Here is a 55,041-nt window from a genome sequence, read left to right on the forward strand (position 1 = left end):
GGGCCTGACGATCGCCGAATATTTCCGCGACGTCGAAGGGCAGGACGTGCTGTTCTTCGTCGACAACATCTTCCGCTTCACCCAGGCGGGCGCAGAAGTGTCGGCACTGCTCGGCCGTATTCCGTCGGCCGTGGGCTACCAGCCGACGCTGTCCACCGACATGGGCGCGCTGCAGGAGCGCATCACCTCGACCAATAAGGGTTCGATCACCTCGGTGCAGGCGGTGTACGTGCCTGCGGACGATCTGACCGACCCGGCGCCGGCGACGTCGTTCGCCCACTTGGACGCGACGACCGTGCTCAACCGCGCGATCTCCGAACTCGGCATCTATCCGGCGGTCGATCCGCTCGATTCGACCAGCCGCGTGCTCGAGCCGCGCGTCGTCGGCCAGGAGCATTACGAGACAGCGCGCGCCGTGCAGACGATCCTGCAGAAGTACAAGTCGCTGCAGGACATCATTGCGATCCTCGGGATGGACGAGCTGTCCGAAGAAGATAAGCTGACCGTCAGCCGTGCGCGCAAGATCCAGAAGTTCCTGTCGCAGCCGTTCCACGTTGCGGAGGTCTTCACCGGCATCGACGGCAAGTTCGTGCAGATCGAGGACACGGTCCGCTCGTTCAAGGCGGTGGTGAACGGCGAGTACGATCACCTGCCAGAGGCGGCCTTCTACATGGTCGGCGGCATCGACGACGTCGTCGCCAAGGCCGAGAAGCTGGCGCAGGACGCCTGAGCCTGCTTTGCGATCCCCGGAGCGATAGGCGTCTGGGGATTGTCGGCTGGCGGGATCGGGCCTTTGGCTTCAACCCCGCCGCCACAAGTCCTTTCCCGCCCTTCGCCCCGGCGTTGGGAAGCGAGATACAGACATGCTGCACTTCGAACTCGTCACGCCCGAACGCCTCGTCCGCAGCGAGGAGGTGTACATGGTGACCGTCCCCGGGACCGAGGGTGATTTCGGCGTTCTAGAGGGCCATGCGCCGCTGATGTCGACGATCCGCGATGGCGACCTGCTGATCCAGCGCACTGCTGGCGGCGCGGCGGAGACGATCGCGATCCGCGGCGGGTTCGCCGAGGTGAATGCGCGGGGGCTGACCGTGCTGGCCGAGCACGCCGCCTAATTCCGACACCAGCTTCATCTGGCTGCAGCTTGCGGCTTAGCTGACCAGTTCGAGCGGTTGGCTTTGGTCGAGATCGATCAGACCGTCGATCATCTCTGCGCGAAAATAGCGCGCACGTGATCGACCGCGGCCGTCAAGATCATGGATCATCCAGCCGAGGTCGATTTTTCCTGTTCCGCCGTAGGCGGTTCGGGGCGGAACGCTGCTGTCTACCATCGATACGTCAGCCTTGAAGTCTGTGAGGCCTAGATGCGCGCGACCGTCGCTTCGCGTAGCGATGACGTCCTCCCCGACCGCCGAATCGAGTTCGGCATCGAGCGTATAGGCGACGTCGCGTAGCACCAAGGCACGCTTCTGCCCGCGTGCCGTCTGCATCGTCAGCCATTCGAATGCGATTGGACGCTGTACCCAGAGGCGGCGAACGATCCACTGCGTATCCGGGCGCGTGCTGATCGCCGATAGAAGGCGCGTCGCAGCCAAGGGCGAGATGACGTCGTAGCTTATGAGATCGTCGACGAACTCCGGCCGCCGGAAGCAGGCATGCATACCACGCAGCTCGATGCGGACAGAGGTTGCTCGCGTTTTGTTCACGTGGCGTTCTTACCGCCGATTGCGGATGTTCCGGGCTGGGTTTGCGCCGTTTTTTGGAGATGTCTATCCCGGTGCGGGGGCGCGTCTGACGTATGGCTTTCCGGTGCACTTACGCACTTGGAGGACTTGCCTGATGACCATCACCGTTTCCGCGACGATCAGCGCCAAGAACACCAGCGTATCGGTGCGTGTACAGTTTCCGCGGCGCCCCGCGACCGTCTCCGCGCCACGACCGTCTAGTTGACGGATGCGGCGTCCGGCTCGGGCGGTGGCCCGCGGTAGCTAATCGTTCCATCCGGTCATGCAGATAACCGCAACGCGGCTACCGTCCCAGCGCGTCCCTATATCGGGCGAGCCCGCGCGCGAGATCGGCGATCAGATCGTCCGGATCCTCGAGGCCGATTTGGAGTCGTACGATCGGACCCGCGAAGCGCGGCGTAGTGGCCGTGCGATAGCGCTGGGGATCGACGGGTAGCGCCAGGCTCTCGAACCCCCCCCACGAGTAACCGATGCCGAAATGCTCGAGCCCGTCGATCAGCGCAGCGCGCGCCGCCTCGGTGCCGCCGTCGAGCACGAACGAGAAGAGGCCGCTCGATCCTGTGAAGTCCCGTCGGAAGATGTCGTGGGCTGGTGACGAGGCAAGGGCGGGGTGCAGGACCTGTGCGACCTCCGGCTGCTCATCCAGCCACTCCGCGATGCGTAGCGCGCTCGACTGGTGCTGCGCCATTCGCACCGCCATCGTGCGGAGCCCGCGCGACGCGAGCCACGCGTCGTCGGGGCTGGCGACTTGCCCCAGTTGAAAGCTGGTATCGCGGAGCTTGCGCCAGTGCGACGGCGCGGCAGTGACGCTGCCCAACATCACGTCGGAATGGCCGACGACATATTTGGTGCAGGCGAGGATCGACAGGTCGACACCGTGGCGGAGCGCGCGGAAGTTGAGCGGAGTCGCCCAGGTATTGTCGAGCAGCGTGGTGATGCCGCGCGCTTTTGCCGCAGCCACGATCGCTGGCACGTCCTGTACTTCGAAGGTTAGGCTGCCCGGGCTCTCCATGAAGATGGCGCGCGTGCGCTCGCCGATCAGGCCGGCGATGCCGCCGCCGATCAAAGGATCGTAGTAGCGCGTCGTGATACCGAAGCGCCGCAGCAGGCCGTCCGCCATCGCCCGCGTCGGATCGTAGGCGGTATCGGCGAGCAGCAGCTCGTCACCGGGCGACAGCACAGACAGCAGCGCCGCCGCGATCGCTGCGACGCCCGACGGATATAGAAATGTCGCTTCCGCTCCCGGCTCTAGCTCGGTCAGCGCATCGGCAAGGCTCCACTGCGTGGGGCTGCCGCGTCGGCCGTAGAACAGGCGGTGGTGCGTATCACGGCCGCCCCCGGCGCGCAGCTCGGCGACCGAGCCGTAGAGATGCGTCGAGGCGCGCCACACCGGTGGATTGACGATGCCCTGCGTCCATTCGGCACGTCGCCCAGCGGCGACGACACGCGTGGCATCGCGGATCGGCCGATCGTCGTCGCTCAAGCGCCCGTCTCCTTCGGGGTCGTCGGATCGCTACCCCATTCGGCCCAGCTTCCGTCGTAAATTGGTACGCCGCGACCGAGGAGATGCGCGGCGAAGGCGATTACCGCCGCGGTCACACCCGAACCGCAGGTTGCGATCATGGGCCGATCGAGGTCGATCCCGACATCGGCAAACAGTGCGCGAAGGTCATCAACAGATTTCCACGTGCCGTTGGGCTTGAAGAAGGCGGCGTAGTGAAGGTTGATCGCACCGGGCATATGGCCGGGTACCACGCGGGGTCTTGGCTCCGCCTCGGTACCGGCGAAGCGGGCGGGCGAGCGGGCATCGACGATCTGCGTATGGCGCTCCGCCTGCGCCGCCTTCATCGTCGCCAGGTCGACGATACCGTTGCCGCGCGCACGAACGGTGACGTGCCGCGGCTTCGGACCGGATGTGTCCTGCGCGATCGGCCGACCCTCCGCACGCCATTTTGCAAGGCCGCCGTCGAGCAGCGCCACGTCGTTCATTCTGAAGCTGCGCAGCATCGCCCAGCCGCGCGCCGCGCTATGGTGAGGCGCGTTATCGTATAGGATGATCCGGGTTCCATCGCCGAGGCCGAGTTTCGCCATCCGGCTCGCGAATTTCTCCGCCGGCGGCAGCATCATCGGCAGATCCGATGCCGTATCCGCCAGATCGGCGAGGTCGAGAAATACCGCACCAGGAATATGCGCGTGCTCGAACTCGGCCCGGGGATCGCGCGCCTCCGTGGGCAGGAACCAACTGGTGTCGGCGATGCGGATGTCGCGCGCGTCGAGCGTGTCGGCGAGCCACTGGGTGGAGACGAGCGGAGTCATCACGCATCAATAGCCGCCATCGTGGCCACGATTGAACCCCTGTCATAGTGAGAGCGATAGCTGGCAGGCGACATGGTGGCGCGGAGCGTTCGCGCCGCCTATCTGTCGCGGCATGACACTTCACCTTGGACAGACCAGCGCGCTTCCCGCCACGCCGGAAGAAGCGGTGCTGGATTACGTGCCGAACCCACGGCCCGGCCGCACGTATCTCGTGCGGTTCGCGGCACCGGAATTCACGTCTTTGTGCCCGGTAACGGGGCAGCCCGACTTCGCGCACATCGTGATCGACTACGTGCCCGGCGACACGATCGTCGAATCGAAGTCACTCAAGCTGTTCCTCGGCAGCTTCCGCAATCATGCTGCGTTCCACGAGGATTGTACCGTCGGCATCGGCGAGCGGCTGGTCGCCGAAATGGCGCCGCGGTGGCTGCGCATCGGCGGTTACTGGTATCCGCGCGGCGGCATTCCGATCGACGTGTTCTGGCAGAGCGCGGCGCCGCCCGCAGATCTTTGGCTGCCGGATCAGGGCGTCCCGTCGTATCGGGGGCGCGGCTGATCGACTTTTGCGACGTGGCGTTGTTGCATCGCAACATCGTGTGCAACCAACTGCGGCGCCACCGGTTGTCTGGCTGAGTAACCCGTGAATGGGTCGGTAAGCGAAGGCATTGAACGATGAACGAAAAGGCACAGGCGATCGGCGTTGGCCACCTTGCCCTCATCGGTAATTTTCTGCCGCGCAAATGTGGCCTCGCGACGTTCACCACGGATACGTTCAATGCGCTAACGGGGCGGTTCCCCGATCTCACTGTCGACGTCTATGCGATGGACGATCATCCGGGTCGCTACAGCTATCCCGACTCGGTGACCGGCACGATCGCACAGAACGATCTCGCGGCCTATCTCGAGACGGCACGGCGGATCGAGGCGTCGGGCGCGCAGGCGATTTGGCTGCAGCACGAATATGGTATCTACGGTGGGCCGGCGGGCGAACACATCCTTGCGTTGCTCGATCGCACCACGCTGCCGCTGATCGTGACGCTCCACACCGTGCTTGAGAAGCCGAGCCACGACGAGCGCGTGGTGATGGAGGCGCTGCTGCGCCGGGCAGCGAAGATCGTCGTCATGGCAGAGCGCGGGCGCGAAATTCTGACGCGTGTCTATGGTGCGAACCCGCGGTCGATCGTCAACATCCCGCATGGCGTTCCCGACCGTGTCTTTGCCGACCCCGCCGCGTTCAAGCCGCGGTTCGGCTGGCAGGGCCGGCAGGTCATCCTCACGTTCGGCCTGCTAGCGCCGGGCAAAGGGATCGAAACGGTGATCGAGGCGCTGCCGGCGGTCGTCGCGCAGCATCCCGACGCGATGTACGTGGTGCTCGGCGCGACGCATCCCAATCTCGTCGCGCACGAGGGCGAGAAGTATCGCGACAGCCTGAAGGCGCTCGCCGGCGAGAAGGGCGTGGCGGACAATGTCGCCTTCATCGACGCTTTCGTCGAGCAGGACGATCTAATCGATTACCTTCAGGCGGCGGACATCTACGTTACGCCGTATCTTAACCCGGCGCAGATCACGAGCGGCACGCTGTCCTACGCGGTCGGTGTCGGCAAGGCGGTGATCTCGACGCCGTACGTGCACGCGACCGAGATCCTCGCGGATGGCCACGGCGTGCTCGTCGACTTCCGCGATTCGACGGCGTTCTCGCGTGAGATCAACGATCTGCTCGGCAGCGAGCGCAATCGCACGCGCCTGTCCTCGCGAGCCTATGCCCGCGGCCGCACGATGACGTGGTCGCGCGTGGCGGAGCGCGCGATGAGCGAATTGGAGGCGATCGTCGACGGTCAACCCAAGCGGATCGTGCCCGCGAGTGCGCCCAAGGTGCTGTCGCCCGATATCGCCGCAGTCGAGCGGATGAGCGATGCGACGGGCATGCTTCAGCATTCGATCTACTCGGTGCCCGATCGACGCCACGGCTATTGCATCGACGATAACGCGCGCGCGCTGATCCTGATGAACGCGGTGGACAACCTCGACGACGTCGTGCGCGACAAATGGACGACGATCTACGCCTCGTTCGTCCAATATGCCTGGAACCCCGACAAGCGGCGCTTCCGCAACTTCATGAACTATGACCGTACGTGGTGCGAGGACTGCGGATCGGAGGATTCGAATGGCCGCGCGCTCTGGTCGCTCGGCGTCACGGCGCGCGATGCGCGGACGCGCAAGCATCGCGACTGGGCGACGATGATGTTCGACACGACCGCGAGTCTCGCGCTCGAGCTCGGCAGCCCGCGCGCGCAGGCGTTCGCGATGCTCGGCGCCGCCGCGATGCTCGAGGCATCGCCGGGCCACCAACTCGCCCGCTCGATCCTGGAGCGCTTCCCGGACGAGCATGTCGCGTTGCTCGACGAAGCGCGGCGACCGAACTGGGTGTGGTTCGAGATCGTCCTCGCCTACGACAATGCGCGCCTCCCTGAGGGGCTGATCCGCGCCGGCATGGCGCTTGATCGCCGCGATCTGATTGCGGTTGGTGTCGAGACGCTCGAATGGATTATCAGTCGGCAGAAGAGCCCCGCCGGGCATTTTCGCGCAATCGGCTCGGAAAGCTTCGGGCGCCCTTATGCCGAGCCGCTGCCGTTCGATCAACAGCCGCTTGAGGCACAGGCGACGATCGATGCCTGCTGTGCGGCATTCGCGGCGACGGGTGAGCAGCGCTGGCGTGACGAGGCGGAGCGCGCGTACGGCTGGTATCTCGGGCTCAACGAACTCGATCTGCCATTGGCGACGATGCATGACGGCGGCTGCTTCGACGGGCTGATGCCGACCGGCCTCAATCGCAACCAGGGTGCAGAATCGATCCTTGCGCTGCAATTGTCGAGCTGTGCGATTTCGGGGCTATCAAAGGCGACCCAAGGCATGGCAGGGGCCGACCGCGCTGTCGCGTAAGCCCCGCTTGCGCGTCGCCTGCTGACGACAACGCGAGGCTTTCTTGGACCTGTTCAATCATCAGCTGCGGCTGCATGCCGATCCTTCGCGCGTCGTGGTGCGCCCGTTCCACATCCCGTGGTCTGCGACCAACGGACAGGGGCAGAGCCGGGCCGAGCGCATGATCGCCGAGGTGCTCGAGATGTCGCCGCGCGAGGCGAGCGAGCAGCTTGCGGCGGTGCTCAAGGATTTCGAGGCGCGCCACTGGCAGACGCGCCGCGTGTTCATGACGCGGTACGACGACATGGCCGAGCAGATGGGGCTCGATGGCAGCAACATCGGTGACGAGAAGCGGCAGCTGATTGGTGCCTATTTCTGCCACGAGTACAGCTACGCCGCCGCCGCGCTGATGAACCCGAGCGCCGTGCCCCATTTCGACCAGTCGGGCATGCCGCCGGGCTCGCAGCGCATCCTGATGAGCCTGCGCGCGGTGGGCGAGGGGCACATCTCGTCCGTCGCCTTTCGTGAAGGCATCATCGGCGAGGACAACGAACTTCGCCTCGCGCCCGAGCCACCCTTCGCCACCGCGGCCGACGCGCCGGGGATCGACGGTGACGAGATGCCGAGCGGGCCGATCACGGTGCATCGCCATCGCGATTCGACGCTGTCGGGCACGGTCATCTTTCCGATCACCGAGGCGCAGTCGAAGGGGTTGGAGGACCTGCGCCTCGTCCACTTCACGCACGACGACGGCACGATCGAGTGGCTCGGCACCTATACCGCGTACAACGGCGCGAGGATCCAGTCCGAGCTGCTTCGCACCCGCGACTTCCGCAGCTTCGATCTCTTGCCGATGACGGGTACGGCGGCGCGCAACAAGGGGATCGCGCTGTTTCCGCGCACGGTGAACGGCGAATATCTTTCGATCGGGCGGCAGGACGGCGAGAACCTGTATCTGCTGCGCTCCGATCGGCTTGATCATTGGGACGATGGCGAGCTGATCCTGACGCCGGTGTTTCCGTGGGAGCTGGTGCAGATCGGCAATTGCGGCCCGCCGATCGAGGTGGACGAGGGCTGGCTGCTGCTGACGCACGGGGTCGGCGCGATGCGCAAATATTCGATCGGCGCGGCGCTGCTCGACAAGGATGATCCGTCCAAGGTGCTCGGCCGGACGCGCGAACCGATCCTCGCCGCCGCGGACCAGGACCGCGAGGGCTATGTGCCCAACGTCGTCTATACCTGCGGCGCGATGCGGCACGGCGACAAATTGTTCATGCCGTACGGCATCGCGGACAGTTCGGTCGGCTTCTCCTTCGTCGATATCAAGCAGCTGATCGCGCGGATGTGACGGCGGCGGCGCGGCGCGTGGCGCGGTAGAGCCAAGCGACCAGCACCGCGAACAGCAGCGCGCCGCCACCGGCCGCGAGCGGCGCGAAGCCGTCGTCGACCACCGCCAGCGGCGCGTCGCTGCCCGAAAGCGCGACGATGCCGGCGAAGGCGACGCCCCACAGGCTCTCGCCGACGATCATGCCGGTCGCAATCAGCGTTCCCATCCGCTCCGCGCGCTCGGGATCGGCGGTGCGCCGCGCCCAGCGATCGTAGACCGCGCCGATCAGCGCGCCGAGCACGACCGGAAGGATGACTGCCATCGGCAGGTAGATGGCGATCCCGATCGCCAGCGGCGGCAGGCGCATCCGGCCGAGCTTGCCGAGTATTTCGTCCATCACGACGAAGATTGCCCCCGCGAGCGCGCCCCAGCCAAGCATCGACCAGTTGAGGTCGCCCCCGAGCACACCCTTGGCGAGCGAGGAGATGAGCCCCGCCTGCGGCGCGGCGAGCGCGTTGGGCCCGGCCCCCGGCGCGCCGGCAAAGCCGAAGGCGGTGTTGAGCAGATCGAGCACCGGCGGCACCACGATCGAGCCGAAGATCACACCGATCACCAGTGCCACCTGCTGCTTCCACGGCGTCGCGCCGACGAGTTGCCCGGTCTTCAGATCCTGCAGATTGTCGTTCGCGATCGTCGCGATGCCGAACACCAGACCGGTAACGATCAGCGCGTAGGCGACGAGCGACGCCGTGGTATCCGCCGGCAGATCGCGGCCGAACAGCCCGACGAGCAGCAGGGAGGCGGCGATGATCGAGAGGATGCCGATCCCCGACACGGGCGAGTTCGACGCGCCGATCAGCCCGGCCATATAGCCGGTCACCGTCGCGATCATCAGCCCGATCACGACGACGAAGACGAGCGCGCCGCCCACCAGCAACGCTGCCGAGCCGGCGATTGGCCCAACCGACGCCACGCTCCACAGCAGCCATGCAATCGGCACGAGCAGCGCCGTGGCGACCCCGGCGACGACGCCGATCGGCAGATCCTGTTCCTGCAGCGCAAGCGTCTCGCCCGAGTGCCGCGCCCGGCTGGCGGCGAGCGCCGATACCACGCCGCCGACCACCGGGCGCGCGATGCGCAGCAGCGTCCATACCGCCGCAACGCCAATCACCCCGGCGCCGAAGAAGCGCACGTCCTGGCGGAACACCGCGCCTGCCCAATCCTCTACGCTGCCCGGCATCGGCTGTGCGGCGGTGAGGATCGGCAGCAGGATGAATCAGGCGGTGACGAGGCCGACGAGCTGCGCGATCCCGACCGAGAGGCCGACCAAATGACCGACGCCGAAGAGTGCGAAGGACAGCCCGCCCGATACGCCGCTCGCGCCGGCGCCGACGCGGAACCAGCTACCAACCTCCGCCGCGGCGAGCCGCATCTGCGTGAGGATCGCGAAGCCTGCGGAGGCGACGCTGCCGAGGATCAGCAGCCGAAGTCCGGCGGCGCTCTCGGCCGCGCCTTCGTGCGAGGCGGATCCGATCTGAAGCACTTCGGCAGCGGCGCGACCTTCGGGATAGGGCAGCTCGCCCTCGACGACGAGCGCGCGGCGCAACGGCACCGAGAACATCACGCCCAGCGTGCCGCCAAGCGCCGTGATCCCCGCCGTCAGCAGAAACGGAAAGCCCTGCCACCAGCCGATGATGACGAGCCCGGGAAGGACGAAGATGATCGCCGCGAGCGTGCCCGCCGCGCTGGCGATGGTCTGGACGATATTGTTCTCAAGGATCGACGATCCGCTAAACTGGCGCAGGGTCGCCATCGAGATGACGGCCGCCGGGATCGACGTCGCGAAGGTGAGCCCGACCTTGAGCCCGAGATAGACGTTCGCGGCGGTGAACAGCAGCGTGATGATCCCGCCCAAGATGACGCTGCGGAGCGTGAGTTCGGCGAGCGGCTTGGCAGGTTCGATCATTCGCCCGGTGTTGCACAATATTGCTGAAGCGCAAGGGGGCGCCAGTTGGCGCGCTACGCCAACCCTTGGCGGTGCAGGCGGCGGGGCGGACCAAAGCTCGTGCCCGAAAATAGGCAAGCGTCTGTGATAGCGTCGGAAAAGATGTTGGCATGGTAGGTGCAAAGCGTTCGGCACGGCGACGCAAACCGCCGCAAACGACGGAGCCCCAACATGACTGCCCAGAACCAGAAGCTCGCTGCCCCCAAGGACAATCTGCTGGGTATCTGCAATGCGTTGGGCGAGGATTTCGGCTTCAATCCGCTGTGGCTTCGGCTGGCGCTTGGCTGTGCCTTCGTGATCCAGCCGATCAACGTGGTGATCGGCTACTTCGCGCTCGGCCTTGTCGTTCTCGTCTCACGCCTCGCCTTTCCGGATGCGCGTACGGCGAAGCCCGAAACAACGGCCGTCGCGCCGACGGTGCCCGCATCGGCGGATAGCCGCGAGCAGGTTTTCAAGTACGCCAAGGCTGCATGAAAAAATGGCCCGGCAATCCGTCTCCGGATGCCGGGCCAGTCACCCCCGCGCTTGGGTCGGAGGCTTGGGTCGCAGTGCCGTGATGCAGTGATCGAGCCCAGCTCGCATCCCCCCGGCGGGGGGGGCAACGAACAAATCCTCGCCTTTCGCCGCGCTATCGACAGCCGTCCTGCGACCCCCTAGGCGCTTGGCCGCGCAACAAGAGGGGCGGCGATGGCGGGCGCATTGCGGGTGGCTTTGGCAGGATTGGGCACGGTCGGCGGCGGCGTGATCCGCGTGCTCGAGGCCAATCGCGATCTCATTACGCGTCGGGCTGGGCGAGCGATCGAGATCGTCGCGGTATCGGCGCGGGATCGCCACAAGGATCGCGGCGTCGACCTGTCAGGCTTCGAGTGGGTTGACGATACGACGGCGCTTTCGCAGTGCAACGCGGACGTGGTTGTCGAGCTTGTCGGGGGGGCGGACGGCCCCGCGCTTGCACTGGCGCGCGCCACCTTGGCCGCGAACAAGGGGTTAGTCACCGCCAACAAGGCGATGCTCGCGCATCACGGTCTCGAACTGGCGCAGGCGGCGGAGAGCGGGGGCGCCCCGCTGAAGTTCGAGGCCGCGGTCGCGGGCGGCATCCCCGTCATCAAGGGGCTACGTGAGGGCGCAGCGGCGAATGCGATCAGCCGCGTCTACGGCATCCTCAACGGCACATGCAATTTCATCCTCAGCAAGATGGAAGCCGAGGGTCGCGATTTCGCCGACGTCCTTGGCGAAGCGCAGGCGCTCGGTTTCGCCGAGGCCGACCCGTCGTTCGACATCGACGGGGTCGACGCCGCGCACAAGCTGTCGATCCTGTCATCGATCGCATTCGGCACGCGCCCGTCGTTCGGCACCGTCGCGGCAAGCGGCATCCGTCACGTCATTGCCGCCGATATCGCCGAGGCGGCGGCATTGGGGTATCGCGTGCGGCTGGTCGGCATGGCCGAGGCGGGTGGCGGCGGGCTTTTCCAGCGCGTCCATGCGCATCTGGTGCCCAACGATCACCCGCTGGCGCACGTCACCGGGTCGACCAACGCGGTGGTGGCGGATGGCAATTTCGTCGGCCGACTACTCTTTCAGGGCGCGGGTGCGGGCGACGGGCCGACGGCGAGCGCAGTTGTGGCCGACCTCATCGACATCGCGCGCGGCGAATATGGCCCGCCCTATGCCATGCCGGCCGCGTCGCTCGCCGACATGCCGGCCGCGGCGGCGGGCGAGCGTCGCGGCCGCGCCTATCTCCGCTTCACCGTTGCCGATCGCGTTGGCGTGCTGGCGGAGATCGCGGCGGCGATGCGCGACGCCAACGTGTCGATCGAGAGCCTGATTCAGCGCGCCGCCGCAGCAGACGGCACGGCCCTTGTCGCGATCGTCACGCACGAGGCGCCCGAGGCTAACGTGGCCGCGGCGCTTGAACGGCTGCGCGGATCACAGAGCCTGTCGGGCGAGCCGCTGTGGATGCATATCCTCGATTGAAGAGCGGCGCCGGGCCGCTCAGTTGCGCCCGGCGAACATGAACGCCGCGGCGCCGACGAGGCAGGCGAACGCGCCCGCGTGCCGCCAGCTCAGCTGCTCGCCGAGCACCGCGACCGAGAAGACGCCGAACACCAGCAGCGTAATCACCTCCTGCGTGATTTTTAGCTGACCGCCCGTCCAGCCGTGTGCGAAGCCGATGCGATTGGCGGGCACCGCAAAGCAATATTCGACAAAGGCGATGCCCCAGCTGATCAGGATCACGATCGGTAGCGGCTTGGCCATCCCGCCCTTCAGATGCCAGTACCAGGCGGTCGTCATGAAGACGTTCGATACGACGAGCAGCGCGAGCGTAGGCATCGCCAGGGCTGTAGCGCGCTTCCCGGTCCCGGAACAGCAGCGCTACAGAAAACTGTAGGGATCGACGTCCACCGCGACGCGCACCTTGGCGGGCCAGTCGAGCGCGCCCAGCCAGCCACGGATCACGTCCTGCACGTCGAGTGCGCGGCGTGCGTGGACAAGCAGCCGGAAGCGATGGCGACCGCGCAGCATCGCGAGCGGGGCGGGGGCGGGGCCGTAGACGTGCATGCCGTCGACCTGCGGCGCGGCGCGGCCGATCGCCTGCGCCACGTCCTTCGCGCAGCCCTGATCCTCGCTCGACACGATGATCGCGGCGTAGCGGCCGAACGGCGGCGCGCCGGCATCCTGCCGCGCCTCGATCTCGGCGGCGTAGAAGGCGTCGGCGTCGCCGGTAATCAGCGCCTGCATCACCTGCGCGCCGGGGCTGTGCGTCTGGATGAAGACGCGTCCCGGCTTCTCTCCGCGGCCGGCACGGCCCGATACCTGGCGGATCTGCTGGAAGGTCCGCTCGGCGGCACGCAGGTCGCCGCCCTCGAGCCCAAGATCGGCGTCGATCACGCCGACCAGCGTCAGATTGGGGAAATGATAGCCCTTGGTGACGAGCTGTGTGCCGACGACGATGTCGATCGCGCCAGCCTCCATCCGGCCGACGAACTCGGCCGCCTTGGCCGGCGACCAGATCGTGTCCGACGTGACGATCGCGACGCGCGCCTCGGGGAACAGCGCGGACACCTCGTCGGCGATGCGCTCGACGCCTGGCCCGCACGCGACCAGGCTGTCCTCCTCGCCACATTCGGGGCAGGCGCGTGGGATCGGTTCGATATGGCCGCAATGGTGGCAGGCGAGCCGGCGCGTCAGCCGGTGCTCGACCATCCACGCGGTACAATTGGGGCATTGAAAGCGATGGCCGCAGTGCCGGCACAAGGTGAGCGGCGCGTAGCCGCGGCGGTTGAGGAACAGCAGCGATTGCTCACCGCGCGCGAGCGTTTCCTCCAGCGCGACGACCAGCGGCGGTGCGATCCACCGCCCGCGATCGGGCTTATGCTCGAGCAGATCGATCGCCTCGATCGCGGGGAGCTCGGCCGCGCCGTATCGGCCGGGCAGCTTGACCTCGGCGTAATTGCCGAGCGTGACCTGTTGGCGCGTTTCGATCGCCGGCGTCGCCGAAGCGAGGATCACCGGACATTCCTCGAACTTGCCGCGCATCACCGCGACATCGCGCGCGTGATAGTGGACGCCGTCCCCCTGCTTGAAGCTCGTCTCGTGCGCCTCGTCGACGACGATGAGGCCGAGATCGGCGTACGGCAGGAACAGCGCCGATCGCGCGCCGACGGTAACCAGCGCCTCGCCGCTGGCGATCGCGCGCCACGCGCGGCGGCGTTGGGTGGAGCGCAAGCCCGAATGCCAGGCCACCGGCTCGCAGCCGAAGCGATCGTGAAAGCGCTTGAGAAACGGCTCGGTCAGCGCGATCTCGGGCAGCAGCACCAGCACTTGGCGGCCGGCACGGATCGCCTCGGCCACCGCTTCGAAATAGACCTCGGTCTTGCCCGACCCCGTCACGCCGTCGAGCAGCGTCGGGCGGAAAGCCTTGGCGACGACGTCGCGCGCCAATGTGCCAGCGGCGTGCTGTTGATCGTCTGCCAGGGTCGGCGGCGCATGATCCGGATCGGGCACGGGATAGGGGCTGTCGATATCGACTTCGACCGGTTCGATCGCACCGATCTTGCACAGGCCGCGGATGACGCCATCGGACACGTCGGCGATCGTCGCCAGTTCGCGGATCAGGCCCTGACGGTCGCCGATCCGTTCCAGCGCCTGTGCGCGTTGCGGGGTAAGGCGCTCGGGAACGAGGCCAGTTGCGCGATATTCGGTGACGACGCGCGCGCCTTCGAGCGCGGAGGTTGACGACAGCGCCATGCGCACCACCGCCGCCGGCGGCGCGAGATAATAATCGGCGGTCCATTCGACCAGCCGGCGCAGCGCGGGGCGCAGCGGCGGCACGCTGGCGACACCCATCAGGTTGCGCAGGCGGTTGTCGCCGACCTCCGCGTCCGACGGCAACCGCTCGGGTTCCCACACCACGCCGAGCAGCTGGCGCGGCCCGAGCGGCGCGACCACGATCGAGCCGGGCTCGACCGCCATGCCATGCGGCACGCGATAATCGAGCGGCCCAAGGGCGGAATTGAGGACGAGAACACGGGCGCGAGACATCGCATGGGCATATGGGGCGCAGGCGACTCGGAGGAAAGGCAATGGTAAAGCCCGCCGCGTGGAAGATCTGCCCGACCTTTATGCCGCTCACCTCCTGCGCGATCGCCGCCGCTCGGTTCACACCGTCCGCGCCTATCGCGCCACCACGGCGCGGCTGATCGGCTTTCTCGGCCGCCACTGGGGATGCAGCGTCGATCGCGCGGCGTTGTCGGCGACCAGCGCGTCCGATCTGCGTGCCTTTTTGGCGCAGCGGCGCGGCGACGGCCTGTCGAACGCGTCCGCGGCGCGCGAGTTGTCGGCGGCACGCGATTTCCTTGGCTGGGCGAACGGGGAGGGCGGTCGCCCGGCGTTGAAGGGGCCGCGCGTGCGCAAGGGCGTGCCGCGGCCGATCGCGCCGCACGAGGCGCTCGCGCTTGCCGAGGAAGTCGCCGCCGGATCGCGCGTCGATTGGGTCGGCAAGCGCGACTGGGCGCTGCTGCTGCTCCTTTATGGTGCTGGCCTGCGGATCGGCGAGGCGCTCGCGCTCACCGGGTCGGCGCTGCCGCTCGGCGAGACGATCACCGTGACGGGCAAGCGCGACAAGATGCGCATCGTCCCGCTGCTGCCGCAGGTTCGTGAAGCGATCGAGGCCTATGTAGCGGCGGTGCCGTCGGCGCTGGCGCACGACATCCCGCTGTTCCTCGGGCTGCGCGGCGGTCCGCTCGCACCCGGGGTGGTGCGCGCCAGCGTACGAACGGCGCGGGCGACGCTCGGCTTGTCGGATCGCACGACCCCGCACGCGCTGCGTCACTCGTTCGCAACGCATCTGCTGGGTCGCGGCGCGGACCTGCGCGCGCTTCAGGAACTGCTCGGCCATGCCAGCCTCGGCTCGACACAGATCTACACGGCGGTCGATGCGGCGCATCTGCTCGACGTCTATCGCAACGCGCACCCGCGTGCTTGAACGGCGATGCGCCTCTGGCATGCCGGGCACCCCATCGCTATGTGGTTTCACCTGATACCAGGAGATCGTGATGCGCGTCGGCGTGCCTAAGGAAATTAAGAATCACGAATATCGCGTCGGCCTCACGCCCGGTGCGGTGCGCGAATATGCCGCGCGCGGCCATGAGGTGCTGGTCGAGACGGGCGCCGGCACGGGCATCGCGGCGGACGACGAGGCCTATGTCGCCGCCGGCGCGCGGATCGTGCCGACTGCGCAGGAGGTGTTCGCCGAGGCGCAGATGATCGTGAAGGTCAAGGAACCGCAGCCGAGCGAGTGGGTGCAGCTGCGCGAGGACCAAATCCTTTTCACCTATCTTCACCTCGCCCCGGATCCCGAGCAGGCGAAGGGCCTGATGGCGTCGGGCGTGACGGCTGTCGCCTATGAAACGGTGACCGATCGGTTGGGCGGGCTGCCGCTGCTCGCGCCGATGAGCGAGGTCGCCGGCCGGTTGTCGATCGAGGCGGCCGGCGCGGCGCTGAAGGCGTATAATGGCGGCCGCGGCGTGCTTCTCGGCGGCGTACCGGGGGTTGCGCCAGCGCGCATCGTCGTGCTCGGCGGCGGCGTCGTCGGCACGCATGCGGCGCGCATGGCCGTCGGCCTGGGCGCCGAGGTGACGATCGTCGACCGCTCGATCCCGCGGCTGCGTCAGCTCGACGAGCTGTTCCAGGGTCGCGTGCGCACCCGCGTCTCGACGCTCGAGGCGATCGAGCACGAGATCAGCGAGGCGGACGCAGTGATCGGCGCGGTGCTCATCCCCGGCGCCTCGGCACCGAAGCTGGTGACGCGGACGATGCTCGGCCACATGAAGCGCCGCGCGGTGCTGGTCGATGTCGCGATCGACCAGGGTGGCTGCTTCGAGACGAGCCATGCGACGACGCACGCCGACCCGACCTACGAAGTCGACGGGGTGATCCACTATTGCGTCGCGAACATGCCCGGCGCGGTGCCGCTGACGTCGAGCCACGCGCTCAATAACGCGACGCTGCCCTATGGCCTGGCGCTTGCCGACAAGGGCGTGGCTGCGTGCGATGGGGATCCGGGGTTGAAGGCGGGCCTGAACGTGCAGGGCGGCCGTATCGTCAACGAGGCGGTGGCCGAGAGCCTGCGCTGATCGCCCTGCCCGCGGGCGCTTATCGACGAACAGGAAAAAAGCCTCGATCCGGTTGGCCGGGTCGGGGCTTTTTGCTGAGCCTAGCGCGTGGTTGGCCGGCGCTCAGATTGGCCCGGTCGTACACACCACCCGTCTAGCCACGGAGAGGGTGTCCGACCGGGCCTGAACCTAAACCCTTACCAGGGCTTCAGTTCGGTGCCGTAGATAAGCGCGAGAATGAAAGCGAGCATGACGAACTCCCTAGTTATTAGCGTCGCTGGGACGCCCGCTCGAATTAACAACTTATTTACCTTTTCGCAATCGCTTGTCCGCGCCTGTCGCTGTGCCGCGACGGGACGACGTGCTTAAGAGTATCTTCAATCTTCGCGCGCTAGCGTCGCCGCTATGTCCGCTTCTGGCTACAACACCATCGTCGCCGCGCCCGAGCGCCGCGCCGGTATCACGCCGCCGAAAGCAGCGGCCTATCGCCCGACGTGGCGGTTCGTTGTGCTGGCCGCGATCGACAATTTCGCCGCGCTTCGACGGCACGTAGGCTGCGCTCGTGCCGAAACGCTGGTCAGCGATGTCACTAGTCGGCTGAGCGTAGAGATTCCCGCGCTGCGCTTCGCGCTGGCGGGGCGCGACATGATCGAGCTGACGTTCGAGGGTGATTTCGCGGAGGAGGTCGACCGTACGATCGACCGGCTACGTCGCGCGTGTGAACCACCGTTCGATCTCGACGGGGAGCAGCACGAGATTGACGTCGTCTTCGGTGCCGCGATCGGTCGCGCGACGCAGGTTGATGACGTGCGATTGATCGAGGAGGCCGAGGCAGCGCTGGCCGAGGCACGCGCGCTGCGCAAACCGGTAACGCATGACGTGACCGGACCGGGCGGGCGCGAGGCGCGCCGACTGGTCGATGAGTTGCGCGTCGCCGTCGACGAAGACCAGCTGCTGCTGCTCTATCAGCCCAAGATCAACGTTCGGCGGCAGGAGGTGTGCAGTGCCGAGGCGCTGCTCCGCTGGCGCCATCCCGAGCGCGGCCTGGTGCTGCCGGGTGATTTCATCGCCGCCGCCGAGGACGGCGGGGTAATCGACCTGTTGACCTTGTGGACGATTCGTCGCGCGATCGCCGATCAGCGACGGCTGCAGGCGGGCGGCCACGATCTGCGCATCTTTATCAATATCTCCGGCCAGCTGCTCGCTGACGTCGCGTTCGTCCAGGCTGCCTGCCGGCTGGTCGCGGAGGCCGATGCTAAGCTCGGGTTCGAGGTGACCGAAACCTCGGTGATCCGCGACCCGCAGTCCGCGATCGCCAATCTCCAGCGTTTCGCCGATATCGGCATCGTCATCGCGATCGACGATTATGGTGCCGGCCTCTCCAGCCTTGCCTATCTCAAGCAGTTGCCCGCGCGCGAACTGAAGATCGACAAGCTGTTCGTCACGCAATTGACCAGTTCAAATCGCGACCCGCTAATCGTCCGGTCGACGATCGATCTTGCGCATGCGCTGGAGATGGAGGTTGTTGCGGAAGGGGTGGAGACGCACGCGTCGCTCGCGCTGCTCACCGTGATGGGATGCGACATGGTGCAGGGGTTCCTGATCAGCCGGCCGATCGCGATCGAGGCTCTGGAAACGTTCCTCGACGAGGATCGTCATCATCAGGCGCCGCAGGACACACGTGCCTCGTTCAATCGACTGGCGACGGTCTGGAAGCGCGGGTGACATCGCCTCGCCTGCGTTTGGCAGGTCTGCTGGCAGTACCGCTGCTGCTCACCGCCGCATCCAATCCGCGTGCCGCGACCGATCAGCGTTTCGAGGCGATGACGGCGCAGATCAAGGCCGAGATGCTCGCCAATCCCAATCGCGCCATCGCCGGCGCTCAGGGTGCGCTGGCCTATGGCAAGCGCGCCAAGTCGCCGCGAATGGAGGCGACCGCGCTGTGGCTGCTCGGTGAGGGCTATAGCCGGATCGTGGAACTGGATCGGGCGCGCCCGTTACTCGCGGCGGCGCGCACGCTGGTCGAGACCGCCGCGCCCGGCTCGCAGCTCCATGCCGACATTCTCCTGTCCGAAGGCGGCGTGCTGAATGCGGCAGGCGAGGTGGGCCGTGCGCTGGCCGATTTGCGACAGGCGCACGATCTTTTCGTCCGCTCGCGCGACACGCGTAGCCAGGCCAAGGCGTTGATCATGATCGCGCTGGTCCACGCCAACGGCAACGATCACACCGGTGCGCTGCGTTATTTCGGCGAGGCGCGAGAGGCCTATCGCGTCGATCGCGGGCTGCTGGTGGCGATCTACAACGGACGCGGATCGGCGCTGAAGGAGCTCGGCCGATTGCGCGAGGCGTCGATCGAGCTCGAGCGGGCGCTGGCGATCGCCCGCGAGATGAAGAGCCCGCTGCTCTACGCGCTGATCCTCAGCAATCTTGCCGATGTACGCTTGGCGCGTCACGATCTGGTCGCAGCCGACCGCACGATCGCGCAGGGGCTTGATCTAACCAGGCGGCCCGATGCCGCGGCATATCGACCGATCTTCATCGCCCTGGCGGCGCAGGCGGCGTTCGAGCGCGGCCAGATCGCCCGCGCGCGCGATCTGATCGAGCAGCGCTTCGCTGGCACCGATCTCGCCGCGACGATGCTTCCGGATCGTCCGGCGCACGACGTTGCCTATCGCATCTATACCCGGCTGGGGCTCAGCGATCGTGCCCTGCCGCATCTCGCGGCGCTCAAGCGGCTCGACGATCAGGCAACCGCAACCGTCCGTTCCACTACTGCCGCCATCGCCGGCGCGCGGTTCGATTTCGCCAACCAGGAGCTGCGCATTTCGCAGTTGAAGGCGGCCGACTTGCAAAAAAGCGTCGCCTTCGAACAGGCCCGGGTACGGACGCAACGCCTGATCTTCCTCGGGATTGCGGGCGCGACGGCACTGATCATCGCCTTGCTCGGCTTCGGCCTGTTCACGTTGCGGCGCAGCCGTGATGCGCTGGCCGTGTCGAACACCAAGCTTGGCAAGGCGCTGACGGCGAAGACCGAATTCCTCGCCACGACCAGTCACGAGATACGCACGCCGCTGAACGGCATACTCGGCATGACGCAGGTCATGCTCGCCGATCCAAAGACGGACAGTGCGACGCGTGATCGGCTATCGGTTGTTCACGGTGCCGGCGTGACGATGCGCGCGCTGGTCGACGATATTCTCGACGTCGCAAAGATGGAAACGGGAAAGATGACGATCGAGGAGGCGCCCGCTGACGTGCGCCGGACGATCGTCGAAGCGGCGCGGATGTGGGAGGACCAGGCGCGCGCCAAGGGCCTGTCCTTCACACTCGACCTTTCGGAAGGCCCCGCATGGGTGGTGACCGATCCGACGCGGCTGCGGCAGATCGTATTCAACCTTCTGTCGAACGCGGTGAAATTCACCGCCGCCGGCACGATCAACGTCAAGGGCACGATCGACGGCGATCGCTGGCGCCTGTCCGTTGCCGATACCGGCATCGGCATCGCACCCGATAAGCACGAACTCATTTTCGAGGCATTCCGGCAGGCGGACGCCGGAACGACGCGGCAGTTCGGTGGCACGGGGCTCGGCCTTTCGATCTGCCGCAACCTGTCGCGTGCGATGGGCGGCGACGTTTCGGTGACGAGCCGGGAAGGCGAGGGGGCGACCTTCGTTCTCGACCTGCCGCATCAGGCCGTCGTCGCGCCAAATGCGGCCCCGGCAGACGGTGCCGGCATCCTGGTGTTCGACCGCAATCCGATCACCCGCGCGATGTTCAAGGCCTTGTTCGGCCCCGTCGCGGGCAGCGTCACCTTTGCGGGTACCAGCGAGGAGATCGATAGCGCGCTGGGCGCTGCGGTGCCTTGCATCATCCTGTTCGACGACGCGACGCTGCGCGCTGTCGCCGATCCGACAGCGCTGATATCCGCGCTTGCGGCACGTTACGCGAACACAAGGATCGTCTTGCTCGGCCCGGCGCTGGGCGCCGCCGAGCGGGCGACGTTCGCCGCCGCCGGAATTGCCCGTTTCATCACTCGTCCGATTGGTAGAAACCTACTAGTCCAGGCCGTGTTTGGCGACGAACCGAGTGAGTCGCCGCTTGTGCACGAAGCGGCTTGAGACGATAGTAATGACGGTCATGAAACGAACTGCTGCTCCTGCCGGCCAACGGCGATGAACGTCCTCTTCATCGAGGACGACCGGATGAACCGCCGGGTCGTTCGCGATATGCTCGACGTGGCCGGCGCGTCGATGACCGAAGCCGAAAGCGCGGAAGAGGGGCTGCGTATCCTCGATGCGCAGGATTTCGACATGCTGTTGGTCGACCTTCGCATGCCCGGCATGGACGGTATAACCGCGATCACCCACATCCGCGCGCGCGGCGATGCAAAGGGCCGGGTGCCGATCATCGTCGTCACCGCCGATATCGCCGCGGACCTGCGTGAGCGCTGCCTTGCCGCCGGCGCGAACGACGTGATCTTCAAGCCGGTGGCGATGGACAATCTGTTCGACGCGATGGGTCGGGTTCTCGCTGCGAGCGACGACGATCTGCTCGCCTGAACGCGAATGATCCGCGGTGATCAGTAGCCGCGGTCGAGATCGGCGACATTCTCCATCGGCGTGCCGGCGCGGAACGCCTTCAGATTGCGCAGGAACAGCGCGGCGGCGCGCTGGAACATCTTGGTCTGGCTGCGCCCCGACAGATGCATGGTGATCATGCAATTGGGCGCCTGCCACAGTGGATGATCCGCCGGCAGCGGTTCGGGGGCGGTCGGATCGAGGAACGCGCCGCCGATCGTGCCGCCGTGCAGCGCCTCGAGCAATGCGTCGTCGTCGATCATGTCGCCGCGCGCGATGTTGATCAGCCATGCGTCCGGCTTCATCGCAGCGAGCTCTTCACGGCCGATCATTGCCTTTGTTTCGCCGGTGGATGGGGCGGCCAGGATCACCCAATCATGGTCGCCAAGCGTTGCGCGCCACTGGTCCGGCGTCAGCGTGCCGTCGCTGCCCGACCGGGTGACGCCGGTTACCGTGATGCCGAAGCCGCGCAGACGCTCGCCGATCGCGCGGCCGATGGCGCCATAGCCGACGATCAGCGCGCGCGTTTCGTACAGCTCGGTCTTGCCGGGCGAGTCGGTCAGCCATTCGGCGCGGTCGTGCGCGCGCACCACCTCGTCGAAGCGCTTTGCGGCGGCGAGAACGCCCAGCACGGCGTATTCCGCCACGGCATAAGCGTTGATGCCGACGCCGTTGGTAACGATCGCACCCTTCGCGCGCAGCACGTCGAGCGGAAAGGCGTCGAGCCCCGCGAAGATCGTCGACACCCACTTGAGGTTGGGGCCGGCGCAACGGATCGCCGCATTGACGCGCGCGGCGGTGTTCATGTCGACCCAGGCGATATCGGCATCGGCGATCATCGCATTGGCTTCGTCCGCGTTGGTGAACCAGCCCACCGACAGATCGTCGGGAAGATGCGGCGCGAGAAGCGGGCAGGCGAGCGCGGGGAGAACGGCTTTCATGCTGCGACGATAGCGCGCCCGTTCGCACTCGCCTATGGGCTGCCGCGTGATTGCCGTTTTGCTACTCGCCGCTGCACCCGCGCCTGCCGCGGGTCTCGATGCTTCCGCGCTCGAGGCGTTGCGCGCGATCGATCTGCGGCTCGCGACGATCGCGCATCGGCTTGTAATCGGCAATGTCGCGCTGTGTCGCGATCGCTCTCCGGCGACCGGGCTCGTGCTCCACGCCGCCACGCAATATGACGCGGCAACCGCGGGCGCGGCCCGCGCCACCTTCGGCTTCTCGACGCCGATCGCGGTCGAGGCCGTCGTCGCCGGTTCGGCGGGTGCGCGCGCGGGGATCGCGGCGAATGACGGGATCGTCGCGCTCGAGGAGACAAAGCTCGTCGCGACCGCAACGCCGCCGTCGAGCATCGATCGCGATCGGGCGCTCGACCTGTTCGAGCAGGCTTCCAGTCCGGTGCGCGTCACCATCGATCGCGGCGGCGCCCGGCGACCGGTCGCAATCGATGCGCCGGCCGCATGCCGCGCGCGCTTCGAGGTGCTGCTCGGACCGGAGATGACGGCGCAGTCGGATGGTCGCATCGTGCAGATCGGCGTGCGCTTCTTCGAACGCTATCGCGACGACGAGGTCGCCGTCGTCGTTGCGCATGAACTCGCGCATACGATTCTGCGTCATCGCGTGCGGCTCGAGGCGGCGGGTGTGAAGGGCGGGCTGCTCGGTGAATTAGGCCGCAACGCGCGGCTCGGGCAGCAGGCGGAGACCGAGGCGGACGAGCTAGGCGTCGCGCTACTGTATAACGCCGGTTATGACGTGGCGTCGGCGGCACGTTTCTGGCGGGAGCGCGGCGGCGATATCGATGGCGGGCTGTTCCGCAGCCGCACGCATCCCGCGACCAAGCAACGCATCGAGGCGATCGAGCGGGCCGCTGCTGCGGTACCGGCGCGCCGCCCCTATTTGCCCGCGATCCTCGCGACGCGCGATCAGCCGTTCGGCAAGTAGCTGCCCGTCACACCGCGACGCGCCAGTCCCATCCGAGCGGATCGCCGTCCATCACCTCGACGCCCTGCGCGATCAGCGTGTCGCGAATCGCATCGGACGCGGCGAAATCCTTCGCCTCGCGCGCTGCCCGCCGTGCCGCCAGATGCGCGCCGATTGACGCTTCATCGATCGCGGCTTGGGCAGGACGCGCACGCAGGTCACGGCGCGTCAGGAGATTGAGCGGTAGCCCCAGTACCTCGGCGAAGTCCGTCAAAGCCGCGAGGCGCACGCCCGGCGACAGCTTCTTGTCCGCGACGAGCGCATCGAGGACCGGCAGCGCCTTGGGCGTATTGAGATCGTCCGACACCGCCGCGTCGAGCTGCGCGCGGTACGCTGTTGCATCGCCCTTCGCCGGTGCGTCGGCGCGCGCACGCAGCCCTTCGATCGCCTGAACGAGCCGTTTCAGCCGTACCTGCGCCGCCAAGAGGCTGTCCCAAGAGAATTCGAGTTCGCTGCGGTACTGCGCCTGAAGGCACAGCATGCGATAGGCGAGCGGATGGAAACCGCGGTCGGTGAGCGCCTTCAGCGTCAGGAACTCGCCGGACGATTTGCTCATCTTTCCCGTACGATCGACGAGGAAGTTGTTATGCATCCAGAAGGCCGCGCCACTATCGGCGCAGCCGCAATGCGCTTGATTCTGTGCGATCTCGTTGGGGTGATGAATCTCGCGGTGATCGATCCCGCCGGTATGGATGTCGAACGACGGCCCGAGATACTTCTGGCTCATCACCGAGCATTCGAGATGCCAGCCCGGCGCGCCGCGTCCCCACGGCGAATCCCACTCCATCTGGCGGTCCTCGCCCGGCGGGCTCGTGCGCCAAATCGCGAAATCCTGCGGGTGCCGCTTGCCCGCGACTGGATCGATCCGCCCTTCGCCGGCATCCTCTGCGGATCGCGCAAGCCTACCGTAATCGGGCACGGTACTGACGTCGAAGTACAGCCCGCTGTCCAATCGGTAGCAGTGGCGTGCTTCGATCGCGATGGCGAAGTCGATCATCTCCGCAACGTGATCGGTAGCGAGCGGCAGATGGGTAGGCATGCGGATGTTGAGATCGGCAAGATTCTGTTTGAAGGCGTCGGTGTAATGCCTTGCGATCGCCCAAATATCCTTACCGCTGCTTCTCGCCGCGGCTTCCATCTTGTCGTCGCCGGCATCGGCATCCGACGTTAGGTGGCCGACATCGGTGATATTGATGACGTGAGTGAGCTTCAGACCCTTCCACGTCAGGACGCGCGACAGGGTATCGGTAAAGACATAGGCGCGCAGGTTGCCGACATGCGCGTAATTATAGACCGTCGGCCCGCAGGAATAGACACGGGCGCCAAGGGCGGGATCGCGCGGCACAAACGGCTGCATCGAGCGCGAGAGGCTGTCGTAGAGCGAAATCGGCGTCATGCGCGGGGCTCTAGCGGGGGTGCAGGTCTATCGCAAAGGGGCTGGACGCGTGTCGGTGGGCGGGTCGCGGTCGGCATGCGGGTGATGACCGTGTCAGGCAATCGCCGATGATTGCGCGATCGCGGCGTTTGGCGGCAGCGCGATAGCGCATCGGGTTGCGCTGGCGCCGGGGCGGTGTTAGGGGCGATGGTTCACGGCGCGGGCGATCGTTCGCGGCCGCCGTTTGCCGTTCAGATTTCGGAGAAGTGTCGGTTTTATGCAGATCATCGTTCGCGACAACAATGTCGATCAGGCCCTGCGCGCGCTCAAGAAGAAGCTGCAGCGCGAAGGCGTGTACCGCGAGATGAAGCTTCGCCGTCACTATGAGAAGCCGTCGGAGAAGCGTGCGCGTGAGCGTGCCGCGGCGGTGCGTCGGGCCCGCAAGCTCGACCGCAAGCGCGCGGAGCGTGACGGCGCGCGGTAAGCTGCGCCGCTGCTTCTGACGTTATTATACTGGTTGCTTCTGCCGGGTGCGTCGCGCCCGGCCCTTACCGGGGATCGCCATGTCGACCGTCACCGCCGTTCCGATCGCCCCGGTAAAGCGCAGCTATGTCCTCTGGCTGATCGTGGGCATCGTCGCGGCGTTCGCTGCAGCGGCGGCGCTCGCGTTCCAGGGTGACGATTTCCTGACGCGCAATGCGCGGCAGAAGGGCGTGCTGACGACAGCGTCGGGGCTGCAATATCAGGTTCTGACGCCGGGATCGGGTGCGAAGCCGACCGACAGTGACGTTGCGCTGGTGATGTACGAGGGCAAGCTGCTCGACGGCACCATTTTCGACAAGTCGCAGCAGCCGACGCCGTTTCCGGTTACTGGCGTGGTTAAGGGCTTCTCTGAAGGCCTGAAGCTGATGCCGAAGGGGGCGAAGTACCGCTTCTGGATTAAGCCGGAGCTGGGCTATGGCGCGGAAACCAAGGGGCCGATCCCCGGGAATTCGACGCTGGTGTTCGACGTCGAACTGCTCGATTTCCTGCCCGAGGCGGTGATTCGGCAGATGCAGCAGCAGCAGATGATGGGCGGCGGGGCGACCGGTGCTGGCGGGCCGGCTGGTGCAGGAATGCCCGGCGGTCGCTGACCCAATCTGTTTGACATCCGCTCACGCGTGGGCCGATGTCGAACTTCGACTGATCCATTGGTCCCCGCCAATCACATTGGCGGGGCTTTTTTGTCACTGTCATTTTGCCTGGTCATATTGCCAGTGCAGCCATTCGCCGTGGCCCATACCTGCATTGCCGAGCGAAAACGACACCAGCAAACCTGATGGTTGCCTAAAGGTCAATTGAACCTCCGACCCAGGAAAGCCGCAGGCCGCGCCGACTGACGGTGAGAGCGTTGCAGCGTTCTCGATAGCGTCAGAATGGGTGCGTGCTTGGACGCAGCCATTAGGCGTAGCGGTTCGCCCTAAGCGCGATCACGGCGCCTGACCGTATTCAAACGGCGGGCGCATCCATGGGGACTGCCCGCGCGGGCGAATTCAGGCGAGTCACCGCAAACGTTCGCCTAACCGGAACGCCATTGTGCGCGCAGCGAAGTTCGGTTTGATCGCCGTGAGCGGCGCTCGGCTCTCAGCCGCTACCGCGCAGGTCCGAAGATTGCAGGCAAAAAAATAGCGGCCCGAAGGCCGCTATTTCCTAACCAAGCTGTGAAAGCTCAGTTGCTGTCCGAATCGTCGTCCGAATCGGCGATGATCACGATACCCGCGATCACGGCAGCAGCCGCGAGAACGGCAACCACGATGCCGCCGCCAGCGGCCTTTTCGCCCTTGGCAACCGACGTGCCCGAACGAGCGGCCTTAGCGACCGAGAGGCTGGCAGCCGAGTTAGCCGGCGCCGCAACGGCCGGAGCAGCTGCCAGCGAGGCAGCGGCGACAGCCGCGAGATAACCACGAAGCTTCATTGCGAACTCCCTTTTTGTCCGTCGCGCAGCCTTTGACAGAAGTTACGCTGCAACGCAACTCGTATTCCAGTGTCTACGGTAGATCTTCGGGCCGCGACAATTATCGACGTAAGAAAACTTACGTCGGAACGGCCGTCCGATCGACCGTATCAAGTATCCAGCGTCGATCCAGTTCCATGCCAAGCGCTGTGAGGCGGCCTGTGCGGTAGGCGCCGGTATCGATTCCGATTCGATTTGCGCGCACGTCAACCGCGTCGGTAATCGTATGGCCGTGGATGACGAGGTTGGCGTGATTGGGGACATGATTGAGGAACGGGTCGCGGATCCAGCGCAGATCGCGCGTTACCTGCCGTTCGATCGGGACGCCTGGCTGGATACCGGCATGGACGAACAGATAGTCGCCCTCGACGATATAGTCGTCGAGCGCGCGCAGGAACGCGATGTCGGCATCGGGCACGTCACGCTGCATCAGGGCGACTAATTCTGAGATCGAGGCCGCGTCGATCTCCTCGAGCCCGAGCCCGTAGCTGAGCAGCGTCTCGTAGCCGCCGACGCGCAACAGCAGCCGCGCCATGTCGGCGTCGCCATCATAGGCGCCGAGCAGGATTTCCTCGTGATTGCCGGCCAGGCAGCGCGTGTCGGGCCGCTCCGCACACAAGGTGCGGACGCGCGCGACGACTGCGGCTGACTGCGCACCGCGATCGACCAGATCGCCGAGGAACACGATGCCCGACTGGGCTGGCCCGCGCGCCGCATCATCGACGGCGATCAGCGCGAGAAGATCGTCGAGAAGATCCAAGCGGCCATGGATGTCGCCGACCGCATAAATGCGGCGCCCGGCGGGAAGGGCCGCCTGAAAGGGTTCGGGTTTGCGACGGGACAGGAAACGCGAAAGCATGGACGGGGCGCTACTATACGAAAGCGCGCGGCTTTACCGGCGTGCCGTCCCGCAAGCAACGCCTGAGGGAAGGTTGTCGGGAACTAGACGGCGATCCGCAGCGGCGGCGCGGTGCGCGGTGCGGGCTGATCCTGCCAGATGCCGCGTGTGTCGAACACTTGCTTCGCGGCACGCTCGGCCAGCGGTACCGAGCGGAAGATATCGTGATCGACGAGGACGATCATGATCGGGCAGCTCTCGATCGCGTTATCGATGTCGATCAGCGTCGCGCCGGTGCGCTCGAACGCGGCGGGCAGCGCGGCGGCATAGGGTTCGACGATGCGCAGCCGCGAGCCGTAGCGCTCTGCCAGCGCGAGCGCGACTTTCAAGGCGGGACTCTCACGAAAATCGTCGATGTTCGCCTTGAACGCGAGGCCTAGCGCCGCGACCGGCATGCCCGGGTTGGCCTCGATCAGCGCGCTGGCGCGGGCGATCACGCGATCGGTCTTGCCGTCGTTCACCTCGCGCGCGGTACGAATCAGCGGCGTATTCTCCGGATCGGCGGCGACGAGGAACCAGGGATCGACCGCGATACAATGGCCGCCGACACCGGGGCCGGGCTGCAGGATGTTGACGCGCGGGTGGCGGTTGGCGAGGCGGATCACTTCCCATACATCGACGCCCATCGTCTCGGCCACGAGGCTGAGTTCGTTGGCGAAGGCGATATTGACGTCGCGAAAGGCATTTTCGGTAAGCTTGGTCATCTCCGCCGCGCGCGCGGTGGTGGTGACGCAAGCACCGCGCACGAAACGGCGGTAGAAGGCGAGCGCCTTGCGCGCGCAGCGCGGGGTGATGCCGCCGATCACGCGATCGTTGTCGATTAGTTCGACGAGGATGCGGCCGGGCAGGACGCGTTCGGGGCAATAGGCGACCGCGTAGTCGGCGCCTTCGCCGACCCCGGGCGCGCGCAGATCGGGACGCAGCGTGGCGAGCAGATCGCGCACCTGCTCGGTCGTGCCGACGGGAGAGGTCGATTCGACGATCACCGTATCGCCGGCCTTCAGCACCGCCGCGATGCTCGTCGCCGCCTTCAGCACGTAGCCGATGTTGGGCGAATGATCGTCGGAGAAGGGCGTCGGCACCGCGATGACGAACACGTCGGCGGGCTCGATCTGCATCGACGCACGCAGCGCACCGCGCGCGACGACGCCCGATACGAGGCCGTCGAGATCGACCTCCTCGATATGCACCTTGCCCGAATTGACCGTTTCGACGACCGACGGGTGTACGTCGATGCCGAGCACGCTGGCGCCGGTCCGCGCGATCACCGCCGCGGTCGGCAGGCCGATATAGCCGAGCCCGAGAACGACGACCTTCAATTCACCATCGGTTACCATCGGCGACGACCCTTGCGATCCGTTCGCTCGCGTGGCCGTCCCCGAATGGATTGTGGGCCCGGGCCATCGCGGCATAGGCTGCCTTGTCGTCGAGAAGGGTGAAGACTTCGGAAACGATGCGGTCCTCGTCGGTGCCGATCAACTTGGCGGTGCCCGCAGCGACCCCCTCGGGCCGCTCGGTCGTGTCGCGCATCACCAGCACCGGCTTGCCGAGCGCGGGCGCTTCCTCCTGTACGCCGCCCGAATCGGTGAGCGCGAGGTGGCACAGGCCGAGCGCGCCGATGAAGTGCGGATAGTCGAGCGGCTCGATCCGCGCGACCGCGGGGTGATCGCCGAGGATCGCATCCATGACCGAGACGACGTTGGGATTGGGGTGCATCGGAAACAGCACTGCGACGTCGTCGCGCGTCGCAATTCGCCGGATCGCGCGCGCGATCGCGCCCATGCCATCGCCGAAATTCTCACGGCGGTGCGTGGTGACGAGGACGATGCGGCGGCCGGACAGGCGCGCGGCGATCGGATCGAGGCCGGCGGCGAGCGACGGGTCTTCGGCGATTCGCGCGCGCGTCCAGTGCAGCGCGTCGATTACGGTGTTGCCGGTGACGTGGACGCCCTCCCGCACGTTCTCGCGCGCCAGCGCGTCGGCGGCGGTCTGGGTCGGGGCGAAGTGAAGGTCGGCGATCGGCGCGACGATGCGGCGGTTCACCTCCTCGGGCCAGGGATGGTAGATATCGCCCGAGCGCAGCCCCGCCTCGACGTGCGCGACGGGAATCTTGCGATAATAGGCCGCGAGCGCGCCGCTCATCGCCGTCGCCGTATCGCCCTGCACGATGACGCGATCGGGCCGCTCGCGGTCGAGCACCTCGCCGATCCCCGTCAGCAGCCGTGCCGTCAGGCGATCGAGCGACTGGCCCGGCTCCATCAGGTCGAGATCGATGTCGGGGACGAGCCGGGCGATCGCCAGCACCTGATCGAGCAGCCCGCGATGCTGCGCAGTGACGCAGGTGCGCACGGTGATGTGCGGCACGGCGGCAAGCGCGCTGACGACAGGAAACAATTTGATCGCCTCAGGGCGGGTACCGAAGATAACCAGAATTTTCATGCACGACCCAATAGCGCGACTGGTTTAAGGCTCGACTAATCAATTGCAGCCATTTGGCGACTTGTCGCGCGGGGGTACGTTGCTATGCCGCTCGCGCGTCCTAACGGAGAGAAGCACTTCATGCCGTCGATCAAGCCGCTGCGTAAGGCCGTGTTTCCCGTGGCGGGGCTCGGCACGCGTTTCCTTCCGGCGACCAAGTCGATGCCGAAGGAGATGCTGACGGTCGTCGACAAGCCGCTGATCCAATATGCCGTCGAGGAGGCGCTGGAGGCGGGGATCGAGCAGATCATCTTCGTCACCGGCCGCGGCAAGAGCGCGCTCGAAGATCATTTCGACATCTCGTACGAGCTCGAGGCGACGATGACGGCGCGGGGCAAGAGCCTGGCGGCGATCGAGGGCATCCGCCAGCGGCCGGGATCGCCGGTGTACGTCCGCCAGCAGGAGCCGCTTGGGCTCGGCCACGCGGTGTGGTGCGCGCGCGACATCGTCGGCGACGAGCCGTTCGCGGTGCTGCTGCCCGACGATTTGATGGTCGGCCGGCCGGGCTGCCTCAAGCAGATGGTGGCGGCGTACGAGAAGGTGGGCGGCAACGTGATTTCCGCCGAGGAAGTGCCCGACGATCAGACGCACCGCTACGGCATCATCACGCCGGGCGGGCGCGACGGCCGGCTGACCGAGGTGGCCGGGCTGGTCGAGAAGCCGGCGCCGGGCACTGCGCCGTCAAACCTGTCAGTGATCGGGCGCTACATCCTTCAGCCCGAGGTGATGCGCGTGCTGGAAGGGCAGGCCGCGGGTGCGGGCGGCGAGATCCAGCTCACCGATGCGATGGCACAGATGATCGGCGACCAGCCGTTCCACGGCGTCACCTTCGACGGCGTGCGCTACGATTGCGGCGACAAGGCGGGCTTCGTCCAAGCCAACATCGCGGTCGCGCTCGAGCGCGAGGACATCGGTCCGGCGGTGCGCAGCTTCGCGAGCGAATTGCTGCGCTAGCCGCCTAGCCCGCGGCCGTAGGGCCGCAGGCGGGGCAGGCGGGATCCTTAGGTAGGCGGACGCTGCGGAAGCGCAGGTCGAGCAGATCGAGGATGACGAGGCGCCCGGCGGGTTCATCGCCGAACGGCACGATTGCACGAATCGCCTCAAGCGCGGCCATGCTGCCAAGGATCCCGGTGACGGGCCCGAGCACGCCCTGTTCGGCGCAGCTTGCCTCGTTGCGATCGGGCGAGTCGCCGACGAGGCAGCGGTAGCACGGGCGATCGGCCTTCCAGCCGCGGTAGACCGCGATCTGCCCTTCGAACTGGCCCACCGCAGCCGAGACGAGCGGGATGTGCAACGCGAGCGCCGCATCGGCGACGGCGAGGCGGGTCGCGAAATTGTCGCTGCCGTCGATCACGACGTCGCTGTGCGCCAGCAACGCCGCTGCGTTGGCAGGGTCGATGCGCGTCCGGTGCACGCTGACGCCGACGTGCGGGTTGATTCGGTCGATCGCCCGCGCCGCGGCGTCACCCTTCGGCAAGCCGGCGACGCTGGCGTCGAACAGGATCTGGCGGTGGAGGTTCGAGGTTTCGACCACGTCGTCCTCGATGACGACGAGGTGGCCGATGCCGGCGGCGGCGAGATAGGCGATTGCCGGCGAGCCGATCCCGCCGGCACCGATCATCGTGACGCGCGCAGCCTTCAGCCGCCGCTGCCCCGCGCCGCCGATCTCCTTGAGGATGATCTGCCGGGCGTAGCGCGCGCGCTCGTCGGCCTCGAGCGTCACCGCCACGTGAAGACGAGCGTCGCGCGGTACCAGCGATCCTCACCGGGCGGGGGAACGTTGCTGCGCGCCATGCGCAGCATCACGCCCGAGGCATATTGCTCGACCGTCGGGCAGTTGATCGCGCGTGGGCGGATGCGGCGGATCTGCCCGTTGGCCGCAACATGCACTGCAAGATCGACGCGTAGCGCCTCGCCCTCCACCGCGCAGCGTCCGTCGCGCACCTCATCGCGGACATAGGCGGAAAGGCCGGATACGGCTGGCGGCCGGCGCCGGAAGGTGAGTTCGGGCATCGCCGACCAGTCGGCCGGCGGCAATGCGAGAACGGCCGGCGGCGGCGCCGGCGCCGCGCCCTGAAGCGCTGCCATGATCGTCAGGAGTGCATTCATCGGCCGGTCGATCCGAACCCTCCGCTGCCGCGCGAAGTATCGTCGAGCGCGTCGCATTCGTCCAGCGTCGCGCGCAGCACGGGCGCGGGGACGAGCTGGGCGATCCGTTCGCCGCGTGTGACGTGGAAATCCACGCTGCCGAGATTGGCGAGGATCACCTTCACCTCGCCGCGATAGTCGCTGTCGATCGTACCCGGCGTGTTGAGGCAGGTGACGCCGTGCTTGAGCGCAAGGCCAGAGCGCGGACGCACCTGCACCTCATGCCCCTCGGGAATCGCCATCGCGAAGCCAGTGGCCACGGCATGCCGGCCGCCGGGCGCGATCGTCACGTCCTCGGCCGAAACGACGTCCATCCCGGCGGCGCCGGCGGTGGCGTAGTGTGGCAATGGCAGATCCGCGCCGTGCGGCAGGCGAAGGAGGCGGATCGCGATCATGCCGGTTGCTCCAGTGCTTCGGCGATGCGCTGCGCGAGGCGGCGCGCGACCTCGTCCTTCGGCATCCGCTGCCACGTTTCGACGCCGTCGGCGCGGACGAGGTGGACGGTATTGGCGTCGCCGCCCATCACGTCACCCGATACGTCGTTGGCGACGATCCAGTCGGCGCCCTTGCGTGCGAGCTTCGCCTGCGCGTGTGCGACGACCGTCTCCGTCTCGGCGGCGAAGCCGATCACTAGTTCCGGGCGCGACGGGCCAGTGGCAAGCGCCGCGAGGATATCGGGATTTTCGACGAGGTGGAGCGCGGGGATGCCGCCGCCGACCTTCTTCAGCTTTTGCCCGGCCGCATCGGCGACGCGCCAGTCGGCGACGGCGGCGACCATCACCGCGGCATCGGCGGGCAGCGCGGCCTCGACCGCGGCCTTCATCTCGCGCGCGGTCTCGACGTCGATTCGCGTCACGCCGCGCGGCGTCGGCAGCGCGACGGGGCCCGCGACGAGCGACACGCGCGCGCCGAGATCGGCGAGTGCGCCCGCGATGGCGAACCCCTGTTTCCCCGACGAGCGATTGGCGATGTAGCGGACGGGATCGATCGGCTCGTGCGTCGGCCCGGCGGTGACGACGACGTGGCGGCCGGTGAGTGGCCGGCTGGCGAGCACGCTGCCCGGGTTGCCGGCGAGCATCGCCTCGATCTGGCGGACGATCACGGTGGGTTCGGGCAGGCGGCCGGGGCCGTACTCGCCGCACGCCATCGCGCCCTCGTCGGGCGTCATCACAGTGACGCCGTCGCCGCGCAGTTGCGCGACATTGCGCTGTGTTGCCGCGTGCTGCCACATGCGCACGTTCATCGCCGGCGCGGCGAGCACCGGCTTGTCGGTGGCGAGGAGTAGCGTCGTCGCCAGATCGTTCGCGAGACCGGCGGCCATCCGCGCGAGCAGATCGGCGGTCGCCGGCGCGACGACGACGAGATCGGCCTGCCGGCTGAGCTGGATATGCCCCATCTCGGCCTCGTCCTTGAGGTCCCACAACGTAGTGTGGACCTCCTCCTCCGACAGCGCCGCGAGCGTCATCGCGGTGACGAAGTGACTTCCCCCTTCGGTCAGGACGCAGCGCACGCCGTGGCCGGCCTTGCGCAGCAGGCGGATGATCTCGCACGCCTTGTAGGCGGCGATGCCCCCGCCGACGATCAGCAATATCCGGCTCATGCAGCGGTCCTTGTCACGCGTGCGCGTCGCCTGTCGAGCGCGCTGCGGCCGAGATCGCGCAGCCCGTCTGGTACGAAGGCCAGCCCGACGAGGACGATCGGCGCCACCATCAACCCCCAGTAGAAGTTGTTGAGCCGTGCGAAACAGGCGATCAGCACGCCGTAGGCGGCAAGGATCGTCGCCATGCGCAGCGCGAGCGGATGCGCCGGCACCGTCCAGCCGAACAAAGCCAGCGCGAGGACCGGTGCCGCGAGGACGAATGGGGTTACTTCGAGAATCGTCGCGTGGCGCAGCGTCATCGCGAAGAACCACGCGCCGTTAAGCCCGGTCCAGCCGTCGGACGCGGTATCGAGCGGCCCCGTTACGCGGTGCACCGCGCCTGCATGGACCGCGACCGCGGCGGCGAGCACGGCGAGTGTCAGCGCCCAGCCGGCCGCCTCGCGCCGCTGCCCCGTGACGACCGCGAGCCCGCCCATGACGAGGACGTAGAGCGCGGCCGTCTCACGGATCAGCATCGCGATCGTCGCCAGCGCGAGCGCGAGCGTCACGTTGCCCGGGCGGCGCACCGCGAGCGACCAGGCGATCAGCAGCGCCGCCCAAATCTCGTGCGAGGCGGTTAGCGCGGGCTGGACGAAGGCGACGAGCCCGCCGGCGAGGAGCAGGCCGGCGATGAGGCGCGGCGCGAGGCGCGGCAGCAGCTCGCGCAGCCGGCCCATCCACGCAGTCGCGGTGGCGGCGGCGAGCAGCCATAGTAGCAGCAGCGTCATCGCGGGCGAGAGCAGCGCCTGCAGCCGTGCGAGCAGCGGCAGGCGGAAGGTGACGAAGGGGCGCAAGGGATAGCCCGGCCGCGCGCGGAGCTCCTGCGCGGTCGCCTGATAGTAATCCTCGCCGTGGCGCACGTCGTCGACGATCGCCTCGTACAATGCGAGATCCGATTCGCTGCCCTTGTTCTCGACCACCGGCGCCGTGCCGGGCGGCGGGGCGGGTCGGATCGGCTGGATCGTGAATGCGGCGATCAGCAGGACGAGAACGGCGAGGGCAGCACGCGCGCGGCGCCGCGACCATCCGGCGTAGCGGGACGGCGCGGCGAGCCAGATCGTCTCCGCGGCGGCGGCAGGCATGTCAGCCGATCACGAGCCACGTTGCGGCGACGCTGGCGACCGCGGTGGCGAGCGCGACGGCGGCATAGCGCCAGCCGCCGCCGATGCGCACGATCTCGATCTCGCGCAGCGGCGGGGCGGGCGGCGCGCCGCCCGGCGCCGGAAAGCGCGCTTCGATGCGGCGCACCAGATCGGGCAGACGGTACAGCGTCTTGACGTCGGCGACGATGCGGTCGGCCACCGCGGCTTCGGGCCCGAGCTCGGTGCGGATCCAGTCCTCGACGAACGGTTGCGCGGTATCCCACAGGTTGATGTCCGGGTCGAGCGCGGTGGCGACGCCTTCGACCATCACCATCGTCTTCTGCAGCAGCAGGAGGTGCGGCTGCGTCACCATGTCGAAATCGCGCGTGATCGAGAAGAGGCTGTCGAGCATCATCCCGATCGACATCTCCTTCACCGGCAGCCCGCGCATCGGCTCGCCAACTGCGCGCAGCGCAGTCGCGAACTCGGCGACGTCGTGGTGCGCGGGGACGTAGCCTGCTTCGAAATGGATTTCGGCGACGCGGCGGTAATTGCCGGTGATCAGGCCGTAGAGGATCTCGGCGAGCCAGACGCGCGCGCGGCGATCGATCCGCCCCATGATGCCGAAATCGATCGCGGCGATGCGATTGACGGGCAGCGCAAACAGGTTCCCCTGATGCAGATCGGCGTGGAAGAACCCTTCGGCGATCGCCTGGCGCAGGAAAGCGTGCACCAGCGTCTTGGCAAGCAGTGGCAGATCATAGCCAGCAGCGACGAGCGCGGCGCGATTCGAAAGCTTGATCCCGTCGATCCACTCGAGCGTCAGCACCTTGCCCGAGGTGCGCGGCCAGTCGATCGCGGGAACGTGGAACGCCGGCTCGGCGGCCATCGTCTCGGCCAGCTCGCTCGCCGACGCCGCCTCGCGCCTCAGGTCGAGCTCGCGCGCGGTCCAGCGCTTGAACGTCGCGATGACGAGCCGCGGTTGCAGGCGGCCGATCTCGCCGCCGCCCGCCGCACGATCCTGCGCCTCGATCTGCGCGGCGGCCCATTCGTAGGTGTCGATCGCGCGCGCGAACTCCTCCTCGACGCCGGGGCGCAGCACCTTGACCGCCACGGTGCGCCCGTCGGTCGTCACCGCGCGATGGACCTGCGCGATCGACGCCGCGCCGACGGGCTCGACCTCGAAATGCGCGAACAGGCTCTCGATCGGGCGCCCGAGGCTCGTCTCGATCTGCGGGCGGATCGTCTCGAACGGCAGCGGGGGCAGCGCATCCTGCAGGCGATAGAGATCGAGCGCCGCCTCCTCGCCGACGATGTCGGGGCGGGTCGCCAGCGTCTGGCCGAACTTCACCGCCGCCGGGCCGATCGCCTCGAACGCATCGGCGTAGCGGGGGCTAGCGGGAACGCGCGCGCCGACACGCGCCAGCCGCACCAGCCGCCGCAGCCGCGCAGGCGCATTGGGATCGCGCTCCAGGCCCTGCAGCGCGCCGTGCCGTGCCAGCGTGCGGGCCCATTTCAGGAGCCGCCAGGTGTGGACGATCGCGTGCGTCAAATCTTCCAGCCGCTGTGGATCGCGACCAGCCCGCCGAGCAGCGGCTCGACCCGCGTCTGCGTGAAGCCGGCGTCGCGGATCATGCCCTCGAAGCGCGGCATGTCGGGGAAGCGGCGGATCGATTCGATCAGATACCGGTAACTGTCCGCGTCGCGCGCGAGCAGCTGGCCGAGCCGTGGTACCATGTGGTGTGAATAGGCGTCGTACGCCTCCCTGAAGCCGGGCCAGGTCGTGGTCGAGAATTCGAGGCAGAAGAAGCGGCCGCCGCGCCTGAGCACGCGGTGCGCCTCGCGCAGTGCGGCCGGAATGTCGGTGACGTTCCGGATGCCGAACGCGATCGTGTAGGCATCGAAGAAGCGATCGGGGAAGGTCAGCGTCTCGGCATTCGCCTCGGTCCACACCAGCCCGTCGATGCCGCGCTCCGCCGCGCGCTTCATGCCGACATCGAGCATCGCGGGATTGATGTCCGCCACGGTGACCGACGCGCCCGACGGTTGCAGCCGGAAGGCGATGTCGCCCGTGCCGCCCGCCATGTCGAGGATCTGCTCGCCCGACCGCGGGTTCACGCGGCGCACGAAGCGATCCTTCCACAGCCGATGCATGCCGCCCGACATCGCATCGTTCATCAGATCGTAGCGGCTGGCGACGTTGCGAAAGACACCGCCGACGCGCGCGGTCTTTTCGGAGGCGGGAATGTCTTCGTAGCCGAAGGAGACGATGTCGCTCATGCGCCGGGCTCTAGCGGTGCGCCGGGCGGGGGGCTAGGGGGTGTCGGTGCCCGAGCTCCCCGAAGTCGAGACCACCGTGCGCGGGCTGCGCCCCGTGCTGGACGGCGCGGTCGTCGCCGCGATCGAGACGCGGCGTGGCGACCTCAGGCGCCCGTTTCCGCCCGAGTTGCGGCAGGTGATGACGGGCGCGCGGATCATCGCGCTCGGGCGGCGCGCGAAATACGGGCTGATCGATACCGATCGCGGGCAGACGATGATCTTCCACCTCGGCATGTCGGGGCGTTGGCGGCTCGACCCGGGAGAGCTGCTGCCGCACGACCATCTGGTGATCAACACCGCCGCGGGACGACGCGTCGCGCTAAACGATCCGCGGCGCTTCGGCTCGGTCGACTTGTGGCCGACCGATACAATTACCAGCTTCCCCGCCTTCGCCGCGCTCGGCCCCGAACCGCTCGGGCCGGAGCTGACTGGCGCCTACCTCCACGCCGCGCTCGCCGGGCGGCGCGCCTCGATCAAGCTGATGCTGCTCGACCAGCGGATCGTCGCCGGACTGGGTAATATCTACGTCTGCGAGGCGCTCTACCTCGCGCGGATCTCGCCGCGGCGTGCGGCGGGCCGAATCAGCCGCGCGCGGCTCGACCGGTTGGTCGAGGCGATCCGCGCGGTGCTGCTGTCGGCGATCGAGGCGGGCGGATCGAGCCTGCGCGACTATGCGCGGCCCGATGGCGAGCTCGGCTATTTCTCGAAGCAGTTCGCGGTCTATGGCCGCGAGGGCGAGCCGTGCGGTTGCGGCGGCACGGTCGCACGTTATGCCGAGGGCGGACGCTCGACCTTCTGGTGCCCAACCTGCCAGCGCAGTTGACGCTTTGGTCGAAGCGCTTTATGGGGCGCGGCTTCCAGGGCGATGGGTGTTCCCGCCGCCCTTTTTTCATCGACCGAGATTCGAGGACTGTAAATGGCGAACACGCCGCAAGCGAAGAAGCGCATCCGCCGCAACCAGCGCCGGGCCGAAATCAATGGTGCGCGCGTCGGCCGCATCCGCACCTTCGTGAAGAAGGTGGAGGCAGCGCTCGCGGTGGGTGACAAGACGGCAGCGACGGCAGCGCTCGCCGCGGTCCAGCCGGAACTGGCGCGCGGCGTCGCGCGCGGCGTGCTCCACCGCAACACTGCGAGCCGCAAGTTCTCGCGCCTGACCAAGCGGCTGTCCGCGCTCGCTTGAGCCGCGCGATCAGCGCCGGATCGAAAGGCCCGCCGGTTCATTCCGGCGGGTTTTTTGTTGTCCGTGGCAGCCAATCGGGGAACCCGAGGATTTCCCGCGATTCGCGCGTTGCCAATTCTGCCGCGTTCCGAAATTCTATAGCATTCACAGCGGGTTGTTAGATTTTCGACGGATTTGCGCGGCTGGAATCGAGTCAAGGCGATATATTTCCGATTTGTGGCACGCCCCGGCCTTGATCGACTCATCGGCCTGTTCCTAAACCTTGACGTGTCGCGACGGCTTCCTGCCTGACGCGCCCAAATGAACCATCGTCGTAGCCGACCGTGGCGGGGGCCACATCGGGGGACTGTTTTTGCCGAATGCAAACAGGGCTGCGACACGCGTCGCGGCCTGAGGAGAGCCGCGCGTGCCGTTGAGCCAGTATCGAGTACCGCACGCGGAAAGCGACATCGCACGGGCTTGGGCGCGGGTTCGCACCAACCTGCGCGAGTCCGCCGGCGCGCGGCTGTTCGATCAGTGGCTGAAGCCGATCGCGCTGGCCGAGACGGGGGAGAGCGATCGCGTTCGGCTGACCCTCCCGTCGGCGTTCATGACCAACTGGGTGCGCAACCACTATGCCGAGCGGCTGGTGCACGAGTTTCGCGCCATCGTGCCGGCGGTGCGCAGCGTCGTGATCGAGACAGCGACGGAAGCGCCTGCGGTGGTGACGCTTTCCGCGGTGCCGGCGGCACAGGCCGAGCCGGTCGCGGCGGCGGTTGCGACGCCGGCAATCGCGGTGCCTGTGGCAGCGCCGACGGCGGCGACGCCGGATGCGGAGCAGCCCGTGCTCGATCCGCGGCTGACGTTCGATCGCTTCGTCGTCGATACGTCGAACAAGGTCGCGTTCAATGCCGCGCGGTTGCTCGCCGAGCCGGGACCGGTGCGCTTCAGCCCGCTGTTTCTCCACTCGAGCACCGGCCAGGGTAAGACACACCTGATGCATGCGATCGGCCACGCGTTCCTCGCCGCCGAGCCGGGCGCGCGGGTGATTGCAATGTCTGCCGAGCGCTTCATGTTCGATTTCGTCGCCGCGCTGCGCGCACGCGATACCTTCGCATTCAAGGCGCGACTGCGCTCGGCTGACCTGCTGCTGATCGACGATCTTCAGTTCATCGCGGGCAAGGATGCGACGCAGGAGGAATTCTTCCACACCGTCAACGAGATCATGTCCGCGGGCAAGCGGCTGGTGATCTCGGCGGACCGCTGCCCGCAGGCGCTGGAGGGGATCGAGCAGCGCATCGTCGGCCGCATGGCGATTGGGCTGGTCGCCGACATCAAGGCGCCGTCGATCGATCTGCGCCGCGCGGTGCTGCAGCGCAAGATCGCCGATCTGCCCGACGCGCGCGTGCCCGAGGAGGTGATCGACCTGCTCGCGGGGCGGATCACGGGCAACATCCGCGAACTCGAGGGTGCGCTCAACCGCATCGTCGCCTACGCGCAGCTGACCGGCGAGACGCTCGATCTCGATTTCGCCATCGCGACGCTGGGCGACGTGCTGCGCGGCAGCCAGCGCCGCGTGACGATCGACGAGATCCAGAAGCTCGTCTCGACGCATTTCGACCTGAAGCCGATGGACCTCATTTCCGCGCGGCGCGCGCGGGCGGTGGCCCGGCCGCGGCAGATCGCGATGTATCTCGCCAAGCGGCTGACGACGCGCTCGCTGCCCGAGATCGGGCGCAAGTTCGGTGGACGCGATCATTCGACGGTGATCCACGCGGTGCGGCGGATCGAGGAGCTGCGTGACAGCGACCGCGACGTCGACGGCGCGGTGCGGACGCTGATGCGTGAGCTCGAGGGCTGACGCGCGCGGGCGCGCGCAACGTGCGTGGGGTACCGCTCAGCGCGGCTTGAGGACCATGCCCGCCGGCCGCGCCGCGATCGCATCGTAGAGCATCCGATCGAGTGCGTTATAGGCGGCGACCGTGTCGCGATCCTCGTCCGACAGCGGCGTATCGCGACGTGACACGTTGAAGTGCGGCACGGTGCCGATGGTGTCGAGGCCGATTGCGGTGGCGAAGGCGGCGAGATGCGCCGCAAGCTGATCCTGCAACCCGACGAAGATGAAGTCGCGTTCGATAATCGCGAGCGCCCGCTCGACCTTGGCCACGTCGCGGTCAGGCTCGCGCTCGGGCAAGGCGGCTAGCGCGGCCATGTCGCCGTGCCACAGCGCCGGCGGCAGGCCGAAACCGGCGTAGCGCGGGAAGCGGCCGTCGATCGCCGGCCAGCCTACCGTCTCCGGTGGCTCGCCGAGGATCTTCGACAGCATCAGATTGGCGGGGATGACGCCGCGGCGTACGAGTGCGGCGAGCGGCAGGTCGGCGAGCGGCGTGTCCCTGAGCGGCGCGTTGGGCGGCTCGACGAGGAAGCCGTGGTGCGAGCGCACGCGATCGATCGGATCGCGCAGCACCGTCGCATAGTCGCATGGCCAGCCGACCGCCGCGCCGAAGCCATGGCTGACGTGCGCCACCAGCAGTTCGGCGTTGGCCAGAAGAGGGTAAAGCCGGGCCGCCGTTACCTGATCGCCCGCCTGCCCCTCGACGAGGGCGCGCGCGCCGAGCGTCAGGACCGCGCGGTCGGGCAGGACGCGTGCGAAGGCTTCGCGCACGCTCGTCCCCGCGGTTTTGGGGATATGGACGAACGCGATCGGGCGCTGGCCGGGTCGGGCGTAGCGCCGCGCGCCGCCGCGCGCGCCCTGCGGCTTGCGCGCGAGTAGGGTCGCCGGCGCGCGGCGCCGCGACGCTTCGGCGACGACGCCACCCCAGCGATCGTCGATCGCGGTTTCCAGATACCGACCCTCGAACCAGCCGAGATGCTGGAGGAACCGCGCGCCGTCCGCCTCGCCGCGCAGCCGGCCGCGTGTCGCGCTCTCCTTGTGGATCAGTTCGACGTGCGGCGCGCAGACCGATGGCAGCGCGAGCCGCTTGGCGACCCGCATGCAGAAGTCGATGTCATTGAACCCGAGCGGGAAGAGTTCGTCGAAGCCGCCGACCGCGTCGAAGACCTGGCGGCGCACCATCAGACAGGCGCCGGTCACCGCCGGCTGGGTGCGCAGCGAGCGCAGGTAGAACGACGCCTCGCCCCGCGGCGTGCCGCGGAACGGGTGCAGCGGGCTGCCGCGCGCGGAGAAGGCGACGCCGCCGTGCTGGATCGTGCCGTCGGGGAACCACAGCGTCGCGCCTGCAACGCCGACATCGGCACGCGACGCCAGCGCGGCGAGCTCGGCGAGCCAGTGCTCGGAGACGATCTCCATGTCGTTGTTGAGGAAGCAGAGGAGATCGGCGTCCGTGACCGCGGCGGCGCGATTGTTGAGCCGCGACCAGTTGAACGGACCATCGTCGCGCAGCACGCGCGCGGTGCCAGTCGCCGCAAGCCAGTCAAGATAGGCAAGCGTCTCGGGTTCCTGCGAACCGTTGTCGACCACGATCAGTTCGTACGATGGATAATCGGTGCGCTCGACGATCGATCCGATACAGCTGGCGAGTAGATCGTAGCGGTCGCGTGTGGGAATGATCAGCGCGACCCGCGGCATGTCGCGCGGCGGTATGGCGCGGATTGCGTAACCCGGTGCATCGTGCATCTTGGTCATCCGCCAGCCATCGGCGGCAGTTGGGGCGGTGGCGGCAGCCGCCTCCGGCACTTCGTGCGTGTCGTGCCGGTGCCACAGCACGTGCGGCAGATGAGCGACCGCGGGGTAGGGAAGCTGATCGATCAGGCGCGCCGCGACGTTGCCGTCGATCAAATCATCGACCGTCCAGCCCATGTCATCGAGCAGCGCGGATCGTAATGCGTGCACCGTCGCCACCGCCGGCTGCGCCCGCGCGAAGAAAGGGTCGGGTGCGGGCAGAAACACGCGGCTGTGGCGATCACCAGAAGCGTCGCAATGATCGAAATCGGCATAGACCCAGCCGATCGCGGGATTGCGCAAGAATTCGCCGGCCAGAAATAGAAGGGCGTGATCGGCGAGGTGGCCTATCCGCTGATCCCAGGGCAGAACGATCTCGCAATCGGGCGGGATGGACGCCGGCTCCCCGCGACGATGCTCGACCATCGTCCACGCCGGATATGGCTGGCGGTTCAGCCATTCCCGTGCCGTCGTCGCATTGCCGCCGGTTAGGACGACCGCCACACGCGGATGGCGCGGCCAATGGTCGAGGTCGACGGCGGCAGCCGCCGCCGCCGGGCTGGCAAATCTATCTCGCGCATGCGCCCAGGCTGCATAGGCCGCGCGCTCGATGCGCCGCTCCTGCCGCGCGAGGTCCGATCGCAGCGCACGTTCCGCGTCCTTTTCGAGTGTAACGGCATCGAGTAGCTCGACGGTCACCGGCGCGCTGTCGCTGACTATGCCGCGCGCGTGGCGGCCGTCACCGGTAAGGTCGGCAATGATGTCGAGCGTGTAGCGTCCGGCGGCGGTGGGCGGACCGATGTCGAGCGCGACCTGGCAATGATCGCCGGGATCGAGCGGATAGGGTAGGGGGGCGATAACGGTATCGCGGACGACGGTGCCTTCACGTGGTTCGCGTCGCCATCGCGCGCGCAGCCGCATTCCGCCAGGGCCACTTGCCTCGATCCGGGCAGCCCCCTCGTTGCGCACGGTCACCGAACAGATGGAGGCCAGGCCGGCGATTAGGTGCGTGCCGGGTACGGCCAAGTCGATGCTGCACGGAACGGGGTCGAGGATCCGACGGCGCCGGGCGACGATCGTGAAGGTTCGCCGCGCGATCGGAAAGGCACGCCCGCGCGCGAACGCGAGGCCAGAACCGAGCGTCGGGACACAAGCGACGGAGAAGGGCCCCGGCGTATCGGGAACAAGCAACGGCACGATGATCGACAGGCTTGCTCCCGGCCCGATCGACTCAGGAAGCGGAAGGTTCTGGATCGCGCCGCCCAGGTCCAGGCGGAGCGCAACTCCGGTCGAGCCATCCCACCATTGAAAGCGCGATCGGTTGTGAACCGTGATCTTCAAGGGTGTTCGGCTGCCCGCGACAAGATCGTCCGGGGGATCGTCGAAGCTGATCGAGCCGATCGCGTATTCGGCCAGGTCGGGCGCGATCGCCGGAAGATCGATCGCCATACCGCCGCCGGACGACGGGTCGAACGCGATGCGCACCGCCTGAAGCGCATCCGGCGGCGCGGGCAGACGTTTACGCAACCGGGTCGGCACCTTGCCTGCCAGATCCTGCGTCGCGACTATTTCGGCCATCGAACCCGCGACATAGGCAACGGTAAGGCGGCCCACGCCTGCAGCGCGCGAGATGGTGGCAAGCAACGCGTCCGGCAGGTCCAGGTCGAGAACGCGCTCGTGGCCGCTCGGCACGACAATCGTGGCGTTCATCGATCCCCTACGTCCGGCTGCCTACCAGCGTGCTAAGCGTTTACGCCGGGGAGGTCCACATCGCGGCGCCCGCCGAGCGGCGCCGCTGGCGATGCGTGGTGGGACGTCGTGTTGCGTACGGCTGCGATCACCGCTGGCGGCTTGACTTCGCCGCCCCCCGCCGGGGTAGAGCGCGGCGGGCGCGCCGTTGGACGCGGCGCGGGCGGACCGATCCGCCGATGAGAGGGATGGTGGGTGGACGATCAGGCGCCGGTGCAGCGGGACAGGAGCGAGGTTCGCCAGTGGATGGTGGATCGGTTCGACGCCGCCTTCTACCGCCGCCAGCTCCGGCTCGCCGGTATCGCGGCGCCCGCGCGGGCACTCAAACACTATCTTGAGGAAGGGTGGACGAAGGGTTTCGATCCAGCGCCCGACTTCTCGACCAACGCCTATCTCGAACGGCACGCCGCAGCGCGCGAGGCGGGATGTTCGCCGCTGGAATTTCACGCGACGACGGGACGGTTCGAGGATCTGGCGATTTCGCCGTCGCGGCGTGATGGTGATGGCGATGAGCCGGATCAGGCCGAGCCGCTCATGACCGAAATGCGCGCTCTGTTCGACGAGGCGTTCTACCGCGCGCAACTGATCAACACGATCGAGGGCGACGCGCTTGACCATTACCTGCAGCATGGCTGGCGACAGGGGCTCAATCCCTCCCCATCGTTCGACACCGCTTACTATCTGAAGCACAACGGCGATGTGGCCGGATCGGGCCTCAACCCGTTCCTTCATTTCGTTCGCCATGGCCGTGCCGAACGCCGCCCGACGATGGTCGTCGAGGTAGCCGTGGCACCGTCGACGGGCCCCTCGTCGCCAGCCGATCACGTGCCCGACGATCCGGGCATGCCGGCTGGCGATCCGGCCGCCGAATTCTTCGATCCGCTTTACTATGCCGCGCAGCTAGATGCGGCGCCCGTTGGCATGTCGCTCTACCGCCATTTCAATGAAATCGGCTGGCGGCGCCGGCTCGATCCCTCGGCGGCATTCAGCACGCGCTATTATCTCGATACCAATCCCGAAGTCGCCGCCGCCGGGATCAATCCGTTTCAACATTGGGTGAATTACGGCCGGCACGAGAAGCGACCCGCCGTCGCATATTTCCGCGCGACGATGTTTGCGCCGCTCGTGTCGGTGATCGTACCGAACTACAACCATGCCCGATTTCTGACGCAACGACTGGAATCGATCTTCGCCCAAACCTACCGCAATATCGAGCTGATCGTGCTCGACGATGCGTCGACCGACGACAGCTTGGCGGTGATCGATCGTTTGCTGGCGGACTGCCCGTTCCCGCATCGCACGGCGTTCAACGACGTCGGCACCGGCAACCCGTTTCGCCAGTGGCAGCGCGGGATGGAGATGGCGACGGGCGAACTCATCTGGATCTGTGAAAGCGACGATTTCGCCGAGCCCGATTTCCTCGAGCGGCTCGTACCCAGTTTCGCCGAATTATCGGTCAAGATGGCGCTGGGACGGATCGAATTCTGCCGCAGCGACGGCACCCCGATGGCTGGCATGGCCGGCTTTCGCGAGGCGGCCGAGCCCGGCATCTGGAACGCACCCATCGCCCGCCCGGCGGCGCACTGGTTTCACGCCGCCTTCGCCAAACGCAACATCGTCGCCAATGTGGGCGGATGCGTTTTCCGGCGGCAGACCGTGCTGCCTGAAATTTGGGACGAGGCGAGCCGGTTTCGCATCGCGGGCGACTGGTATCTTTACATCCACCTACTGGGCGGCGGGAAGCTTGCGTATTCGCCGGACGCCGTCAGCTATTTTCGTCAGCATGAAGCGAACACGTCGGCACGCAATTTCGACAAGCTGCATTACTACGACGAATGCTGGCGCGTGCAGCACGAGATCCGCCGCCACTGGGCCGTCGGCGCGACCGCGACCGAAAGTTTCGTTGCCGACCTTGCACATCAATATGCGCATTTCGAGGTTGCGGGGCAGCACGGGCCGTTCGACGCGCGTTACGACCCGCGGACGCTGCCCGTCGCACCGGGGGCCCGCGCACGTCACATCGTCATCGGCTTTCTAGGCTTCGAAACCGGTGGGGGCGAGCTCTTTCCGCTGCTGCTGGCAAATCAGCTGGCGCAGGATGGCGTGCCGGTTTCGCTGCTTGCCGTGAACCTGACCGAGCGAAACCGCGACATGGTCGCGCGGCTCGATCCGCGCGTCGCGGTCTACGCGCGGGACGACGTCATCGCCGACGGCCCTGCGGCCTTCCTGCGCCGCGTCGGCGCGGCCGTTGTGCACTCGCACAGCGTGCTAATCGAGAACATGTTCTTCGAGCGCGGTGCCATGCTCGATCAGCCGTATGTCGTCTCGATGCACGGATCGCACAACCTGCCCGGCGGGGTGCTCGACACGTTGCTGTTCCGCGCGCTGCGCAACGTCGATTATTGGGTGTATACGGCCGAGCGCAATCTCGATGTCTTTGCCGGCATTCCGCTGGACCGCGATCGATTTCTCAAGCTGCCGAACGGCATGCCGCAGGATACGCGGGTCGGCGACGTATCGCGCGAGAGCCTGGGAATCGCGGCGGACGCGATCGTCTTCACCTTCGTCGCGCGCGGTATCCAGCGGAAGGGATGGCGCGTCGCGGTCGACGCGTTCAAGATGCTGCGCGATCGGCATCCCGAGCGCGAGATGCATCTGTTGATGATCGGTGAGGGCCGCTCGGCGGACACCGCACGGCGCCTTACCGATACCGACGCGGCGATCCATTTCCTCGGGTATCAGTCGTGCATCAACGCGATTTACCGTTTTTTCCGACTGTGCGCTGGTGCCGACGCGGTTCGAGGGCGAATCGTTTCCGCTGTGCGTGATCCAGGCGTTGCAGGAGGGCTGCCCGGTGTTGGGCAACGACGTCGGCGAGATACGCGATATGCTCACCTCGCCGGATGGCGTTGCCGGCGCGGTGACCAAATCCATACGCGATACGCGCGCCTTCGCCGTGCATGTCGCCGATACGATGGCGCTGTTTCTCGATTCCGTATTTCGCGATCGTGCCGCCGCGCTGACCCGCGTCGTCGCCGGACGCTTCAGCATGGGAAAATGCGCCGCAACGTACCGTGATCTCTACGATCGCGCGATCGCCGCGCATCACTGCGCGCAAGCAGATAGTGCTGCATGACGAGCGGACGCGAAGCGATCATCCACATCGGTCACAAGAAGACCGGCACGAGCTTCCTTCAGTACCACTTTCACCGGGCGGCTGCCGCGCTGCGTACGCACGGCGTGCTCTATCCCTTTCGCGAGGCGAACCATTCCTTCGCCTTGTCCGGGCTTTTCCGGCGCCACCATGCGACGCGTGCACCGTCACCGCTCGATGGATATGTCGCAGCGCGCGATCGTCGGCTGCCGGTGCTCGCACGCGAATTCAGCGGGGATGACTGGCAAACCCTGCTGCTGTCAGCCGAGGCGCTGGCGGGTTTCTCGCTCGTGGAGCTGCGTCAAATGCGCAGTGTTCTGGACCGGTACGTCGAACGGATCCGCATCGTCTTCGTCATCCGCGACCCAGTCGATTGGGCGGTGAGTGTCGCACAGCAGTATCTGCGGTCGCGCAGCAATATCGAGGTCGTTCTGTCGCAGCCCGAGCCGGTGCAATGGCGTGCGATCGTCGGGCGCATGCGGCACGTGTTCGGCGCCGCCGCTGTCGAGGTATATGCCTATGAAGACCTGTCGATAGAGCGCGACGCCTTTGCCGCGCGGTTCGTGGCGGCGGCCGGGCTGCCGCGCACGATTGCGCCGCTCCTTCAGGGCGATCGTCAGTCAGTCAACGAATCACTTTCGATGGAAGCCGCACTGATGCTCGGCCGGTTTAACGTCCGCGTGCCCGAGGCGATCGATGGCGCCCGCAATCCCGCCCGCAGCGGTTTCGAGCCGCAAATCTTCGCCGGTCTGCCCGGGGGACGTTTCGATTTGCCCGACACAGCGCGAAGGCTCGCCTATGCGCAGAGCCGCGACGATGTCGCGTTCGTCGACCGGCAATATGGTATAGCCCGCTACACCTATTCCCCCGAGCAATTGGCACCAAGCGGCTACACCGAAGACGTGTCGATAGGCTTTCTCGACGCGCTTGCCGACCGGCTCTATACGACCGACGCCGAGGCGGCGGCGGGCCGGCTACTGCTCGATTCCATCCACTGGCATGCGCGTGGCGAAACCGCGCGGGGGGACGCGCTGCTTCAGCAGGCTATTGTCCGCTTCCCCCATAACCGGCGCGTTGCACGGGCAAATGCGCAGCGTAGGCGGGACTGATCCGACCTGGCTCAGACGTTGAAGCGGAACAGCATCACGTCGCCGTCGTGGACGACATATTCTTTGCCCTCCTGGCGAAGCTTACCCGTCTCGCGCGCACCCGTCTCTCCGCCGCACGCGACGTAGTCGTCGTAGGCGATCGTTTCTGCGCGGATGAAGCCGCGTTCGAAATCGGTGTGGATCTCGCCCGCCGCCTGCGGTGCCTTCGATCCCGCGGCGACGGTCCACGCGCGCGCCTCCTTCGGTCCGACGGTGAAGAAGGTGAGGAGATCGAGCAGCTTGTAGCCGGCGCGAATCACGCGGGCGAGGCCGGTCTCCTCCAGCCCTAGCTCGGCAAGGAATTCGCCGCGGTCCTCCGGCGGCATGGTCGCGATCTCGGCCTCGATCGCGGCTGAGACGACCACCGCCTCGGCGCCCTCCGCCTTCGCCTTCTCGTGCACGCGCGCCGACAGCGCGTTGCCGTTCGCCGCATCGCCCTCATCGACGTTGCACACGTAGAGCACCGGCTTGGCGGTGATGAGCTGCGCCTGCGCGAAGACGCGCGCTTCCTCGGCATCCTTGGGCACCGTCAGACGCGCAGGCTTGCCCTCGCGCAGCAGCTCGAGCGCCTGGCCGAGCACGCTGGCGCCGATCTTGGCTTCCTTGTCGCCCTGCTGGCCCTTCTTGATGAGGTTGGGCACGCGCTTCTCGAGGCTCTCAAGGTCGGAGAGCATCAGCTCCGTTTCCACCGTCTCGGCGTCGGCGATCGGATCGACCTTGCCCTCAACGTGGGTGACGTCGCCGTTCTCGAAGCAACGCAGCACGTGGACGATCGCGTCCACCTCCCGGATGTTACCGAGGAATTGGTTGCCGAGCCCTTCACCCTTCGATGCGCCGCGGACGAGCCCCGCGATGTCGACGAACGCCAGCTGCGTCTCGATGATCTTGGCCGACTTGGCGATCTCGGCGAGCTTCTGAAGCCGTGGATCGGGCACGCCGACGTTGCCGACGTTCGGCTCGATCGTGCAGAACGGATAGTTCGCCGCCTGCGCCGCCGCCGTCTCGGTCAGCGCGTTGAAGAGGGTGGACTTGCCGACGTTCGGCAGGCCCACGATGCCGCAGCGGAAACCCATGATCGATCCTTGAAACTAGATGTGGCGGCGGCCTTAATGCGCGGGCGCGGGGGGCGCCACCCTTTGTGCCGCGCGCGATCACCAACGATAGTTGAAGCTGACGCTGATCCGGTCTGCCTTGGCGGTGTTGGGCATCACCTCGTGCCGCAGCCAGCTTTCCCACAAGAAGATCGTGCCGGCAGCCGGCTCGGCGTGAAAAAAGCTGCCCTCGCGCGGCGGCGCGGCCATCATCAGCCCGAGCCGGGGATCCTCCAGCCGCAGCGCGCCCGACCCCGGCGGCACCGCGACGTACATCGTGCCCGATACCACGCTGTGTGGATGGATATGCCCCGAATGCGCGCCGCCGGGTTTGAGCAGGTTCACCCACAGGCTGTCGAGCTTCAGCTTGCGGCCGCCAAGCGCGAAGCCGCACGCCTCGGCATAGCGCGCGACGTGGCGGTCGAGATGGCGCTTGAGATCGGCGAAGGCGGGATCACGCAGCGGCAGATCGTTCAGCGAGGCGTAGGAGGTGTAGCCGCGATAGCCGTGCGCCTTCGACCAGCGTCTGCCTGCAGTGTCGTCCTGCGCCAGCGCGCGAACCGACGCTTCGAGTTCTTCGACCAGCGCGATGTCGGCGATCGTGTCCTCGTAGAATTGCGTTGGAAAGAGCGATCGAACGGCCATCGCGGCGGGGTAGGGGCACCGCGCGTGCTTGCCAAGCGGATCAACCGCCGACCAGCCGGTGGACCAACGCCAGCCCGGCGATCAAGAGCGTGAGGACACCCAGGACCAGTAGCAACACGACGTACAGCACCGTTCAGGTGCCAACGCCATCGGCGCGCCGGCCGACCCAGTAGATCGACGCCAGATCGGCGATCACCAGCGCAAGACGCGCGGCGACGACAGCGAGCGCCGCCAGTGCTGCGGCGCCGGAGACCCGCGCAACCGCAGTGCCGGTCAGACCGGCGACCATTCCACCGGCTCTGCGCCCTCGTCGTCAGCGGCGACTTGCGCGTGATCGGGGCCGATCGCCTCGAGCAGCCGATCGAGCACCCAGTCGACGCCGACGCCGCTCGCGCCCGATACCGGGATCACTGCGGCGCCGCTCGCTTCCTCGAGTTCAGCCGACAGCGCGGCGACGAGTTCGTCGTCGAGCGTGTCGATCTTGTTGAGCGCGACGACGACCGGCTTGTCTTCGAGTCCGCCGCCGTATGCGGCGAGCTCGTCGCGCACGATGAGGTAACTCCCCGCGACATCGGGATCGTTCGCGTCGACGAGATGAAGCAGGACACGGCAGCGCTCGATATGGCCGAGGAACCGGTCGCCGATGCCCGCCCCGTCAGCTGCGCCTTCGATCAGGCCCGGGATGTCGGCAACGACGAACTCGTTGCCCTTGTGGCGGACGACGCCGAGCTGCGGACGCGTGGTGGTGAAGGCATAGGCGCCGACCTTCGCCTGCGCGTTGGTAACCGCGTTGATGAAGGTCGACTTGCCGGCGTTCGGCAGGCCGACGAGGCCGGCGTCGGCAAGCAGCTTCAGCCGCAGCCAGACCCACGCTTCCTCGTTGGGCCAGCCGGTCCCGTGCTGGCGCGGCGCGCGATTCGTCGACGTCTTGTAGCTGGCATTCCCACGCCCGCCGTCACCGCCGCGCAGGAAAAGCTCGCGCTGGCCGACCTCGGTCAGATCGAGCAGCAGCGTCCGCTCGTCGTCGTCAGCGAGGACCTGCGTACCGACGGGCACCTTGATCACCAGATCGTCGCCGCCCGCGCCGGTGCGGTTCGATCCCGATCCGCCATGGCCACGCTCGGCGCGGAAATGCTGCGTGTAGCGGAAGTCGATGAGCGTGTTGAGCCCGGCGACGGCTTCGAAGATGATGTCGCCGCCCTTGCCGCCGTTGCCGCCGTCCGGCCCGCCATATTCGATGAACTTTTCGCGGCGGAAGCTGACGGCACCGGGGCCGCCGGCGCCCGAACGGACGAAGATCTTGGCTTGGTCGAGAAAGTGCATGGCTCGCCGCTTAGCGCCTAAGCGCGCGCAAGGCGAATGATAGGACCGCCTGCACGCGGCCCGATGGAAACTCGGCTACTTACCGCGATCGGCGAGCAGCATGCGACGCGCGAGTAGCCGGGCGGTCTCACGTGGCAGGCCGAGCGTCCGCGCCATCGGCCCACCGAGCAGCGCGTCGCCGAGCGCCATTAGCACGAGTTGCAGCGTTTCCTCGCGGATCGGCATCCCCGTCGCCGTCTGGTCCTGCGCCAGTTCGTCGACAAGGTCGTGGATCGCGGTCAGGATCGGATCGAGCGCATTCTCGTTGCCGCTGAGGATCATCCAGCTGGCGAGCGCGCCTGCGCCGTTTCGGCCGAACGCGTCGAAGGTGAGGTCGACGACCTCGGCCGGATCCTCGCGTTCGCGCGAGCGGATCACTGCCTGCTTGATCGTGCCCACTATGTGCCCGGCCAGATGCGCGATCAGCGCCTTCTGCAATTCCTCCGCCGAGCCGAAATGATGCAAAAGATTGGCGTGCGTCCGCCCGATCCGCGCGCCGACCGCCTTGAGCGTCACCGCCTGCGGTCCGACCTCGATCAACAGCTCGCGCGCCGCCTCGAGCGCGGCGGCACGCGATTCTTCGGGGCTCAGGCGGCGGCGTAGCGGCGTCACGGACATCGCACCGGCTGTCGTCGGTCCGGCAACGTTTTGCAATCCTTCGCGAAGGCGTCGCTACGCCGCAATCGGCATTCGAACCGGATCGCTGTCCGCCTCAAAATCGAGCACCAGCGTTACGCGGGCCGATCCGCCGCCATGCGGAACCGCGGCGCTGCAGCCCTTGTTCCGGAAGCCGAGTTTGGCGAGCAGGCGCAGCGCTGCAACGTTGCCGGCGTGCGGGTTCGCCTCAAGCCGCCGCAGCGGCAGCGCGTGGCGCGCCATGTCGATCACCGCGTTCGCCGCCTCGCTCGCGATGCCGCGCCCCCGCGCGGCTGGCATCAGCCAGCAAGCGAGCTCGGCCTTATCGGGCGCGTGCGCGATGAGGCCGATCCCGCCCACTATCCTCGGATAGCCGCACTCGTGCGACAGGATCAGGAAGCGCGCGTCGGTGGCGCCGTGCGGCACCGCCAGAAAGGCAGCGGCACGTTCGGACAGATGGGGGCAGGGTAGGCCCGCCTGCAGCGTGGCGGCGCTCTCGCGCACGATCGCCGCCATGATGGCGTTGGTTTCCTCGGGCCAGCCGGGCCGCAGCGTCAGTCTCTTCGTCCGCGCGAACATCGTCGCTTCTCCTCCCGGCGCGCCGTAGCGGCCGTCGATGACGGTCCGGCGACGCGCTGTTGCGGGAGCAAGAAAAAAGGGAGCCTAGGCGGACCCGGCTCCCTTGTCGTTGGCTGGCCTCCCATGTGGAGGCACCGGATCGCCCAGTGGGCAACCCGGTTGGTTACCCGATGTTATTCAGCCGCCTCGGCCATAATGTCGACCGAACAGAATTTGCGGCCGAGCTTGCCGTCGTGGAACACCACGCGGCCGTCGACGAGCGCAAACAGGGTATGGTCCTTGCCGATGCCGACATTGCGGCCCGGATAGAATTTGGTGCCGCGCTGACGCACGAGAATGTTGCCCGCGATCGCTTCCTGACCGCCGAACTTCTTCACGCCAAGGCGACGGCCGGCCGAATCACGACCGTTGCGCGACGAGCCGCCTGCTTTCTTATGTGCCATTGTGCTTGCTCCTTACGCTTCGCGGATCAGGCCGACGCGCCGATCGACACGATCTTCAGGATCGTGTGATTCTGACGGTGACCGTTGCGGCGGCGATAGTTGTGACGGCGGCGCTTCTTGAAGACGATGACCTTCTCGCCCTTCGCCTGCGCGACGATCTCGGCAGCGACGGTGAGACCGTCCGTGGGCTTCAGGTCCGAACCCTCGCCCGCCAGCAGAATGTCGCTCAGCGTAACCGATGCGCCGGCATCGCCCTCCAGCTTCTCGACGACGATCTTGTCTCCGGCGGCAACGCGATACTGCTTGCCGCCTGTGCGCACGATTGCGAACATGGCCCTGTCACTCTACCCAAATGTCTGTGCCCGGACCGGACAGCCGGACCAGGAGGAACGGCGCAGCTAGGGGAGGGGGCTGCGCTTGTCAACGCTTCGGCGGATAGGGTCGCCGAAAAACGCTAGGCTCAGTGGCGGTGTTCACGGCGCAGATTGTAGCGACCGTCTACCAGCCCGGTGAACAGCCCGGCGATCGCGGGATGATCGACCGGCTCGTCGCTCTCATCGTGCACCAGGTTCTGCTGGCTGACGTAGGCGACATAGGTCGATTCGGCGTTCTCGGCGAGCAGGTGATAGAAAGGCTGGTCCTTGCGCGGTCGGATTCCCTCGGGGATCGACTGATACCATTCGTCGGTATTGGCGAACACCGGATCGACGTCGAAGATCACGCCGCGGAAATCGAGCATGCGGTGACGCACCACGTCACCGATGGTGAACCGGGCATGGGCGATCGGCGGCGCAACGGGGGCATCGTCGACGGTCATTGGGCTGGTAGCAGCGGGCATGATGGTCAATCTAGGCGCTCTTGCGCGCGGCACAAGCTGCCGCTTGCGCAGCATCCACAACCACGTTAGAGGCGCGCCCTCGATCGCCCGGTCCGGCCTTTCACCGCCGCCCGGAGCCTCTGCGGAGAGGTGCCAGAGTGGTCGATTGGGACGGTCTCGAAAACCGTTGTGGGTTTACGCTCACCGTGGGTTCGAATCCCACCCTCTCCGCCACCTGCCCCTATATCCGTGACAGCACTGGCATTCACTGCGCGTTGACGTGCAGTTCCTCCAACCCGCGGAAGAACGGCAGCGTGCGCCATTTCGGGGCGGCCTCTGGTTCGGCAAGTCGCAGGGCGGGGAAGCGTTGGAACAGCTTGAGGAGCGCGAGTTGCCCTTCGAGCCGGGCGAGCGGGGCGCCGATGCAGATGTGGCTGCCGCCGCCGAACGAGAGATGCGGCGGGCGCTTGGCGTCGATGACGAACTGATCGGGTTCGTCGTAGACCGCCGGATCGCGGTTGGCCGCGCGCAGCACCGTCGTCACGACTTGGCGCGCCGCGACCGGGCAGCCGCCGACCTCCGCGTCGTTCGCCATGATCCGCTGCGTCATGTCGATCGGCCCTTCGAAGCGTAGCACCTCCTCGACCAGCGCGGGCGCGAGTGAGGGGGCGGCAAGAAGCTTGTCGCGCTCACCCGGGTTGAGCATGAGTAACCGCGCGCCATTGCCGATCAAATCGGTCGTGGTGAGGTTGCCGCCGACGAGCAGCGCGATCAGGTTCACAGCGAGTTCGTTCCCGGTGATGTCGGCGCCGTCGCGCTGCAATGTGACCATGTCGCTGATCAGATCGTCGCGCGGCGCGGCGCGGCGGGCGGCGATGACTTCGTGAAAATACGCGTGGAGGGCGTTGCGGCAGCGTTCGAGCTCGTCGCTCTGCTCGGCCGAGCGAAACGGATTGAGGCCGAGGATCACACCCTCGGACCAGCGGCGGAAATCGTCCAGCCGCTCACCGTCAACGCCGAGAATCGCCGCGATCGCATCGACCGGGATGGGCACGCAATAGGTCGCCATCAGATCGAAGGGCTGCGACGGATCGATCGCGTCCAATGCCGCGTCGATCACCTGCTCTACGCGCGGGCCGCACGTCTTCACGCGCGCGTAGA

General features: G+C 67.1%; 51 protein-coding genes, 1 tRNA gene and 1 pseudogene (2 of these 53 only partly in view). 22 read left to right on the plus strand and 31 right to left on the minus strand.

Annotated features, from left to right (window positions below; genetic code table 11):
- Together atpD and F1C10_RS01930 are read left to right on the plus strand one after the other, a co-directional pair.
- Nucleotides 1-730: the 3' end of a F0F1 ATP synthase subunit beta gene (atpD, locus tag F1C10_RS01925; RefSeq protein WP_185208328.1), read on the plus strand. Its footprint begins 746 nt before the window's first position; 730 of the gene's 1,476 nt are visible here — the last part of the coding sequence; its start codon lies off the left edge, out of view; it ends in the stop codon at nt 728-730.
- Between the two features lie 133 nt (nt 731-863).
- Nucleotides 864-1,115, plus strand: coding sequence for an ATP synthase F1 subunit epsilon (locus F1C10_RS01930; protein ID WP_185208330.1), 252 nt, complete (start codon nt 864-866; stop codon nt 1,113-1,115).
- A 36-nt stretch (nt 1,116-1,151) separates the two neighbouring features.
- On the opposite strand, the gene F1C10_RS01935 is transcribed toward F1C10_RS01930, so the two are convergent.
- The 3 genes from F1C10_RS01935 to F1C10_RS01945 form a co-directional block, all read right to left on the minus strand.
- Nucleotides 1,152-1,706: a type I-E CRISPR-associated protein Cas5/CasD gene (locus F1C10_RS01935; RefSeq protein WP_185208332.1), complete on the minus strand. Its 555-nt coding sequence runs from the start codon at nt 1,704-1,706 to the stop codon at nt 1,152-1,154.
- 322 nt (nt 1,707-2,028) lie between these two features.
- Nucleotides 2,029-3,228 carry a cystathionine beta-lyase gene (metC, locus tag F1C10_RS01940; protein WP_185208334.1) on the minus strand — a complete coding sequence of 400 codons (1,200 nt, stop codon included), beginning with the start codon at nt 3,226-3,228 and terminating at the stop codon, nt 2,029-2,031.
- Nucleotides 3,225-4,061, minus strand: coding sequence for a sulfurtransferase (locus F1C10_RS01945; RefSeq protein WP_185208335.1), 837 nt, complete (start codon nt 4,059-4,061; stop codon nt 3,225-3,227). Before F1C10_RS01945 ends, metC begins: the two co-directional genes overlap by 4 nt.
- Nucleotides 4,062-4,173: 112 nt before the next feature.
- Between F1C10_RS01945 and queF the strand changes: the two genes are divergently transcribed.
- The 3 genes from queF to F1C10_RS01960 all read left to right on the plus strand — a co-directional run bounded on the left by queF (nt 4,174) and on the right by F1C10_RS01960 (nt 8,328).
- Nucleotides 4,174-4,617 (plus strand): preQ(1) synthase, encoded by a 444-nt coding sequence (queF, locus tag F1C10_RS01950; protein WP_185208337.1) that lies wholly within the window; start codon nt 4,174-4,176, stop codon nt 4,615-4,617.
- Nucleotides 4,618-4,733: 116 nt separating this feature from the next.
- Entirely contained in the window at nt 4,734-7,001 is a 2,268-nt protein-coding gene (locus F1C10_RS01955) for a glycosyltransferase family 4 protein (RefSeq protein ID WP_185208339.1), read from the plus strand.
- Between the two features lie 43 nt (nt 7,002-7,044).
- Nucleotides 7,045-8,328 (plus strand): glycoside hydrolase family 130 protein, encoded by a 1,284-nt coding sequence (locus F1C10_RS01960; RefSeq protein WP_185208341.1) that lies wholly within the window; start codon nt 7,045-7,047, stop codon nt 8,326-8,328.
- Here F1C10_RS01960 and F1C10_RS01965 read toward each other — a convergent pair.
- Nucleotides 8,303-10,273 (minus strand): annotated as a pseudogene (locus F1C10_RS01965) (OPT family oligopeptide transporter). The gene F1C10_RS01960 and the pseudogene F1C10_RS01965 sit on opposite strands and share 26 nt — an antisense overlap.
- A 210-nt stretch (nt 10,274-10,483) precedes the next feature.
- Here F1C10_RS01965 and F1C10_RS01970 point away from each other — a divergent pair.
- Entirely contained in the window at nt 10,484-10,786 is a 303-nt protein-coding gene (locus tag F1C10_RS01970) for a PspC domain-containing protein (RefSeq protein ID WP_185208343.1), read from the plus strand.
- Between the two features lie 213 nt (nt 10,787-10,999).
- On the plus strand, nt 11,000-12,286 hold the full coding sequence (locus F1C10_RS01975) for a homoserine dehydrogenase (protein ID WP_185208344.1): 1,287 nt from the start codon (nt 11,000-11,002) through the stop codon (nt 12,284-12,286).
- Between the two features lie 18 nt (nt 12,287-12,304).
- On the opposite strand, the gene F1C10_RS01980 is transcribed toward F1C10_RS01975, so the two are convergent.
- A complete protein-coding gene (locus F1C10_RS01980) occupies nt 12,305-12,643 on the minus strand; it encodes a DMT family protein (RefSeq protein ID WP_185208346.1) in 339 nt (112 codons plus the stop codon).
- Nucleotides 12,644-12,685: 42 nt separating this feature from the next.
- A complete protein-coding gene (locus F1C10_RS01985) occupies nt 12,686-14,854 on the minus strand; it encodes a primosomal protein N' (RefSeq protein ID WP_185208348.1) in 2,169 nt (722 codons plus the stop codon).
- Nucleotides 14,855-14,912: 58 nt separating this feature from the next.
- Here F1C10_RS01985 and F1C10_RS01990 point away from each other — a divergent pair, with 58 nt between their 5' ends.
- From F1C10_RS01990 to F1C10_RS02010, 5 genes are all read left to right on the plus strand, one after another.
- Nucleotides 14,913-15,797: a tyrosine-type recombinase/integrase gene (locus F1C10_RS01990; RefSeq protein ID WP_185208350.1), complete on the plus strand. Its 885-nt coding sequence runs from the start codon at nt 14,913-14,915 to the stop codon at nt 15,795-15,797.
- 70 nt (nt 15,798-15,867) lie between these two features.
- Nucleotides 15,868-16,947 (plus strand): alanine dehydrogenase, encoded by a 1,080-nt coding sequence (ald, locus tag F1C10_RS01995; RefSeq protein WP_185208352.1) that lies wholly within the window; start codon nt 15,868-15,870, stop codon nt 16,945-16,947.
- A 384-nt stretch (nt 16,948-17,331) separates the two neighbouring features.
- On the plus strand, nt 17,332-18,651 hold the full coding sequence (locus F1C10_RS02000; RefSeq protein ID WP_185208354.1) for an EAL domain-containing protein: 1,320 nt from the start codon (nt 17,332-17,334) through the stop codon (nt 18,649-18,651).
- Nucleotides 18,648-21,044 (plus strand): ATP-binding protein, encoded by a 2,397-nt coding sequence (locus tag F1C10_RS02005; RefSeq protein WP_185208356.1) that lies wholly within the window; start codon nt 18,648-18,650, stop codon nt 21,042-21,044. The genes F1C10_RS02000 and F1C10_RS02005 overlap by 4 nt, the downstream gene beginning before the upstream one ends.
- A gap of 54 nt (nt 21,045-21,098) precedes the next feature.
- Complete coding sequence (locus F1C10_RS02010; protein ID WP_185208357.1) at nt 21,099-21,485, plus strand: response regulator; 387 nt, start codon at nt 21,099-21,101, stop codon at nt 21,483-21,485.
- Between the two features lie 20 nt (nt 21,486-21,505).
- Here the strand turns inward: F1C10_RS02010 and F1C10_RS02015 are convergent, their stop codons facing one another.
- A complete protein-coding gene (locus F1C10_RS02015) occupies nt 21,506-22,444 on the minus strand; it encodes a D-2-hydroxyacid dehydrogenase (protein WP_185208359.1) in 939 nt (312 codons plus the stop codon).
- 46 nt (nt 22,445-22,490) lie between these two features.
- Between F1C10_RS02015 and F1C10_RS02020 the strand changes: the two genes are divergently transcribed.
- On the plus strand, nt 22,491-23,444 hold the full coding sequence (locus tag F1C10_RS02020; protein ID WP_258043020.1) for a M48 family metallopeptidase: 954 nt from the start codon (nt 22,491-22,493) through the stop codon (nt 23,442-23,444).
- Between the two features lie 7 nt (nt 23,445-23,451).
- Here the strand turns inward: F1C10_RS02020 and cysS are convergent, their stop codons facing one another.
- A complete protein-coding gene (gene cysS / locus F1C10_RS02025; RefSeq protein ID WP_185208363.1) occupies nt 23,452-24,879 on the minus strand; it encodes a cysteine--tRNA ligase in 1,428 nt (475 codons plus the stop codon).
- 256 nt (nt 24,880-25,135) lie between these two features.
- Between cysS and rpsU the strand changes: the two genes are divergently transcribed.
- Both rpsU and F1C10_RS02035 read left to right on the plus strand, forming a co-directional pair.
- Complete coding sequence (gene rpsU / locus F1C10_RS02030; RefSeq protein ID WP_022686405.1) at nt 25,136-25,342, plus strand: 30S ribosomal protein S21; 207 nt, start codon at nt 25,136-25,138, stop codon at nt 25,340-25,342.
- Nucleotides 25,343-25,421: 79 nt separating this feature from the next.
- A complete protein-coding gene (locus F1C10_RS02035) occupies nt 25,422-25,991 on the plus strand; it encodes an FKBP-type peptidyl-prolyl cis-trans isomerase (protein ID WP_185208365.1) in 570 nt (189 codons plus the stop codon).
- A gap of 575 nt (nt 25,992-26,566) precedes the next feature.
- Here F1C10_RS02035 and F1C10_RS02040 read toward each other — a convergent pair.
- From F1C10_RS02040 to wecB, 4 genes are all read right to left on the minus strand, one after another.
- The gene (locus F1C10_RS02040) at nt 26,567-26,812 is read right to left on the minus strand and encodes a hypothetical protein (protein ID WP_185208367.1); all 246 of its coding nucleotides are present in this window, start codon (nt 26,810-26,812) and stop codon (nt 26,567-26,569) included.
- A gap of 118 nt (nt 26,813-26,930) precedes the next feature.
- On the minus strand, nt 26,931-27,611 hold the full coding sequence (locus F1C10_RS02045) for a metallophosphoesterase (RefSeq protein WP_308458070.1): 681 nt from the start codon (nt 27,609-27,611) through the stop codon (nt 26,931-26,933).
- 182 nt (nt 27,612-27,793) lie between these two features.
- On the minus strand, nt 27,794-29,086 hold the full coding sequence (gene wecC, locus F1C10_RS02050; protein ID WP_185208371.1) for a UDP-N-acetyl-D-mannosamine dehydrogenase: 1,293 nt from the start codon (nt 29,084-29,086) through the stop codon (nt 27,794-27,796).
- Nucleotides 29,070-30,188, minus strand: coding sequence for a non-hydrolyzing UDP-N-acetylglucosamine 2-epimerase (wecB, locus tag F1C10_RS02055; RefSeq protein ID WP_185208373.1), 1,119 nt, complete (start codon nt 30,186-30,188; stop codon nt 29,070-29,072). Before wecB ends, wecC begins: the two co-directional genes overlap by 17 nt.
- 120 nt (nt 30,189-30,308) lie before the next feature.
- Here wecB and galU point away from each other — a divergent pair, with 120 nt between their 5' ends.
- The gene (gene galU / locus F1C10_RS02060) at nt 30,309-31,181 is read left to right on the plus strand and encodes a UTP--glucose-1-phosphate uridylyltransferase GalU (RefSeq protein ID WP_185208375.1); all 873 of its coding nucleotides are present in this window, start codon (nt 30,309-30,311) and stop codon (nt 31,179-31,181) included.
- A 4-nt stretch (nt 31,182-31,185) separates the two neighbouring features.
- Here galU and F1C10_RS02065 read toward each other — a convergent pair whose 3' ends face one another.
- The 7 genes from F1C10_RS02065 to F1C10_RS02095 are packed head-to-tail and all read right to left on the minus strand — an operon-like array spanning nt 31,186 to nt 37,376.
- Nucleotides 31,186-31,950, minus strand: a complete 765-nt coding sequence (locus F1C10_RS02065) for a molybdopterin-synthase adenylyltransferase MoeB (protein ID WP_185210016.1) — start codon at nt 31,948-31,950, stop codon at nt 31,186-31,188.
- On the minus strand, nt 31,947-32,336 hold the full coding sequence (locus tag F1C10_RS02070) for a hypothetical protein (protein ID WP_185208377.1): 390 nt from the start codon (nt 32,334-32,336) through the stop codon (nt 31,947-31,949). Before F1C10_RS02070 ends, F1C10_RS02065 begins: the two co-directional genes overlap by 4 nt.
- Nucleotides 32,333-32,770 (minus strand): dUTP diphosphatase, encoded by a 438-nt coding sequence (dut, locus tag F1C10_RS02075; RefSeq protein ID WP_185208379.1) that lies wholly within the window; start codon nt 32,768-32,770, stop codon nt 32,333-32,335. Before dut ends, F1C10_RS02070 begins: the two co-directional genes overlap by 4 nt.
- A complete protein-coding gene (gene coaBC, locus F1C10_RS02080) occupies nt 32,767-33,975 on the minus strand; it encodes a bifunctional phosphopantothenoylcysteine decarboxylase/phosphopantothenate--cysteine ligase CoaBC (RefSeq protein WP_185208381.1) in 1,209 nt (402 codons plus the stop codon). Before coaBC ends, dut begins: the two co-directional genes overlap by 4 nt.
- A complete protein-coding gene (locus F1C10_RS02085; RefSeq protein WP_185208383.1) occupies nt 33,972-35,096 on the minus strand; it encodes a hypothetical protein in 1,125 nt (374 codons plus the stop codon). Before F1C10_RS02085 ends, coaBC begins: the two co-directional genes overlap by 4 nt.
- Before the next feature lies 1 nt (nt 35,097).
- The gene (ubiB, locus tag F1C10_RS02090; RefSeq protein ID WP_185208385.1) at nt 35,098-36,648 is read right to left on the minus strand and encodes a 2-polyprenylphenol 6-hydroxylase; all 1,551 of its coding nucleotides are present in this window, start codon (nt 36,646-36,648) and stop codon (nt 35,098-35,100) included.
- Entirely contained in the window at nt 36,645-37,376 is a 732-nt protein-coding gene (locus F1C10_RS02095; RefSeq protein ID WP_185208387.1) for a class I SAM-dependent methyltransferase, read from the minus strand. Before F1C10_RS02095 ends, ubiB begins: the two co-directional genes overlap by 4 nt.
- 46 nt (nt 37,377-37,422) lie before the next feature.
- Between F1C10_RS02095 and mutM the strand changes: the two genes are divergently transcribed.
- The 3 genes from mutM to dnaA all read left to right on the plus strand — a co-directional run bounded on the left by mutM (nt 37,423) and on the right by dnaA (nt 40,435).
- The gene (gene mutM, locus F1C10_RS02100; RefSeq protein ID WP_185208389.1) at nt 37,423-38,238 is read left to right on the plus strand and encodes a bifunctional DNA-formamidopyrimidine glycosylase/DNA-(apurinic or apyrimidinic site) lyase; all 816 of its coding nucleotides are present in this window, start codon (nt 37,423-37,425) and stop codon (nt 38,236-38,238) included.
- Between the two features lie 93 nt (nt 38,239-38,331).
- Entirely contained in the window at nt 38,332-38,595 is a 264-nt protein-coding gene (rpsT, locus tag F1C10_RS02105; RefSeq protein ID WP_185208390.1) for a 30S ribosomal protein S20, read from the plus strand.
- Between the two features lie 412 nt (nt 38,596-39,007).
- Nucleotides 39,008-40,435, plus strand: a complete 1,428-nt coding sequence (dnaA, locus tag F1C10_RS02110; RefSeq protein ID WP_185210017.1) for a chromosomal replication initiator protein DnaA — start codon at nt 39,008-39,010, stop codon at nt 40,433-40,435.
- A gap of 36 nt (nt 40,436-40,471) precedes the next feature.
- Here dnaA and F1C10_RS02115 read toward each other — a convergent pair whose 3' ends face one another.
- Nucleotides 40,472-43,966: a glycosyltransferase family 2 protein gene (locus tag F1C10_RS02115; RefSeq protein ID WP_185208392.1), complete on the minus strand. Its 3,495-nt coding sequence runs from the start codon at nt 43,964-43,966 to the stop codon at nt 40,472-40,474.
- Nucleotides 43,967-44,200: 234 nt separating this feature from the next.
- Between F1C10_RS02115 and F1C10_RS02120 the strand changes: the two genes are divergently transcribed.
- On the plus strand, nt 44,201-47,083 hold the full coding sequence (locus F1C10_RS02120; RefSeq protein WP_185208394.1) for a glycosyltransferase: 2,883 nt from the start codon (nt 44,201-44,203) through the stop codon (nt 47,081-47,083).
- Between the two features lie 27 nt (nt 47,084-47,110).
- Here the strand turns inward: F1C10_RS02120 and F1C10_RS02125 are convergent, their stop codons facing one another.
- Nucleotides 47,111-47,275, minus strand: a complete 165-nt coding sequence (locus F1C10_RS02125; protein WP_185208396.1) for a hypothetical protein — start codon at nt 47,273-47,275, stop codon at nt 47,111-47,113.
- Between the two features lie 96 nt (nt 47,276-47,371).
- Between F1C10_RS02125 and F1C10_RS02130 the strand changes: the two genes are divergently transcribed.
- Complete coding sequence (locus F1C10_RS02130; protein WP_185208397.1) at nt 47,372-48,268, plus strand: hypothetical protein; 897 nt, start codon at nt 47,372-47,374, stop codon at nt 48,266-48,268.
- A gap of 11 nt (nt 48,269-48,279) precedes the next feature.
- Here the strand turns inward: F1C10_RS02130 and ychF are convergent, their stop codons facing one another.
- From ychF to hspQ, 9 genes are all read right to left on the minus strand, one after another.
- Nucleotides 48,280-49,380 carry a redox-regulated ATPase YchF gene (ychF, locus tag F1C10_RS02135; RefSeq protein ID WP_185208399.1) on the minus strand — a complete coding sequence of 367 codons (1,101 nt, stop codon included), beginning with the start codon at nt 49,378-49,380 and terminating at the stop codon, nt 48,280-48,282.
- Nucleotides 49,381-49,458: 78 nt separating this feature from the next.
- Nucleotides 49,459-50,043 carry a TIGR02466 family protein gene (locus tag F1C10_RS02140; protein ID WP_185208401.1) on the minus strand — a complete coding sequence of 195 codons (585 nt, stop codon included), beginning with the start codon at nt 50,041-50,043 and terminating at the stop codon, nt 49,459-49,461.
- A gap of 133 nt (nt 50,044-50,176) precedes the next feature.
- On the minus strand, nt 50,177-50,332 hold the full coding sequence (locus F1C10_RS02145) for a hypothetical protein (protein ID WP_185208403.1): 156 nt from the start codon (nt 50,330-50,332) through the stop codon (nt 50,177-50,179).
- Nucleotides 50,317-51,366, minus strand: coding sequence for a GTPase ObgE (obgE, locus tag F1C10_RS02150; RefSeq protein ID WP_185208405.1), 1,050 nt, complete (start codon nt 51,364-51,366; stop codon nt 50,317-50,319). Before obgE ends, F1C10_RS02145 begins: the two co-directional genes overlap by 16 nt.
- 75 nt (nt 51,367-51,441) lie before the next feature.
- Nucleotides 51,442-52,023 carry a TetR/AcrR family transcriptional regulator gene (locus tag F1C10_RS02155; protein WP_185208407.1) on the minus strand — a complete coding sequence of 194 codons (582 nt, stop codon included), beginning with the start codon at nt 52,021-52,023 and terminating at the stop codon, nt 51,442-51,444.
- Between the two features lie 54 nt (nt 52,024-52,077).
- Nucleotides 52,078-52,620: a GNAT family N-acetyltransferase gene (locus F1C10_RS02160; protein WP_185208409.1), complete on the minus strand. Its 543-nt coding sequence runs from the start codon at nt 52,618-52,620 to the stop codon at nt 52,078-52,080.
- A gap of 173 nt (nt 52,621-52,793) precedes the next feature.
- A complete protein-coding gene (gene rpmA, locus F1C10_RS02165) occupies nt 52,794-53,063 on the minus strand; it encodes a 50S ribosomal protein L27 (protein WP_085809326.1) in 270 nt (89 codons plus the stop codon).
- A 26-nt stretch (nt 53,064-53,089) separates the two neighbouring features.
- Complete coding sequence (rplU, locus tag F1C10_RS02170; protein WP_185208411.1) at nt 53,090-53,395, minus strand: 50S ribosomal protein L21; 306 nt, start codon at nt 53,393-53,395, stop codon at nt 53,090-53,092.
- A 128-nt stretch (nt 53,396-53,523) separates the two neighbouring features.
- Complete coding sequence (gene hspQ / locus F1C10_RS02175) at nt 53,524-53,901, minus strand: heat shock protein HspQ (RefSeq protein WP_185208413.1); 378 nt, start codon at nt 53,899-53,901, stop codon at nt 53,524-53,526.
- A gap of 123 nt (nt 53,902-54,024) precedes the next feature.
- Between hspQ and F1C10_RS02180 the strand changes: the two genes are divergently transcribed.
- Nucleotides 54,025-54,114 (plus strand) — tRNA-Ser (locus F1C10_RS02180).
- Nucleotides 54,115-54,145: 31 nt separating this feature from the next.
- Here the strand turns inward: F1C10_RS02180 and F1C10_RS02185 are convergent.
- Nucleotides 54,146-55,041: the 3' portion of a cytochrome P450 gene (locus F1C10_RS02185; protein ID WP_185208415.1), read on the minus strand. Its footprint extends 718 nt past the window's final position; the window shows 896 of its 1,614 coding nt (coding positions 719-1,614); its start codon lies off the right edge, out of view — the gene reads right to left on this strand; it ends in the stop codon at nt 54,146-54,148.

It is taken from the genome of Sphingomonas sp. NBWT7, assembly GCF_014217605.1.
Lineage (GTDB): Bacteria > Pseudomonadota > Alphaproteobacteria > Sphingomonadales > Sphingomonadaceae > Sphingomonas.

Excerpts from the sequence above, each read along its gene's own strand:
- F1C10_RS01930 (WP_185208330.1), top strand. The coding sequence starts at position 864 with ATGCTGCACTTCGAACTCGTCACGCCCGAACGCCTCGTCCGCAGCGAG.
- F1C10_RS01945 (WP_185208335.1), bottom strand. The coding sequence starts at position 4,061 with ATGACTCCGCTCGTCTCCACCCAGTGGCTCGCCGACACGCTCGACGCG.
- queF (WP_185208337.1), top strand. The coding sequence starts at position 4,174 with ATGACACTTCACCTTGGACAGACCAGCGCGCTTCCCGCCACGCCGGAA.
- F1C10_RS01955 (WP_185208339.1), top strand. The coding sequence starts at position 4,734 with ATGAACGAAAAGGCACAGGCGATCGGCGTTGGCCACCTTGCCCTCATC.
- F1C10_RS01970 (WP_185208343.1), top strand. The coding sequence starts at position 10,484 with ATGACTGCCCAGAACCAGAAGCTCGCTGCCCCCAAGGACAATCTGCTG.
- F1C10_RS01975 (WP_185208344.1), top strand. The coding sequence starts at position 11,000 with ATGGCGGGCGCATTGCGGGTGGCTTTGGCAGGATTGGGCACGGTCGGC.
- F1C10_RS01980 (WP_185208346.1), bottom strand. The coding sequence starts at position 12,643 with ATGCCTACGCTCGCGCTGCTCGTCGTATCGAACGTCTTCATGACGACC.
- F1C10_RS01985 (WP_185208348.1), bottom strand. The coding sequence starts at position 14,854 with ATGTCTCGCGCCCGTGTTCTCGTCCTCAATTCCGCCCTTGGGCCGCTC.
- ald (WP_185208352.1), top strand. The coding sequence starts at position 15,868 with ATGCGCGTCGGCGTGCCTAAGGAAATTAAGAATCACGAATATCGCGTC.
- F1C10_RS02000 (WP_185208354.1), top strand. The coding sequence starts at position 17,332 with ATGTCCGCTTCTGGCTACAACACCATCGTCGCCGCGCCCGAGCGCCGC.
- F1C10_RS02010 (WP_185208357.1), top strand. The coding sequence starts at position 21,099 with ATGAACGTCCTCTTCATCGAGGACGACCGGATGAACCGCCGGGTCGTT.
- F1C10_RS02015 (WP_185208359.1), bottom strand. The coding sequence starts at position 22,444 with ATGAAAGCCGTTCTCCCCGCGCTCGCCTGCCCGCTTCTCGCGCCGCAT.
- cysS (WP_185208363.1), bottom strand. The coding sequence starts at position 24,879 with ATGACGCCGATTTCGCTCTACGACAGCCTCTCGCGCTCGATGCAGCCG.
- rpsU (WP_022686405.1), top strand. The coding sequence starts at position 25,136 with ATGCAGATCATCGTTCGCGACAACAATGTCGATCAGGCCCTGCGCGCG.
- F1C10_RS02035 (WP_185208365.1), top strand. The coding sequence starts at position 25,422 with ATGTCGACCGTCACCGCCGTTCCGATCGCCCCGGTAAAGCGCAGCTAT.
- F1C10_RS02040 (WP_185208367.1), bottom strand. The coding sequence starts at position 26,812 with ATGAAGCTTCGTGGTTATCTCGCGGCTGTCGCCGCTGCCTCGCTGGCA.
- wecC (WP_185208371.1), bottom strand. The coding sequence starts at position 29,086 with ATGGTAACCGATGGTGAATTGAAGGTCGTCGTTCTCGGGCTCGGCTAT.
- wecB (WP_185208373.1), bottom strand. The coding sequence starts at position 30,188 with ATGAAAATTCTGGTTATCTTCGGTACCCGCCCTGAGGCGATCAAATTG.
- galU (WP_185208375.1), top strand. The coding sequence starts at position 30,309 with ATGCCGTCGATCAAGCCGCTGCGTAAGGCCGTGTTTCCCGTGGCGGGG.
- F1C10_RS02070 (WP_185208377.1), bottom strand. The coding sequence starts at position 32,336 with ATGAATGCACTCCTGACGATCATGGCAGCGCTTCAGGGCGCGGCGCCG.
- dut (WP_185208379.1), bottom strand. The coding sequence starts at position 32,770 with ATGATCGCGATCCGCCTCCTTCGCCTGCCGCACGGCGCGGATCTGCCA.
- coaBC (WP_185208381.1), bottom strand. The coding sequence starts at position 33,975 with ATGAGCCGGATATTGCTGATCGTCGGCGGGGGCATCGCCGCCTACAAG.
- F1C10_RS02085 (WP_185208383.1), bottom strand. The coding sequence starts at position 35,096 with ATGCCTGCCGCCGCCGCGGAGACGATCTGGCTCGCCGCGCCGTCCCGC.
- F1C10_RS02095 (WP_185208387.1), bottom strand. The coding sequence starts at position 37,376 with ATGAGCGACATCGTCTCCTTCGGCTACGAAGACATTCCCGCCTCCGAA.
- rpsT (WP_185208390.1), top strand. The coding sequence starts at position 38,332 with ATGGCGAACACGCCGCAAGCGAAGAAGCGCATCCGCCGCAACCAGCGC.
- F1C10_RS02115 (WP_185208392.1), bottom strand. The coding sequence starts at position 43,966 with ATGAACGCCACGATTGTCGTGCCGAGCGGCCACGAGCGCGTTCTCGAC.
- F1C10_RS02125 (WP_185208396.1), bottom strand. The coding sequence starts at position 47,275 with ATGGTTCGCCTCGCGAAAGGGATAGAGCACGCCGTGCGTACGCAGCGC.
- ychF (WP_185208399.1), bottom strand. The coding sequence starts at position 49,380 with ATGGGTTTCCGCTGCGGCATCGTGGGCCTGCCGAACGTCGGCAAGTCC.
- F1C10_RS02140 (WP_185208401.1), bottom strand. The coding sequence starts at position 50,043 with ATGGCCGTTCGATCGCTCTTTCCAACGCAATTCTACGAGGACACGATC.
- F1C10_RS02145 (WP_185208403.1), bottom strand. The coding sequence starts at position 50,332 with ATGGTCGCCGGTCTGACCGGCACTGCGGTTGCGCGGGTCTCCGGCGCC.
- obgE (WP_185208405.1), bottom strand. The coding sequence starts at position 51,366 with ATGCACTTTCTCGACCAAGCCAAGATCTTCGTCCGTTCGGGCGCCGGC.
- F1C10_RS02155 (WP_185208407.1), bottom strand. The coding sequence starts at position 52,023 with ATGTCCGTGACGCCGCTACGCCGCCGCCTGAGCCCCGAAGAATCGCGT.
- F1C10_RS02160 (WP_185208409.1), bottom strand. The coding sequence starts at position 52,620 with ATGTTCGCGCGGACGAAGAGACTGACGCTGCGGCCCGGCTGGCCCGAG.
- rpmA (WP_085809326.1), bottom strand. The coding sequence starts at position 53,063 with ATGGCACATAAGAAAGCAGGCGGCTCGTCGCGCAACGGTCGTGATTCG.
- rplU (WP_185208411.1), bottom strand. The coding sequence starts at position 53,395 with ATGTTCGCAATCGTGCGCACAGGCGGCAAGCAGTATCGCGTTGCCGCC.
- hspQ (WP_185208413.1), bottom strand. The coding sequence starts at position 53,901 with ATGCCCGCTGCTACCAGCCCAATGACCGTCGACGATGCCCCCGTTGCG.